Source organism: Streptomyces aureus (assembly GCF_000725495.1).
GTDB lineage: Bacteria > Actinomycetota > Actinomycetes > Streptomycetales > Streptomycetaceae > Streptomyces > Streptomyces aureus_B.
Window position 1 is genome coordinate 284,357 of the sequence record NZ_JNZD01000002.1, and the last position, 56,880, is coordinate 341,236.

The following is a 56,880-nucleotide window of genomic DNA, read 5'->3' on the forward strand; positions in this document are numbered from 1 at the left end:
CGCGGTGGAGAGAACGACCCACATGCCGTGGGCGACGGCGCGCTCTCGCATATGGGTGTCCCGTCGGGCCGCGGAGTCGGAACCGGGGCCGTAGAGGGTGCCGGCCACATAGGCGTCGACACCGAGCGCCGCCGTGTCGACGGCGTGCTGGGGCACCGCGGCGTCGTAGCAGACGGCCAGTCCGAGCCTCCACCCGTCGACGGTGAGCACCGTCGGTTTCTCGCCGGGGCTGAACCGGTCGAACTCGGGGCCGTGCAGCCACATCTTCCGGTACACCGCCGTAACACCGTCGCCGGTCACGGCCAGGGTGGCGATGTACTCGCGGCCGTCCTCGTCCTCGATCGGCGCGCCGACCAGCGCCACGGAGCCGGCGGCACGGCAGGCGTCCACCAGGGGCCGGAGGCGGTCGTCGTCCGGGGACACCGCGGGGGCGGCGAGGTCGTACCCGGTGAGGGAGAACTCGGGGAAGACCACCAGTCTCGCGTCCGCCCGCCCGATGGCCCGCGCGTGCTCCGAGACGTTCCCCACGACGTCGTCGCCGGCCCACAGGGGCTGGACGACGGCCACCGTCAGCGGCTCCCTCTTCGATCCACTCGTCTCCATGAGGTTGATTATTCAAGATCCGGCCACTCCGTCCGGCGTCGGCCCCGGCTGCCTGCACTTCGATGGCCTTCCCGGGCCGGACCCTCGTGTCCCCGTGACCCGTGTTCCGTGACCCCTGTCCCGTGCCCCTTCCCGTGTCCCCGGCGCCACGGCGAGCGGCAGCCGAAAGACGGCCCCTGGGGCGGCGGACGCCCGGCGTGGTCATCTATCGTCCCGGTATGACCTCGTTCCGCCCCGCCCCCGCCTGGCTGGCCGACGCCGTCTTCTACCAGATCTATCCGCAGTCGTTCGCCGACTCCGACGGCGACGGCATCGGCGACTTCGACGGGATCACCGAGCGCCTCGACCACCTCGCGTGGCTGGGCGTCAACACCGTCTGGCTCAACCCGTGCTTCGTGTCCCCGTTCGGCGACGCCGGATACGACGTCGCCGACTATCTGAACGTCGCACCCCGCTACGGCACGTCCGAGGACCTCGCCCGTCTCGTCGACGCGGCGGGCAACCGTGGCATCCGCGTCCTGCTGGACCTCGTGGCCGGCCACACCTCCGACCGGCATCCGTGGTTCCGGGCCGCGATGGACGACCCCGCCGACGACCGGTACATCTGGGCGCCCGAGGGACCCCGCCCGGACGGCTTCGTCCCCTCCCCCGGCACCCGCCCGGGGTCGTACCTGCCGAACTTCTTCGCCTTCCAGCCCGCCCTCAACTTCGGCTACGGGCGCGCCCGTCCGGACGAACCCTGGCGCCTGCCGGTCGACGCGCCGGGTCCGCGGGCCAACCGGGCCGCGCTGCGCACGGTGATGGACCACTGGCTGGGGCTCGGACTGGCCGGCTTCCGGGTGGACATGGCCGCCTCGCTCGTCAAGGACGACCCGGACAAGCGGGAGACGGCCGCGGTCTGGACGGAGTTGAGGCACTGGCTGGACGCGGCGCACCCGGACGCCGTGCTGCTCTCGGAGTGGGGCGAGCCCGAGGTGTCCGTCCCCGCGGGGTTCCACGCCGACTTCTTCCTCCAGTTCGGCGGCCCCACCGACGGCCGCGCCCTGCGCTCGCTGTGGAGCAACGGCGAGGGCACGGTCAACGAGGCCTGGGATCCGCTCGACTGCTTCTTCGACGCCGCGGGCCGCGGCTCGCCGCGCCCGTTCGTGGACGCGTGGCACGGTGCGGTGACCGCGCTGGGCGACAGCGGCTTCATCGCGCTCCCGACCGCCAACCACGACTTCTCACGTCTCAACTGCGGCCCCCGCACGGCCGGTCAGCTCCCCGTCGCCTTCACCTTCCAGCTCACCTGGCCGACCCTTCCGGCGATCTACTACGGCGACGAGATCGGTATGCGCTACGTCCCGGGCCTGCCCGAGAAGGAGGGCAGTGTGCTGGGCCCGCGCTACAACCGCGCGGGCTCCCGTACGCCGATGCAGTGGGACGAGAGCCCCAACGCCGGTTTCTCCAAGGCACCGGCCGACCGGCTGTACCTCCCGCTCGACCCGTCCCCGGACCGCCCGACGGTCGCCGCCCAACGCGCCGACGACACCTCGCTCCTGCATCTCGTACGCCGCCTGATCGCGCTGCGCACGTCGACGCCGGAGCTGGGTCCGGGCGGCTCGGTCGAAGTGGTGCACGCCGGGTACCCGTTCGTGTACGTACGGGGCGGCCGCTATCTCGTCGTGGTCAACCCGGCCCGTGAAAGCGGGAGTTGCCGCGTCGAGTGGCTGCCCGGCGTCCGCCCGCTGGAGTCGGCCGGCGTCGATGTCCACGTCGGCACGGTGAGCGCCGAAGGATTCGGCTACGGCGTCTTCGAACTCACCGACGCGCGGGAGGCTTCAGTCCCCCACGCGAACTAGCGGGGCGAGCCGGACACCTGGAGTGTGCGGGGGCCGACCGCGTCACGGTCGAAACGCGCGAGGGTGCCCGGCCGGAAGAGCCGTGCCGTCGCCCGGTGCGAGGTGATCACCCCTGGTCGAAGTCTCCGGGAACCACTTCCACCTCGTCGCCGACCCGCCGTACTCGATCCTGCGCGAGGCCCTCGCCGCCCCGCCGCCCCGCCGCCCCGCCGCCCGGATCCTGAGGAACTCCGGGCGAGCGGTGGCGAATCGGCGGGGGGCGCCGCGACCGAGGGACGCGGTTGCGGCGTCCTCGAACCCGCCGGTCCCCGGAGCGGGCGAGGGCGGGTCAGCATCCCAGGCGCAGCCCGGCGAGCCAGACGTCGGGGGTGCTCGGTCCGGCTTCGGCGGGCGGGGCCACCGGCGCGGTGGCCCCCTTCGGCCGTGCCCGGCGGGCGAGCAGGCGGCCGAGGGGGCCCCGGGCACGCGGCGCCGGGGCGGACTCCGCCGCCCGGGCCGTGTCCGCTGCGGCCTCGGCAGGGACGAGCGGGACGGCGGCGGCGTCCTGCGCCGGGAACAGCGGGGCCGACGAGGTCGTAAGGGCCGGAGCGGTCATGGGACGGTCCTCCTGGGGTGTCGCGCCGACAGGGGCTGTCTGGCAGGCCCTGGGCGGTCGGTGGCTCCCGGCCGGCGTCGGCCGGGAGGTCGTCTCACCCCACCGACGAAGACGCCCTACGCCGATCGACACTCCGCGAGCCGCTTTTCCAGAAATCTCCGCTCGGCCGCGTTCTCCACCAGGTCGAGGGCGCGTCCGTAGGCTTCGGCGGCCTCCCCCGTGCGTCCGGCTCGGCGGAGCAGGTCCGCGCGGGTCGCGGGGAGCAGGTGGTACGTGTCCAGCTCGCCCTCCGCCTCCAGTTCGGCGACCAGGGCGAGCCCGGCGTCGGGTCCGTCCGCCATGCCCACGGCGACCGCCCGGTTGAGCCGGACCACGGCCGAGGGCACGAAGCGACGCAGCTCGCCGTAGAGGCCGGCGATGTCGGCCCAGTCGGTCTCCTCGGCGGTGGCCGCGGTGGTGTGACAGGCGGCGATCGCGGCCTGGATCTGGTACGGGCCCGGGCGTCCGCGGCGCAGGGCGGTCTCCAGCAGCGCGGCCCCCTCGTCCGCCTCGGCGGTGTCCCAGGCCGTACGGTCCTGGTCCTCCAGCGTCACCAGTTCGCCGGAGGCGTCGACGCGGGTGCCGCGGCGGGCGTCGTGGAGCAGCAACAGCGCGAGCAGGCCGAGGACTTCGGGCTCGTCCGGCATCAGACGGGCCAGGACCCGGGCGAGGCGGATCGCCTCCGCGGAGAGGTTCGCGCGGGTGAGATCGGCGCCGGCCGTGGCCGCGTACCCCTCGTTGAAGAGCAGGTAGAGGACGCCGAGGACACCGGTGGTGCGCTCGGGCAGGAGGTGCGCGGGCGGTACGCGGTAGGGGATGCCCGCGTTCTGGATCTTCCGCTTGGCACGCACGAGCCGCTGGGCCATCGTGGCCTCGGGGACCAGGAAGGCGCGCGCGATCTCGGGCGTGGTCAGCCCGGCCAGGGTGCGCAGGGTGAGCGCCACCCGGGCCTCGATGGCGAGCGCCGGGTGGCAGCAGGTGAAGATCAGCCGCAGCCGGTCGTCGCCCACTCCGCTGTCGTCGTCCGGGTCCGCGAACGGATCGTAGGCTCTGTTCGGGTCGTAGGGACCGTCGTCGCGTGCCGACACCGCCACCTCCCGCAGTTTGCGTGCGCCGACCGCCTCGCGGCGCAGCACGTCCAGGGCCCGGTTGCGCGCGGTCGTGGTCAGCCAGGCGCCGGGGCGGCGCGGTACTCCGTCGCGCCGCCACCGGTCGAGCGCCTGGGCGAAGGCGTCCTGCGCGCACTCCTCGGCGAGGTCCCAGTCGCCGGTCACCCTGATCAGGGTGGCGACGACCTGGCCCCACTCCTCACGGAAGGCGGCCGCGACCGCCTCCTCGGCACCGTCGTTCATTCCCAGACCGGCCGCACCTCGACCGAGCCGCCGCCCAGCGCCGCCGGATGCCGGGACGCGAGGGCGATGGCCTCGTCGAGGTCGGCGACCTCGATGATGTCGATGCCCGCGATGTACTCCTTCGTCTCGGCGAACGGGCCGTCGCTGAGCAGGACGTCGTCGCCCCGGACCCGGACGGTGGTGGCGTCGCTCGCGGGCCGCAGCCGGGCGCCGCCCTTCACGATGTCGCGCTCGCGCACCTCCTGGATGTACGCGGCGAACCGGGGGTCGTCGGCGATCTGCTCCGGGGCGAGTTCCTCGCCGTCGACCGGAGTGCAGATGAACAGGGCGTACTTCATGACCGGCCCTCTCCGGCGGGCGGGAGGCCCGCGTCCGACGGGACGGAGGTGTGCTGGTGGACGATCCGCCAGCGGTCGGCGGCCGCGCGGTAGCCGGTGGTGACGCGCGCGGTGGTGTCCAGGGTGGTGCCGTCGGCCAGCGGGGCTCGCAGGCGGACCAGGGCGTGACCGAAGGCGACGCTCTCGTCGATCCGCAGCCGGAAGTCGAGCACCTCGCGGTCGACGGGGCCGGCGAGCCGGGAGAACCACTCCTCCTGGGCCTTGCGCAGGGCGTCGGCGCCGCTCTGGTCCGGGCCGCTCACGGGGTGGAACACCTCGACGTCGGGGGCGTAGCAAGCCATCAGCGCGTCGAGGTCGCGGGCGCGGAGGGCCTCCGTGAGCCGGTCGTCGAGCCGGCGGATCTGCGTTTCGGCGTCCTCGTCGTCCCAGAACGGGCGGATCTCCATGGCGCCGATCGTCGCGACGGGGTGCTTCGCGGCGGCTTCGATCGCCTCTTCCATGGTGGCGCATTCGAGGATGTCGAAGCCGGCGACGTACTCCTTCGTCTCGGCGAACGGGCCGTCGGTGCGCAGCACTTCACCGTCGCGCACCCGGACGGTGACCGCGTCGGCGGGCAGCCGGAGCCGGTGGCCGTGCAGCCGGACGCCGCGCTCGGCACCCAGTTCCTCGACCCAGGGTTCGACGGGCGCCATCCCGGACGCGTCGGCGGTGTCGTCGCCGCACACCAGCAGCATGTACTTCATGGTTCCTCCAGGTCCTCGTGAGCTTCCTACACCCCACCGACGGACGGCACCCGGGCGGATCGACACCTCGGCCGGAAATTTTTTCCGGAGTCTTCCGACCGTGGTCGACCGGCGTCTCCGGACCCCGGCTCACGGGCCCTTCCTCCCGGGCGCCGCCCGCCGCCCGTACCCCGTCAGACGCGGGAGGTACCCGGTCGTACGGGAAGGACCTGGACGCTGTTGCCGACGAAGCTGGCCTGCTGGGTGAGCTCCGCCTCGGACACGGCGAGGTCGAGGTCGGGGAAGCGGGTGAACAGACGCTCCAGGGCGACGGTGGCCTCCATCCGGGCGAGCGGCGCGCCGAGGCAGTAGTGGGCGCCGTGTCCGAGGGAGAGGTTGCGGGCGGCGCCGGGCCTGCCGGGGCGGGTGACGTCGAAGCGGTCGGCGTCCGGCCCGTGGGCCGACGGGTCGCGGCCCGCGGCCGAGTAACCGGCGAGGACGGGTGTGCCCTGGGGAATGACCGTCCCGCCGACGGTCAGGTCGCGCACCGGGTAGCGGAACGGGAAGTAGCTGACGGGGGCGTCCCAGCGCAGGGTCTCGTCCACCACGTCCCCCCAGCTCGCCTCGCCCTTGAGGACCGACTCCAGCTGGTCCCGGTGCCCGCACAGCGCGCGGACGGCGTTGGTGATCAGATTGAGCGTGGTCTCGTGCCCGGCGATGATCATGAGGACCAGCGTGCCGATGAGCTCCAGCTGGCTGAGCCGGTCGCCGTCCTCCTCGCGGGCGGCGATCAGCGCGCTGGTGAGGTCGTCCCCGGGGTTTTCCGTCCGGGCGGCCGCGACGGCGCCGAGGACTGCGACCAGTTCGCGGTTGGCGGCGACGGCCTGTTCGGGGCCGATGTCGGTGGCGACGACCTGGTTCGTCAGATGGTGGAGCTGGTCGCGGTACTCGGCGTCCACGCCGAGGAGTTCGCCGATGACGCCCATCGGCAGCGGGAGGGCGAAGTGCTCGCGCAGATCGGCCGCTCCCCCGCCGTCCCGGGCGGCCGCGTCCAGTCCGTCGAGCAGGCGCGAGGTCAACTCTTCGATGCGGGGCCGCAGTTCCTCGACGCGTCGGGCGGTGAACGCCTTGCTGACGAGGGAGCGCAGCCGCCGGTGGTCCTCGCCGTCGGCGGTCGTCATGCCCTGCACGGTGGCGAAGGTCATCAGGGGCCAGCCGGCGGTTATGCGCCCTTCGCGCAGGGCCGTGAAGTGCCGGGCGTCCTTGGCGACATCGGGGTGTGCGAGGAATTCCTTGAGCGCCTCGTGCCCGAGCACCACCGCGCCCTCCACCTCGCCGGGCAGCACCACCGTGGCGACGGCGCCCCGGGCGAGGAGCCGCGCGTTGTCGGCGTGCGGGCAGCGGCCCGCGGGGTCCATGCGGTGCGGCGTGACGGGCGAGGTGTCCACCGTGTTCTCCTTGCTGCTGGGCCGAGTTGAGGGTCGTACGACGCCGGCGGGCGCCGCTCGAAGATCGATTCTGCCCGCTCGGAGCAGCGTGCGCAGCACCTCGGCGAAGCCCTTCGGATGCGTCAGGTTGCCGTTGTGGCCGCCGGGGAAGTGGACGGGTGCGACACCGAGGCCCGCGGCCGGTTCCTCGGCGCAGCGGTAGTCGAACATCTGGCGTGGCGTGGTGCGTCCGGCCGCCGGGACGACACGGACCGGCCCGCGCGCGAGGGCGGCGATCTCGTCCGGGCCGAGGTCGCGGCCACCCCGATCGACACGGCACTCGCGGCCGCGCCCGGCACCGAGGACGGCGCGGAGATCGTCGAGACGGTGGCCCTCCTGGAGCGCCTCGCCGTCCGCCGGTCTCCAGGGCGACCGCCTACGGCCAGCGCCCAGAGCGCGCCCTGAGACGCGGATCACGTCACCATCCGCCCAACCCGTGGTAGTCTCCGAACAGCACTCGTGTACGCCTCCTTTCTCAGGCGCCGGTGCCAGTTCGTCTCTCTCGCTGATACACCGTCGATTCCGGCGTGTGGTCCAGCGTTTCGGCACCACCTCTCGCGGACGACCGGGTCATCCCCCGTCGTGGCCGAGGTGTTGTTCCCGCCGCTCCGGGCGCGCCACGCGCAGCCCTGATTCCTCGCGGCCCCTCCCCCCTGTTTCCCGCATGTCCATGCGATCCCGTCCTCGAGAGGACATCCCATGACCACCACACTCGAACACCCCCCCGTACAGCAGCGGCCGCAGACGCGGCCCGTCGTCGGTGTCCTCGACATCGACGGCAACGGGAAGGGGCACCTGCGCTCGCCGCGGCTCCTCCCGTCCCCCGACGACCTCCAGGTCCCCGCCACGCTGATCCGCCGTCACGGACTGCGCAAGGGCGACACCCTGGAAGGACTGCGCGGAGGCCCCCGGGTCCTCGCCGAGATCGAACGGATCAACGGCCGTACGCCCGAAGCGCTGCGGCGCCGACCGCACTTCAAGGACCTCACCCCGCTGCACCCGCGCGACCGGCTCCGCCTGGAGCACCCCGCGAGCGGGCCGACCGGACGCGTCATGGACCTGATGGCCCCCGTGGGCAAGGGCCAGCGCGGTCTGATCGTCGCCCCGCCCAAGACCGGCAAGACGGTCCTGCTCCAGCAGATCGCCGCCGCCGTGGCCGGCAACCATCCCGAGGCCCGTCTGATGGTGCTGCTGCTCGACGAACGCCCCGAGGAAGTCACCGACATGCGGCGCTCCGTGCGCGGCGAGGTGTACGCCTCCACGTTCGACCAGACACCCCGGCAGCACATCGCGCTCGCCGAGCTCGTGATCGAGCGGGCCAAGCGGCTCGTCGAGGCGGGCGAGGACGTCGTGATCCTGCTCGACTCGCTCACCCGGCTGTGCCGGGCGCACAACAACGCGGCCGCCGCGGGCGGGCGCACCCTCAGCGGCGGTGTCGACGCCTCCGCCCTCCAGGGCCCCAAGCGGCTGTTCGGCGCCGCGCGTCTGACCGAGGAGGCCGGTTCGCTGACGATTCTCGCCACCGCTCTGGTCGACACCGGCTCCCGCGCCGACGGCTTCTTCTTCGAGGAGCTCAAGGGCACCGGCAACATGGAGCTCCGACTCGACCGGTCCCTCGCCGACCGGCGTGTCTTCCCGGCCGTCGACATCGGCCCCTCCGGCACCCGCCGGGAGGAACTCCTGCTCCCCGCCGCCGAGTTGGCGGCCGTACGAGGCCTGCGCCGGGCCCTGCTGACCCGGGACGGACAGACCGGTCTGGAGACGCTCCTGGAGCGACTGCGCGCCACCCCCGACAACGCCGCCTTCCTGCGCCTCGTCCAGCCCACCCTGCCGTCCTGACCCCCGCGCCTGCGGCATCCGGGTGCTCGACGGCTCCGCTCGGCCCGGCCACCCCGGCGTGTCGCGCGTCCGTTCCTACGTTTGCGGTATGACGATCGGATTCTCATTCCGGACCGCCGCTTCACGCTCCGCGGTCACGCGTACCGCCCTGACCTGCTCCGCCCTCTGCGCGGCCGGTCTGCTCGCCGCGGCGCAGAGCCCGGCCACCGCAGTCACCACCGCGGTCGCCGGGGCGCCGCGGCCCGCGGCGCCGCCACCCGCCTCGCTCGACCGGACAGGCACCCTGGTCCGGGCCCGGCCCGGGGCACCCGACGTCCCGGACGTCTCCGCGCTGTCCTGGCTGGTCGCCGACGCCCGTACCGGAGACGTCCTCGCCTCGCACAACGCCCACCGCAGACTGCCGCCCGCGAGCACCCTCAAGACGCTGTTCGCCCTCACCGTCCTGCCGACGCTGCCCGGCACCACCCTGCACACCGTCAGGGAGCGGGAACTGGAGGGCATCGGCGCGGGCAGCAGCATGGTCGGAGTGGAGGACGGCATCACCTACCGGGTCGCGGACCTGTGGCGCGGGGTCTTCCTCAACTCCGGCAACGACGCGGTGCACGTGCTCGCCTCGATGAACGGCGGCTGGACGAGCACCGCCGCCCAGATGCAGGCCAAGGCCCGCGCCCTGGGCGCCGACGACACCCACGTCGTCTCGCCGGACGGGTACGACACACCCGGGCAGGTCTCCTCCGCCTACGACCTGGCGGTGTTCGGACGGGCCGGGCTGCGCAACCCCGACTTCGCCCGCTACTGCTCCACGGCCGAGGCGATGTTCCCCGGCGAGGCCGGCTCCCGGTACGGCATCCAGAACACCAACCGGCTGCTCACCGGCGCGAACGGGGTGGGGCACTACCCCGGACTGATCGGGGTCAAGAACGGCTACACCACCAACGCGGGCAACACGCTGATCGCCGCGGCCAAGCGCGGCTCCCGCACCCTGGTGGTCACGGTGATGAACCCTCAGGCGGGCGGCGGACTGACGGTGTACGAGGAGGCGCGCTCACTGCTCGACTGGGGCTTCGCCGCCGACGGCCGGGTCGATCCCGTGGGAACCCTGCCCGAGGTCCCGGCCGCTCCCGCGGCCGCCGCAGGCCCCTCCGCCCCCGCCGCACGTCACGGCGGCCCCGCCCGGTCCCCGGCCGCCGTCCGGCCCGCGGACAGCGCGCGTCCCGTGGCCGCCGCGCCCTCGGACGACGAGGAGTCCGGCTGGTCGGACGCGGCCGGGATCGCCGGGGCCGCCGCACTGGGCGCCGCCGGGGTCGCGCTGGTCCTGCGGCTCAGGGCGCGCCGCTCCGGACGCGGCTGACCCACCGGCAGCCACAGCAGCAGCCCGAGCGTGATCCACGCGTAGGTGTTGCTGCCGAGGAAGCCGTCGAGGCCCGAGGCGTCGTCGAACCACAGCCACACCACGCTGCTGCACAGCACCACGTACAGGGCCGCCGCCGTCCGCGGCCGGCGCCGCCGCAGTAGCACGGCGAAGGACGGCAGCAGCCAGACGAGGTGGTGCACCCAGGTGATCGGGCTGACGAGGCAGGCGGTCAGCCCGGTCAGGGCGAAGGCCCCGGCCCAGTCCTCCTCGGCGAGGGCCCGCGACGTCCGCCGCGCCCAGACCGCCAGGACCAGCAGGGCGAGCGCCGCCCACAGCGCCCTGCTCGGCTCCTGCGGTGCCACGAGCCGGGCCAGCACCCCCTGCAGGGACTGGTTGGAGACATAGGCCAGGCGGCCGATGCGGGAGGTGTCCCACAGCGCGTCGGTCCAGTAGAAGCGCGAGGCGTCCGGCACCACCCAGACCGCCAGCGCGGTGGCCGCCGCGGCGACTGCCGTGGCGACACCGGCGGCCCGCCTGCGGCGGCCCAGCAGCAGGAGCGCGATGAACAGCGCCGGCGTCAGCTTGACCGCCGCGGCGAGCCCGATCCCCACGCCCGCCCACCGGCCCCGGCCGCTCGACAGCAGCCAGGCGTCGCCGAGGACCAGGGCGAGCAGCACCAGGTTGACCTGGCCGAAGCTGAAGGTGTCGCGGACCGGTTCCAGCAGCGCCAGCAGACAGGCCGTCAGGGCGCAGCCGAACCAGCCGTAGCGGCGCAGCTCGGGCCCGAGCAGGATGCCCACGACCAGGGTCAGGGCGAGGACGTTGAGCAGCAGCGCGAGGGCGATCGCCGTGGGCAGCCCGACCAGGGCCATGGGCAGCATGCCGAGGGCCGCGAACGGCGGATAGGTGAAGCCGTACGCCGTGCCCGGCACCCGGTAGTCGTAGATGCTGCCGCCGTGGTGGACCCAGGAGTCGACCGCGCCGTAGTAGACGCGTAGGTCGAACCAGTCGCGCAGCAGGGGCACCGTGGCCGTGAACGCTCCGACGGCCACGGCCAGGGTCAGGACGAACAGCAGTCGCCGTCGGTCGGTGCTGAGCAGTGCCGTCATGCCGTCCGCTCCAGACCCGGTGCCGGTGCCTGCGCCGCCTGGTGGGCCTGCCAGAGCACGACGAGGGCGAGCAGGCCCCCGGAGACGGCGAGGATCACCTGGCCGGCGTCCGCCGGCGATCCGCTGGGCAGCACCGCGAGGGCGAGCACGGCGCTGGCTGCGGCGACCCGGCCGCGCACCGATCCGGTCGGCGCCGCCGCGGCGATGAGGAACAGCCCCCACAAGGCGTACCAGGGGCGGATCGCCGGTCCGAACACGGCCACCGCGGCCAGGCTCAGGCCGAGCGCGTAGACCGGGTGCGGACGCAGCCGCAGCCATATGAAGAGCAGCAGTCCCACGGTCGCCAGGAGCCCCGCGGCGTGCCAGGCGGGCATCGCGAGCGGCGCGAGTCCGCTGCCGAGCTTCTGCAGCAGGGCACCGGTCATGCGCCCCAGCAGGCTGGTGGGCGACCAGTTGTGCGGTGACACGGGGGTCCTCAGGGCCGCTATCCAGCCGTAGCCGGTACCGGCGACCGCGGTCGCGGCGAGCGTCGTGGCGACCGCGGCCACGCCGGTGGTCAGCGTCGCCCGCGCGGTCCCCCAGCGGCCCTGGCCGCGCCCGCGCAGCGCGATCACCGCGACCAGCCCCAGCGCGGCGGGCGCCTTGACCAGGGCGGCGAGGGTCACCAGCACGGCGCCCGCCAGAGGCCGGCGGCCGCGCGCGGCCACCAGGCCCACGCCGAGCAGTCCGAGCATGATGGCGTCGTTGTGCGCGCCGGCCACCAGGTGCAGCAGGACCAGGGGGTTCAGGGCGCCCAGCCACAGCGCCGCGGCCGGATCGGCACCGCTGTGCCGGGCGAGCCGGGGCAGGGCCGCCGCCATCAGGGCCACACCGAGCAGCGCGACCATGCGCATGCCGAACAGCCCGGCCGGTATCTCGCCGCGGGTGAGCGACGACAGACCGCGGGCGACCGCGAGGAAGACGGGGCCGTAGGGCGTGGTCGTGCTCTGCCACACCGGCGCGACCTCGTCGGCGAGCGGGCCGCCGAGCCGCGCGGGGCCGTAGGCGTAGACGTCGATGTGGGCGTCGACCATGGCGCCCTGGGCGAGATAGCTGTACACGTCCCTGCTGAACAGCGGCGGCGCGAGCAGGAGCGGCGCGGCCCAGGTGGCCAGGACCAGCAGCAGGGAACGCGGGGTCGGCGGTGCGGGACCACGGACGACGGTGCCCAGGAGCGCCCAGGCGGCTATCAGCAGGACGACGCCGAAGTACACCCCGACCAGGCCCAGGACCGCCCGCCCCGACTCGGGCGAGAGCAGGTCGCGGGCGGGCAGGGCACCCGCGGTCTCGCCGCCCAGCGCGAGGACGGCGGTACCGGCGAGGCCCAGGGCCTGGCAGCGGCGGAGATCGACGGGAAAAGCCGTGGCCAACACTCCGCAAGCGTGTCAACGCCGGGTGGCCGGAAGGCGACGCGGCACCCTCCGGGCGGGGTCCGGCGCGTGACCTCCGTGGGTGGGGAAGCGCGTGACCTCCGTGGGGTGGAAGGCGGGTCAGAACACGGACAGCCCGGTCAGGGTCGTGAAGCGGTCGAGGGCGGCCACGCCCGCGACCGAGTTGCCGCGTTCGTCGAGACCCGGGCTCCAGACGCACAGGGTGCAGCGGCCCGGCACCACGGCGATGATGCCGCCGCCCACCCCGCTCTTGCCGGGAAGCCCGACGCGGTAGGCGAAGTCGCCCGCGGCGTCGTAGGTCCCGCAGGTCAGCATGATCGCGTTGATCTGCTTGGCCTGGCTGCGGGGCAGGAGCCGGCCGCCGTCGGCGCGGATGCCGTGCCGGGCCAGGAACCCGGTGGCCAGGGCCAGGTCGGCGCAGGAGGCGGCGATCGAGCACTGCAGGAAGTACTGGTCGAGCAGGGCGGGCACCGGGTTGTCGATGTTGCCGTAGGAGGCCATGAAGTGGGCGAGTGCCGCGTTGCGGTCGCCGTTGGCGGTCTCGGAGGCGGCGATGTCCCGGTCGAAGTCGAGGCCCGCGTTGCCGCTCTCGGCGCGCAGGAACTCCAGCAGGGTGCCGGCCGCGTCGCCGGTACGGGTCTGCAGCCGGTCGGTGACGACGAGGGCTCCGGCGTTGATGAACGGGTTGCGCGGGATGCCGTTCTCGTACTCGAGCTGGACCAGGGAGTTGAACGGATTGCCCGAGGGCTCCCGGCCGACGTGCTCCCACAGGGCGTCCCCCTCGCGGGCCAGGTCGAGGGCGAGGGTGAAGACCTTGGTGATGGACTGCGTGGAGAACGGCTGCCGCCAGTCCCCCACGCCGTAGACCGTGCCGTCGAGTTCCGCGACGGCCATGCCGAAGCGGCGCGGGTCGCAGGCGGCCAGGGCCGGGATGTAGTCGGCGGGCCGGCCGCGCCCCGGTGTCTGCGCGATCTCGGTGGCGATGCGCTCCAGGACCGGCTGGAAGGTCAGGGAGGACGGAGGCGAGGTGTTCCCGGGCATGATCGCCATTGTGCCGCCCGCTCCGCCGCGCGGCCCGCCGGCCCGGCCCTGTGCCCGAAGCCGCAGGTCGGAGCGTGCCTCCCGCCAGGCGGTGCGGGGCGGCCCGGCTCCCCTCGGCGCGGGCGGGCGCCGTCCGGCCTCCCGCCGAGAGGCGCGCCGGAACGACACAGGGGGCGCGAAGCCGGAATCCGGCTTCGCGCCCCCTGTGGGTGGGACCGTCCGCTCCCGGAGCCGGTGCGTACCGGCTCCGGAGCGTGTCAGCTGTCGATGACCCCGGCGCCCAGCAGGCCGAAGAGCAGCACGCCGATGACGATGCGGTAGATCACGAAGGCGTTGAAGGAGTGCTTGGCGACGAACTTCAGGAGCCAGGCGATGGAGGCGTACGCGACGACGAACGACACGACGGTGCCGGTGATCAGCGGCGCGGCGCCCACACCGGTGCCGAGGGCGTCCTTCAACTCGTACAGGCCGGCGCCGGTCAGGGCCGGGATGCCGAGGAAGAAGGAGAGCCGGGTGGCGGCGACACGGTCCAGGTCGAGGATGAGGCCCGTCGACATGGTGGCGCCGGAGCGCGAGAAGCCGGGGAAGAGCAGGGCGAGGATCTGGGAGCTGCCGACCAGCATCGCGTCCTTGAACGAGACGTCGTCCTCACCGCGCTTGTGGCGGCCCATCTGGTCCGCGGCCCACATCACGGCACTGCCCGCGATCAGCGAACCGGCGACCACCCACAGGGACGCCAGCGGCCCCTCGATGAGCGGCTTGGCCGCGAGGCCCACGGCCACGATCGGGATCGTCGCGTAGATGACCCACCAGGCGAACTTGTAGTCGTGGTGGTGACGCTCGTCCTTGTTGCGCAGACCACGTCCCCAGGCGGAGACGATCCGCACGATGTCCTTGAAGAAGTACACGAGCACGGCGGCGATGGCGCCGACCTGGATGACCGCGGAGAAGCCGACGACGGCGTCGTCGTCGACGGGGATGTTCATCAGGCCCTCGGTGATCTTGAGATGACCGGTCGAGGACACGGGAAGGAATTCGGTCACCCCCTCGACGATTCCGAGGACGACGGCCTGACCGACGTTGATGACGCTCATGGGATCCAGTTCTGAAAAGTTGGTCGACAGTGCTGTAGACGGTGCAGGAGACAGTGTTGCGTACGCACACCGACGCCCGACACCTAGGTCCACAAAGCTTGCGCAAACGAGACCCCGGCGAACGCCGCGCCGAGGCCCGCCGTCACACTCACGATCACGTTGGCCGCAGCGTAGAACGCCGCACCCGTCTCGGTCAGCCGCAGGGTCTCGTACGAGAACGTCGAGTACGTGGTGAGCGCCCCGCACAGGCCGGTCCCGATCAGCAGTTGCAGGTGTCCGGACACCTGCCCCGCCGAGGCGGCACCGGTCAGCAGACCGAGGACGAGGCACCCGGTCACGTTCACGACGAGGGTGCCCCAGGGGAAGACCGTATCGTGCCTCTGCTGGACCGCCCGGTCGGTCAGATAGCGCAGGGGTGCTCCGACCGCGGCACCGATGATCACCAGCAGCCAGTTCACCGCGGCTCCCCGCCTTCCGCGGACGGGCCGCCGCCCGTCGCGCCCGGTCCTTCCGCCGCCCCGCCCCGGCCCACGTACCGGATGACCTCACAGGGGTCGAGGACCACCAGGCCCTCGGTGACGAGCTCGTCGAGCTGCGGCAGGAAGGCCCGTACCCGCTCCTCGGTGTCCACGACGATCACGGCCACCGGCAGGTCCTCGCTCAGCGAGAGCAGCCGGGAGGTGTGGATGAGGGAGGAGGCGCCGAAGCCCTCGATGCCCTTGAAGACGCTGGCGCCCGCGAGGCCCGCCGCGTGGGCGCGGTGCACGATCTCCGCGTAGAGCGGCTTGTGGTGCCAGGTGTCGTTCTCGCCGACGAGGACCGTCAGCCGCAGGGCGCTGCCCGTGAGTCGTGTCATCGCTGCCTCCGTGCCAGGGCGCGGCGCGCCGCGGTCGTGCCGAGCCACACCGCCGCGAGGGCCGCGCACAGGGTCGCGGCGAGATAGGCGAGTCCGGTGCCCGGGTGGCCGGTGCCGACCAGCCTCCGGATGTCGACGGCGTACGTCGAGAAGGTGGTGAAGCCGCCGAGGACCCCGGTGCCGAAGAAGGGGCGCGCGAGGCGGTGGACGGCCGGCAGGTCGGTGATCAGCACCATGAGCACGCCCATGACGGCGCAGCCCACGACGTTGATCGTGAAGGTGGTCCAGGGGAAGGCGCCGTCGGACGTGGGCCACAGCAGTCCGGCCCCGTAGCGGGCCGTGGCGCCGATGACACCGCCGAGGGACACCACCGCGACGACCGGGCCCTGGCCGTGCCAGGGTGAGGGCGGTCGCGCGGGCGCGCGCACGGGGGTGCCGGGCTCGCCGACGTGGTCGGGGTGGGGGACGCTCATGCTCTTCGGTGCTCCTACTCGCCGGGCCGGTGCGCGCACACGGCATCGCAAGCAGGGACCGTTGGCGGCATCCGTGCCGCGGTTCGGGTACGGCGGGCCCCACCGCCGCGCCGCGCTGCAAGATCGCGGCTGGTGAACAGGGTAACGCCGGGGGCGCGGCCCGCGCACACCCGCTCCCCGGCGCGCGGGACGCTCGGCGCGCGAGACCCTCCCCCTGCGCGAGCCCCGCCCGGGCGGGGCCTCTCCCCCCGCGCGGGCCCCGCTTCGCACGAGGAACCCTCAGCCGGTGGCACCCGGCAGGTCGCAGACCGCGAGGCCCCGTTCCCAGATGCTGCCGAGGATCAGTCGGCCCTCGGACTCACAGGCGCTGGTCACCATCCGGAACCGGGCCCTGCGGCTCTCCAGGTGGTGGACGACGGTGCCGTCGTCGTCGACCGCGAGGACACCCGTGGTGCCCGGGGGCCGGAACGGCGCCCGTACGGCGATCCGGGCGGCGGCGCGCCGGACGGCCGGGCCCCGGCGGTGCAGGAGTTCCAGGGCGCCGACACGGGGGCCCGCGAGGGCGACCCAGATCGGTCCGTCCGGGGCGCGCCACAGGTTGTCGGGCTGGCCGGGGAGGTCGTCGGCGAAGGTCTCCGACTGGCCGGCCCGCGGCCCCGTGAGCCAGTAGCGGACGAGACGGAACCGGCCGGTCTCCGCGAGGACGAGGAACGACTCGTCGGCCGAGGCGGCGAGGCCGTTGGCGAACTGCAGCCCCTCCAGGAGCACTTCGGGTTCGCTCTGCCCCGGTGCGAGCCGCAGCAGACAGCCGGTCCCGGTGTGCTCGACGAGGTCGCCGATCCACTGGCCGAGCGGGTAACTCCGGCTGGAGACGGTGAAGTACACCGTGCCGTCGGAGAGGGCGACGACATTGCTGCAGAAGCGCAGCGGGGCTCCGGCGGCCCGGTCGGCGAGGACGCGGACCACACCGTCCTCGAGCCCGATCCGCAGCAGTCCGCGTTCGGCGTCGCACACCAACAGGGCGTTGTCCGGGAGGAGTTCGAGGCCGAGCGGTCTGCCGCCCGTCTCGGCGACCACACGGACGCCGGTACGGTCGGGGTCGCCGAGACCCTCGACCCGTACGATGCGGCCGTCCTCCAGACCGGCCAGCACCCCGCCGCGGGAGTCGGCCACCACGTCCTCGGGGCCGCGGCCGCCGAGCGGCACCGTGCGCCGGGGCGTGAGGGCCGTGGGCGCCGCCGTTCCGGACCCGTCAACCACGCGTCCACCAGCCCTTCTCGAAGTAATGGCTCACCTCGGCGATACGGTACTCGTCGCGGCGGTAGTACGTTCGCCGCCCCACCTTCTTGGCGCGCAGCAGGCCGATGCCGGTGAGCAGGTCGAGATGCGTGCGCGCCACGGCCCGGCTGACCCCGAGTTTGACGGCGAGGACCTCGGGGCTGACACCGTCCTCGCGAAGATCGGCGCGACGCTGCGGCGGGAAGTGCGCGGCGGGATCGCGCAACCACTCCAGGATGTCGAGCCGTTGCCCGCCGGCGGGCCCCTTCAGCATCGCGTCCCCCTCCGTCGTGACGGTCTCCCGCCACTGTCCCGCAGCCGGGGGCGGCACGCACGGGCTTCGGGCGACCGTGGCCGGAGCAGGACGGCACGGAGGGGGCGCGGGGCCCGGCCGCACCGGCGGCCGGACCCCTCAGGCCTCAGCGGTGACCGAAGACGGACATGGCCGGAAGCGCCTTGTCGTCGAAGCCGAACAGGGCCTGGTTCTCCCACCCGTTGCCGGAGGTGGCGTCGGCCGGGTCCCAGCCGTTGCCGGTGACCGCCGTCCAGGTGGCCTCCCAGTAGAAGACACCGAGACCGCGGCCGTTCGGAACGGCCTCCACGATGTTCATCACGTCACGCAGCCAGTTGGACTGTCCGGTGGTGGTGGCCGGGTAGCCGGAGACCAGTTCACCGGTCGTGTCGATCTGGTTCACGAGCGCGTCGTCGCTGTCCAGACGGAAGGGGTAGGCCGTCTCGGCGACGAACACCGGCTTGGCGTAGCGGGAGGCCGCGTCGTCCAGGGTGGTCTGGAAGTCGTAGAGCGAGCCGTGCCAGTAGCCGTAGTAGGACAGGCCGATGGCGTCGAACTTCACGCCGTTGGCGAGGGCGGTGTCGAACCACCAGCGGGTGCCGGTGAGGTCGCCGCCCTTGGCGAGGTGCAGGGCCACGACGGTGGAGGAGCTGACCGCCTTGGCCGCGTCGTAACCGGAGTTGAGCAGCCCGGCGAGCTGCGCGAAGTTGTCCGTGGAGCCCTCGGACCAGAGCATGCCGCCGTTGATCTCGTTGCCGATCTGGACCATGTCGGCCGTGGTGCCCTGCGACTTGAGGGCGTTCAGGACGTCGTAGGTGTGGTTGTAGACGTCCGTCTTCAGCTGGCTGTACGTGTGTCCGGCCCAGGCCGCCGGCTTGGTCTGGGTGCCCGGGTCGGCCCAGGTGTCGGAGTAGTGGAAGTCGACCAGGAGCTTCATGCCCTGCGCCTTGATGCGCTTGGCCATCGCGAGGACGCGGGCCTTGTTGTTGTAGCCGTCGGCCGGGTTGACCCAGACCTTGAGGCGCGCGTAGTTCATCCCGGCGGACTTCAGGATGGCGAGCGCGTCCCCGGTGGTGCCGGAACTGGTCTTGTAGACACCGCCGTAGGCCTCGCTCTTGGCGAGGGAGGAGATGTCGGAGCCCTTGACGGACACTCCGGTGGTGCCGGAGGTGAACGTCAGGTCGTCGACGTTGATCCAGTTCCCCGCGTTGGCGTCGGAGTAGACGCTGATCGTGCACTGGTTGCTCGTCACGGAGACGGGCACGACGAGGTGGATCCATCCGCTGGTGGACACCGGCAGGTCGGTGCGCTGCTCGGTGCCTCCGCAGTTCTTCAGCGCGAGGTAGGCGGAGTTCTGCCCGCCGCCCGAGCGCACCCACGCGGTGAGCTTGTAGTTCCCGTTGGTCAGTCCGGAAAGGTACTGGTAGGTCTCCACCTTGTAGGCGGAGGCGGAGTAGTGGGTGAGGCGGTAACTCCCGCCGTGGCCACCGGCCTCGACGTACGAGGCGCCTGTGTCGCCGTACTCCGACCAGCCGCTGGGCACGGCGGCGCCGGTCCCGTCGGTCTCGAAGCCGGCGTTGGTCAGGGTGCTCGCCGCGTGCGCGGTTCCCGCGGGGAGAGCGGCCAGGGCGAGCCCCGCGACGAGCGGCAGCAGCAGGGCCCTGAGTGTGCGTCTGGGATGGAACATCTTCGTCCTTCGTCCCTTCGACGTGGTGGGGAGAGGTGCCCCCGGGGGATCCGGGGTGGATCGGGGGGATCCGGGGGCGAACCCCTCCGCCCGCGGCTTCACGGCTCGCACGGACGGAGGGGGGTCTGATCACCGCCGAGTGCGCGGACTCGGAGGCGGTTCAAGGGCCGGACCGGCCGACGGCGGCAGGACCGGTCGTACTCGGCCCGGAACCGGGCGGGCCGGTGCGCGGGCCCCTCTCTTCGGCGGGCCCATCTGCCAAGGGGGCCCCGGCAACCCGGTCGAATGCCCTACGCCACCGGCCGGTTGTCCGGGCGCCGGCGCGGAACCCTGGTGCGGCCGAACCCGGTCGAGCAGCACGGTGAAGCCGCCCGCACGGTTCACGACCGGCACGGTGAAGCCGCCCACACGGCTCACGACCGGCACGGCGGAGCCCCCGGCACGGCCCATGGCCGGCTCACAGGGCACCGGCGGGCCCATGACGTGCGGGCCCGCGGGGGCCACTCCCCCTGAGGCCCACGGCCTGTCACGCGTCCAGGCGTACGACCCGTACCGTGCCCGCCGGTACCGCGAGCCGGCCGGCGGCGCGTTCGCCGGTCAGAAGCTCGGTGCCGTGGGCCTCCAGCGGCACCTTCGCGTCCGACGCGGTGTGGTTGACCGCGAAGACGTAGGTGCCCGACTCGCCGGTGCGGCGCACCACTTCGACGTCGCGCGGCACATCGGCGCGCGGGGCGATGCGCGCGTCGTCGAAGACCTGGCCCACCAGGGCGTCCAGGCCCTCGGCGGCCAGGCGGGTGGACACGTACCAGGCCGAGCCCGCGCCGGTGCGGTGCCGGGTGACGGCCGGGTGTCCGGCGGCGAGCCCGTCCGCGTACGTCCACACGGTCTCCGCGCCGCGCGGGACGACGAACTCGGTCCACACGTCGCCGGTGAGCTCGGGGCCGTCGGGCCCGGTGACCCGAACCTGCTCCCCCTGGAGCAGGGGCGAGAACTCCTCGACGGTCAGGCCCAGTACGTCCCGCAGGGCGCCGGGGTGCGGTCCCTCGTGGACGGCGTCGTGTTCGTCGACGATGCCGGAGAAGTAGGAGACGAGGAGGGTGCCCCCGCGCTCCACGTACTCCTTCAGGTTGTCCGCCGCGGCCTCGGTCATCAGGTACAGGGCGGGGACGACGACGAGGGGATAGGCCGACAAGTCGGCTTCCGGGTGCGCGAAGTCGACGGTGAGGTGGCGGTCGTAGAGCGCCTCGTAGAAGGCGTCGGCGCGCTCACGGGCGTCGTGGTCCTCGCTGGGCCGCCACTGCAGGCTCTGCGCCCACCAGGAGTGCCAGTCCCACAGCATCGCCACGTCGGCGACGGTCCTGGTCCCCTTGAGGGAGCTCAACGAGTCCACGGCGGCGCCGAGTTCGACGACCTCGCGCCACACGCGGGAGTCCGTTCCGGCGTGCGGCAGCATCGAGGAGTGGAACTTCTCGGCGCCGCTGCGGGACTGGCGCCACTGGAAGAACATGGCGCCTTCGGAGCCGCGGGCCACGTGGGCGAGGGAGTTGCGGGCCATCTGGCCGGGCGCCTTGGCGGGGTTGCGGGGCTGCCAGTTCACGCCCGAGGTGGAGTGTTCGAGAAGCAGCCAGGGGGCGCCGCCCGCGACCGAGCGGGTGAGGTCGGCGGCCATCGCGAGGTTCACGTGGGTCCGGCGCCCGTCGGTCATCAGGTAGTGGTCGTTGGTGACCAGGTCGACCTCGCGGCCCCAGGACCAGTAGTCGACGGAGTCGCACTGGCTGAGGGCGGTCATGAAGTTGGTGGTGACGGGGACGCCCGGCGCGAGGCGGTGGAGGATGTCCCGCTCCGCGGTGAAGTTCTCCCGCATGGTCGCGTCGGCGAACCGCTTGTAGTCCAGCGCCTGTGCCGGATTGCCGACGGTGGGGGTGGTGCGCGGCGGGTCGACCTGGTCGAAGGAGGTGTAGTGCTGGCCCCAGAAGGCCGTCCCCCAGGCCTTGTTGAGCTCGTCGACACCTCCGTAGGTGCCGGCCAGCCAGCGGCGGAAGTGGGCCGAGCAGGAGTCGCAGTAGCAGGCCGAGACCGGGACCCCGTACTCGTTGTGGACGTGCCACAGGGCGAGGGCGGGATGGCCTGCGTACCGGGTCGCGAGCCGGGTGGTGATGGAGGCCGCGGCGGCGCGGTAGTGGGCGTTGCTGTGGCAGATCGCGCCGCGTGAGCCGAAGGCGTAGCGGGTGCCGTCGGCGGCGACCGGCAGCGCGTCGGGGTGCTCGCGGTAGAACCAGGCGGGCGGCGCGACGGTGGGGGTGCCCAGGTCCGCGCGGATGCCGTTCTCGTGCAGCAGGTCCAGGACCCGGTCGAGCCAGCCGAACTCGTAGGTGCCCCGGGCCGGTTCGAGCAGGGCCCAGGAGAAGATCCCGACGCTCACCATCGTGACCCCGGCCTCCCGCATCAGCCGGACATCCTCGGGCCAGACGCTTTCCGGCCACTGCTCGGGGTTGTAGTCCCCACCGAAGGCGAGCCCGGTGAGGCCCTTGGGGTTGGTCTCCGGCATGGATCTCTCCCATGTAATCGATCATTTGGGAACGTGCACACACAGCGTCAGCGGCGTGAGCCCAACATAACCGCACAGCAACAACCATTGACAAGTGTCCGGGATGTTTCTCTACTGTGAACGCTCACAGAAGCACGGCAAGTGAGCCGGAGGGGCGCTCAGGTGTCGACCGACGAGCGCGCGAGGGCCCGGAACCCGTCACACGCCCACGGTCCCGGTACCGGCCGGCGCACCCCGCACAACGAACCGCGCAAGAACAGGGCAGGCCTTCCGCAGCAGGCGGGGGCCCAGGTCAGGGGAGTACGTTCCATGCCCATCACGAAGCACAGCCGCCTCGTGGCCAGCACCATCGCCGTCGTCCTCGGCGCCACCTCGCTCGTCGCCTGCGGCTCGTCCGACGACGACAAGAGCGCATCCTCGTCCGGACCCGCGACACTGACGTTCTGGACCTGGGCGCCGGGCATGGACAAGGTCGTCGACCTCTGGAACAAGGGGCCGGGCAAGCAGCAGCAGATCACCGTCGAGGTGAAGAAGCAGGCCTCGGGCGACTCGCTCATCACCAAGATCCTCACCGCGCACAAGGCGAAGAAGGCACCCGACCTGGTCCAGGCCGAGTACCAGGCACTTCCGACGCTGGTCAGCAATGACGCGCTCGCCGACATAGCCACCGAGTCGAAGGACGCCAAGTCCAAGTTCGCCGAGGGCGTGTGGCAGCAGACGACGCTCGGGACGGACGCGGTGTACGCGATCCCGCAGGACATCGGCCCGATGATGTTCTACTACCGCGCGGACCTCTTCAAGAAGTACGGCCTGGCCGTCCCCACGACCTGGGAGCAGTTCGCCGAGACCGCCCGCGCGCTGAAGAAGAAGGCGCCCGACAAGGCCCTGACCACCTTCTCCGCCAACGACTCCGGCCTGTTCGCGGGTCTCGCGCAGCAGGCGGGCGCCAAGTGGTGGACCTCCTCCGGCGACAAGTGGAAGGTCGGCATCGACGACGCGGCCACCCGCAAGGTCGCCGACTTCTGGGGCGGGCTCGTCAAGGAGGGCGCGATCGACAACCAGCCGATGTACCAGCCGGCCTGGAACAAGGCGCTGAACACCGGCAAGGAGATCGCCTGGGTCAGCGCGGTGTGGGCACCGGGCACCCTGACCACGGCCGCCCCGCAGACCAAGGGCAAGTGGGCGATGGCCCCGCTGCCGCAGTGGTCGGCGGGCGAGAACGTCACCGGCAGCTGGGGCGGCTCCTCGACCGCCGTCACCACGGACTCCCCGCACAAGGCCGCCGCCGCGAAGTTCGCGGCCTGGCTGAACACGGACCCGCAGGCGGTGGCCGCGCTGGCCAAGGAGAGCGGCATCTACCCGGCCTCCACGAGCGCGCAGACCAGCGACGCGTTCGCCCAGCCGCCGGCCTTCTTCTCCAACCAGTCCGACTTCTACACCAAGGCCTCCGAGATCGCGAAGACGACCGCGCCCTCCGCCTGGGGTCCGAACGTGAACGTCGCCTACACGTCCTTCAACGACGCGTTCGGCGCCGCCGCCAAGAACAAGTCGGACTTCGGCGCCGCCCTGAAGACCATGCAGGACGCCACCGTCGCCGACCTGAAGAAGCAGGGCTTCGGGGTCGCTCAGTGACCAGCGCACGCCGGAAGCCGTACGGGGTCAAGGGGGCCCCGTACGGTTTCCTCCTCCCCGCCGCGGTCCTCTTCGTCCTCTTCTTCGCGCTGCCCATCGGCTACGCGGTCTGGCTGAGCCTGCACAAGGTCCAGGTCAAGGGGCTCGGCCTCGGCGCCGGCGCCCGCCAGGAGGTGTGGGCCGGGCTCCGGAACTACACCGACGCCCTGACCGACAGCGAACTGGTCGACGGCGCGCTGCGCGTGGCCGGGTACGGGGCCATCGTGGTGCCGGTCATGCTCGGCCTCGCGCTGGTCTTCGCGCTCATGCTCGACACGGAGAAGGTCCGTCTGGCGCCCGTCACCCGGCTCGCGATCTTCCTGCCGTACGCGATCCCCGGTGTGGTGGCCGCGCTGCTGTGGGGCTTCCTCTACCTCCCGGACGTCAGCCCCTTCTTCTACGTCCTCGACAAACTGGGCCTGCCTCAGCCGGACCTGCTGGACGGCGGCCCCCTCTATCTCGCCCTGTCGAACATCGCGGTCTGGGGCGGCACCGGCTTCAACATGATCGTCATCTACACCTCGCTCCAGGCCATCCCGGCCGAGGTCCGCGAGGCGGCGAAGCTGGACGGCGCCACCCCGCTGCAGACGGCCCTGCGGATCAAGATCCCGATGGTGGCGCCCTCGCTGGTGCTCACCTTCTTCTTCTCGATCATCGCCACGCTCCAGGTGTTCAGCGAGCCGACCACCCTCAAGCCGCTCACCAACTCCGTCTCCACGACCTGGAGTCCGCTGATGAAGGTCTACCGGGACGCGTTCAACACCGGTGACATCTACGCGGCCGCCGCCGAGGCAGTGATCATCGCCGTGGCGACCCTGGTCCTGTCCTTCGGTTTCCTGCGCGCCGCCAACTCCCGTACCAAGCAGGAGGAAGCACGATGAGTTCTCTTGCCGTCCGCAAGGCCGCCCCGGCCGCGGGCACGACCCCCGGCACCGCCCAGGGACCGCCCCAGGGCAGCCGGATCGCCCTGGTCCCGACCCTGACGCTGCTGCTCGGCGCGCTCTACTGCCTGCTGCCCGTGGCCTGGGTGGCGATCGCGGCCACCAAGTCGGGCCGCGAACTGTTCTCGACGTTCACCTTCCTGCCCGGCACCGGGTTCACCCAGAACATCCGGGACCTCGCCGCCTACCGCGAGGGCATCTACTGGAAGTGGATGGGCAACTCCGCCCTCTACGCCGGTCTGGGCGCGCTGTTGTCGACGGGTGTCTCGGCGATCAGCGGCTACGCCCTCGCGGTCTACCGCTTCCGGGGCCGGGAGACCATCTTCAGCATCCTCATGGCGGGCGTGCTGATGCCCCCGGTGATCCTCGCGATCCCGCAGTACCTGCTCCTGGCCAAGGCGGACCTGACGGATTCCTACGCGTCCGTGCTGCTGCCGCTCGTCCTGTCCCCGTACGGCGTCTACCTCGCCCGGATCTACGCCGCCGCGGCCGTCCCCGGTGACGTGGTCGAGGCCGGCCGGATGGACGGGGCCGGCGAGTGGCGGATCTTCACCCGGGTCGCGCTGCCCATGATGGTGCCGGGACTGGTGACGGTGTTCCTGTTCCAGTTCGTCGCCGTCTGGAACAACTTCCTGCTCCCCTACATCATGCTGAGCGACGACGAGAAGTTCCCGATCACCCTCGGGCTCTACACGCTCCTGGAACAGGGATCCAACACCCCGGCCCTGTACACCCTGGTCATCACCGGCGCCCTGCTGGCGATCGTCCCGCTCATCGCGCTGTTCCTGGTCATCCAGCGCTTCTGGAGCCTCGACCTGCTGTCAGGAGCCGTAAAGTCGTGACCATGGGCAACACGGGGGGCCGGCGCAAGCCGCCGACGATCCACGACGTGGCGCGTGAGGCGGGTGTCTCGCGGGGCACCGTCTCGCGCGTCCTCAACGGCGGCCACTATGTGAGCCCCGCGGCACAGGAGGCGGTCAACGCCGCCATCCGCAGGACGGGGTACGTCGTGAACCGGCACGCCCGTTCGCTGATCACCGGGCGGTCGGACTCGGTCGGCTTCCTGCTGACCGAGCCGCAGGAGCGGTTCTTCGAGGACCCGAACTTCAACGTCCTGCTGCGCGGCTGCACCCAGGCGCTCGCGGCGCACGACGTCCCTCTCCTGCTGATGCTCGCCGGCACCCAGGACGAACGCCGCCGCATCACCCGGTACATCACGGCCGGCCATGTCGACGGGGTGCTGCTGGTCTCCAGCCACTCCGGCGATCCGGTCGCCGAGGAACTGCGCGAGGCGGGGGTCCCGCTCGTCGCGTGCGGCAAGCCCATCGGCCTCGGGTCCAAGGTGAGTTACGTGGCCGCGGACGACCGGGACGGCGCGCGGGACATGGTCACGCATCTGCTCTCCCTCGGGCGGCGCCGGATCGGCATGGTGACCGGACCGCTGGACACCCCCGGCGGTGTCGAGCGTCTGGCGGGGTATCGCGAGGTGCTCGCCGAGGCGGGCGTCGAGGCCGACGACTCCCTCGTCGTCTCCGGCGACTACAGCCGGGCCAGCGGGGAGGCGGGGGCCGAGCGGCTCCTGGAGCGCGCCCCGGACATGGACGCCGTGTTCGTCGCCTCGGACCTGATGGCCCAGGGCGTGCTGAGCGCGCTGCGCAAGGCGGGCCGCCGGGTGCCCGAGGACGTCGCGGTCGGCGGCTTCGACGACTCCCCCGCCGCCACGGCCGCCACCCCGGCCCTCACCACCATCCGCCAGCCCTGGGACCGCATCAGCTCCGAGATGGTCCGGGTGCTGCTGGCCCAGATCGGCGGCGAGGATCCGGCGGCGGTGATCCTGCCGACGGAGCTGGTGCGCCGCGAGTCCACCTGAGGACCGTGTGCGCCGGTACCGGGGGCGGGCCCTCGGTACCGGCGCGCGCACCGGTCAGGATTCGAGAAGCCGTGGCGGCCGGACCCGGCTTAGCGTGGGGGGACCGCCGGAACTCCGGCGGACGAGAGCAGGCCGACACGGCCGCACGCACAGCGCACAGGAGTCGAGATGACCGCCGGAGTCAAGACCATCATCTACCCCGTCAAGGACATCGAGAAGGCGAAGGCCCTGTTCACCCAGTTGCTCGGGGTGGAGCCCTATGTGGACGAGCCGTACTACGTCGGTTTCAAGGACGCGGGCCAGGATGTCGGCCTCGACCCGAACGGCCACGCCAAGGGACTGACCGGACCGGTGCCCTTCTGGCACGTCGACGACATCAAGGCCACCCTTGCGGCCCTCATCGCCGCGGGCGCGGAGACGCTCCAGGAGCTCCAGGACGTCGGCAACGGCAGGCAGGTCGCCTCGGTGAAGGACGCGGAGGGCAACCTGTACGGGCTCATCGAGGACCCCACCACCTGAGGGCTCCCACAACTGGATGCGGGCGCACTAATTGCACACTCAACTAGTGGCCGGATCTCTGTTACCGTTCATATATGGCAACGACGACGCCCGCTTCCCGCCTGGAGGACCAGTGGCGGGACATCCTCGCGGTGCACGCGCGCACGATGTGCGAGATCGACCGCGCGCTGCATCCGCACGGCCTGGGGGCCAGTGACTTCGAGGTCCTGGACATCCTGGTCGCGGAGACCGTGACGGAGCCCGGCGAGCACTGCCGGGTGCAGAACATCGCCGACCGCGTCCATCTGAGCCAGAGCGCCCTGTCCCGGCTCATCGGCCGGCTGGAGAAGGACGGCCTGGTGGAGCGCACGGTCTGCCAGGAGGACCGCCGCGGGGTCTGGGTCGCGCTGACCCCCAAGGGGCGCGCGCTGCACGCCGAGGTGCTCCCCCTCCAGCGGTCCGTGCTCGCCCGTATGCTCCAGGGCTGATCCCCGCTCCGGGCCTGCGTCAGAGCCGCAGTTCGGTGCCGTCCGACGGGATCCCGACGCCGGCCCCGGTCACCGACGCGTAGGCGTCCGTGGCCGGGTCGAGCAACGGGTTCCCGCTGTCGAAGTGGGTGTAGACGACGCGCGGGCGCGGGTGCCGCGCCAGGGCGGCCAGGCTGCCGTCCGGTCCGAGGACCGGCAGGTGCCACGAGGTCCTCCGTCCACGCGGCCCCCGTACCGAGCCGTCCGCCGCGCCGGCCGCGCAGAGTGTGCCGTCGAGCACGACGCAGGTCGCCCCGGCCAGCAGGTCGTCCAGCGCGGGGGTCCACTCGCCCAGACCGGGCGCGTACACGAGCACGCCGCCGCTGGCCAGGTCCTCGACGCGGTACGCCGTCACCCAGCGGTCGTCGGCGGCCCCGGGGAGGTATCCGGGGGCTCTGGAGCCGAGCGCGTGGGCACTGACGACCAGTCCCCCGGCCAGCACGAACCCGCCCTCGGCGAAGCTGTCCGCCCACATCCACGGGGCATGGCGTTCGAGCAGGGGGCGCAGCGGGGAGAGCGCGGAGAGGACCGGTGGCGCGGCGTAGACCTTGAGTCCCGGGACGCCGTACAGCCCGGTCAGGCCCATCACGTGATGGGCCTCGGCGTCCGTGAGGAGGGCGCCGCGCACGGGTGTGCCCCCGAGTCCGGGAGTGAGCGCGGGGGTGGCGTTCAGCTGCGTACGGATGTCGGGTGAGGCGTTGAGCAGCCACCAGTCGCGCCCGTTGCCGCTGACGGCGGCGCACTCCTGGGTGCGGGCGGCCAGTCTTCCGTCACGGGCGGCCGAGCACTGCGCGCAGGCGCAGTTCCATCGGGGGAAGCCGCCACCGGCGGCGGTACCCAGCAGGACGACTCTCAAGGGAACCCCACTCCTCGGCGGCGGCCTTCCAGGGATCTTCCTTCCCTTCCGGAACGGCCGGCCCACCCGCGGGCAAGGAGCGGATCCGGACATCCTGCGCCACGGGCCGGCCCCGCGGGCTCCGGGCCCGGCCGGCCCCGCGGGGCCGCTTCTAGCGCACCAGCAGCGTGCGGACGCCCTCGGAGGTGAGGGTCAGCCCGTGCGGCGAGGCGGCGTCGATGATGAGGTCCAGATCGCCGGGGGGCCACTGGGAGGCGAGCGCGGCGAGGGGCACGAGCCGGTAGCGGGAGACGGAGGGCAGCAGCTCGGCCAGTTCCATCTCCGAGGTGAACACCGGAACCACCTGGCCGCCCTCGGGATCGTCCAGGACGGGCAGCGCCACGGCGTGGGGGTCGGCCATGTCCTCGTCCGAGGCGTCGTCCGGCACGGGCACGAGGACGTCGCTCCCGGCGAGGGTGTCCAGCGCCTCGGCGTCCTCGGTGTTCACGACGAGGGTGTCCAGCGCCTGCTGGGCGGGCGTCGCCGCGGGGGCGGCCGGGTGGTTGTTGTTCAAAGGCGTGTCCATGGTGAATTCCCGGTTCGTGGCGGGCGGCGGGCACCCGGGACTCACTCGCTCCCGGGCGGGTCGACGGTCACGTACCCAACGCTCACCGGGCCATTCATACGGTCGCGCGCCGGATGCGCCGACGGGGCACGCGACGCGGACACTGATGGGGCACCCGGGCCCGTGGCGCGCAGGCCGGATGGAGTGCGGTGAACGCGGCGACCGCACGGTCGTGCCCGGGCATGGGGCGCCCGGGCACGACCGCGGTGATCGCCGCCTTCGTGGCTGTCCGCGGGCCGCGGACTACTTCAGGTACGGGCCGGCGGTGCCGATCCTGCCGGGACCGTTGAGGACGTACACCCGCAGGTTGCCCTTGCCGGGCGCGGCCACGGACAGCGTGCCGCCGGTGACCGTCTTGACGTCACCGGTGACGGCGTCCGTGTAGGTGCCGTTCGGGATGCCGGTGAACGTGGCGTCGCCGGTGACCGTGACGAGGGCGAAGCTGTCGGTCGACCCGCTGGTGTAGCGGCGCTTGAAGGCCATCGAACCGCTGATGCCGTCGGTCGAGTACTGGCCCGACTGCAGGGCCGGGATCGCCCGGCGGATCTGGTTGAGCCGCTGGAGGTGCTTGACCAGCGGCTGCGCGAGGGTCGTGGCGACCTCGCCGCTCGCGGAGTCGGCCTTGCCGAACTCGGAGGCCGTGACGCTCCCGGCGAGATGGTCGCCGTAGTACGCGCGTCCCGTGGTCGCCAGCGGGCAGGTCGGCCCGCAGTCGATCTGCTTGCCCGCCTGGAACTCGATCTCCGATCCGTAGTAGAGCGTGGGGATGCCGCGGAAGGTCCACATCAGGGACATGTTCTCGGCCCAGGCGTCGGTGCCGCCGCTGTAGCGGGTGCTCGACTTGTTGGGGCCGTAGTCGTGACTGTCGACGTAGACGACGTTGTACGTGGCGTCGTTGACGGAGTCGTCGGAGTCCTTGCCGTTGCTGTAGGCGTTCTGCGCGTCGCCGAAGTTCATGTGCATGCGCATGTCGATGATGTTCATCCCGGAGAACTGGCTGCGGTCCGGGGTGTGGTAGCTGTTGCCGTTCAGGAAGGCGTTGGTGGAGGTGGGCTGGTTGCCGGTGCCGAGCTGCTCCTCGTAGTTGTACTGCTCGATGGAGGCGGTCTCGTCGTCGGCGCTGTACTCCTTGCGTTCCTTCCAGGTGAAGAACTGCGCGGAGTGGTTCACCGAGCCGCGGTTCCACTTGTCGTTGACGAACGCGCCGACCTCGCCGAACACGAAGAAGTTCTTCGCGGCGTCGGTGCCGAACCGCTGGGTGACCCGGTCGTAGATGGCGGGGAGGAAGCGGCGGTTCCAGGTGACGCGCGGGATGTGGACGGCCGTGTCGATACGGAACCCGTCGATGCCCATGTCGATGTACTTGTCGTAGGCGCCGATCAAGTAGTTCTGGACGGTGGCGTTCTCGGTGTTGAAGTCGGCCAGGTCCTCGTGCAGCCAGCAGGAACGGGAGTCCTCGCCCTCCCAGTTGCCGATCCAGCACTGGTGGTAGTACGCCTTGGGGAACATGCCCGACGTGGGGCTCGGCCACTGGCAGTTGTAGAGGGTGTAGCCCTCGGCGCTCTTGCCGCCGGTGGGCTTGCCCCAGTTGACGCAGGTGTTGCCGGTGGGTTCGGCGGTCGACCACAGGTCGCCGTTGTAGTACGACTTCCCGGACTTGGGCTCCACGGTCAGGCCGTCGTACTCGAAGCCGTCGTTCTTCTCGTCGTAGTACCAGCTCCACTGGGAGTCGCGCACGCCGTAGACCGTGGGGGTGAACAGGCCCTTGGCACCCCAGCGGGAGCTGTGGTTGTAGACGACGTCCTGGTAGATCTTCATGCCCTTGGCGTGGGCCGCGTTGATCAGGTCCTGGTAGGAGGCGCCGGCCGACTCCAGGCGCGGGTCGACCTTGTAGAAGTCGTAGCCGTGATAGCCGTGGTAGTCGTAGTCCGAGCGGTTGAGGACGACCGGGGTGATCCAGACGGCGGAGAAGCCGAGCGCCTTGATGTAGTCGAGCTTGTCGACCAGGCCTTTGAAGTCGCCACGGAACATGGGGTCGTTGTTGGCGGCGTTGCCCGACTTGACGTCCTGGCTCCCGCCGCGGTTGTTGGAGCTGTCACCGTCGTAGAAGCGTGCGGTCAGGACGAAGTAGATGGGGTCCTTGCGCGGGTCGGTGCCGAGCGGTGTCCCCGCGGCCGGCTCGGGAGCCTTCTCCCCCGTCGTGACGGTGGCCGCGGCGGAGGCGGACGAGGTGTTCCCGGCCGCGTCGACGGCCTTCACCGTGTAGGTGTAGCCGGTCTTCTCCTCGAGTCCCGTGTCGGAGTACACCGTCGAGCCGACGTCGGTGACGACCGTGCCCTTCGTACCGCCCGTCCGCGTGAGCTGGTACTTCGTCACGGCGGTGTCGTCGGTCGCCGGGTTCCAGCTCACCACCACCGAGGTGTTGGTCGCGGTCGCGGTGACCCCGGTGGGTGCGGTGGGCGCCTGGGTGTCGGGCGTCTGGGCCGCGCAGGGGTCCTTGGCGTCGGCGGTGACGGTCCGGTCCTTCACCGTGGAGGTGCCGGTCGCGATCGTGTAGTCGGCGCTGTTGTTGTTGTCCCAGACGCCGTTGCCGTTGTTGAAGGCGGCCTTGAGGGAGGTCGCCGTGCCGATGTCGAGGGTCTTCTTCCACCAGCCGGTGCAGGCGCTTTCCATGCCGAGGCCGGGGACCGTCGTCCAGGAGCCGCCCGTGGGCGCGTAGTGGATGTTGGCCGTGGTCCAGCCCGACGTGGCGGTCGAGTAGTAGACGGTGGCCTGGTTGCCGGTGCCGGTACCGGTGTCGGCGCACGGGTCGCTGTGGGCGATCACCCCGTCCTTGACGGTGATGGTGCCGGTGCCCAGCGCGTAGTTGTTGCCGCCGTTGTTGTCCCAGGTTCCGCTGCCGTTGTTGAAGGTGGCCTGCAGCCCTGTGGCGGAGCCGAGGTCGACGGTCTTCTTCACCCAGTCCGTGCAGGCGGCCTCCATCTGCACGCCCGGAACGGTGGTCCAGGAGCCGCCGTCCGGGGCGTAGTGCAGATAGGTGGCCGGCCAGTTCTTGGTCTTCGTGTAGTAGAAGACGGTCGCCGTCGTGGAGGTGGCGGCGGTGGTCTCCATGGGGACGGCACCGGTGTCCGGCGGGGTCAGTCCGAACAGTGCGGTCACCGCCAGGAGCGCCACCAGGGCTCTCAGCGGTGGGCGTTGACGTCTGCGGCTCATGGTGCGGCTCCAATGGGGGTGCGGGGAGGGGGAGTTGGCTTGCAAGAAGAACCGGCAAATTCCTGAAAGCACTTGCAGCCCGGGAAGCTACAGGTACATGACACCGACGTAAAGAGATGTGACAACGGCCGCTCCACAAGGGGCCCCGGGTCCGGTGAAGGTCAAGAAAGCCCCGGGTACGGGCAATCCCTCCGACACCCGGTGAGAAGCTGTGCCCGTCCCGGCGTATGCAAGGCGGAAGGGCTTCCGCAGCCACGCCCTTCCCCGACCGGAGGTAGTACGAGCGTGACCATCACCGAGGAAGCCCCGCCACCGGTCCGACGGCGGGACGAGGACGAGCAGCCGGGCCGGCAGGGCTGGAACTTCAACTCCCCGCTCGCCCTGACCATGCTCCTGCTGCTGGTCGTCGCGTCGCAGGGGCCGATCCGCGGGGCGCTGGCCGCACCGGTGATGCAGAGCTGGATGACCGTGTTCGTCGCGGTCGTGCTCCAGGCGCTGCCCTTCCTCGTCCTCGGCGTGCTGCTGTCCGCGGTCATCGCGGTGTTCGTCCCGCCGTCCTTCTTCGCCCGCGCGCTGCCGAAGCGGCCGGCGCTCGCGGTACCGGTCGCCGGCATGGCCGGGGCGATCCTGCCCGGCTGCGAATGCGCCTCCGTACCGGTCGCCGGGGCGCTGGTGCGCCGCGGCGTCACCCCCGCCGCGGCCCTGGCGTTCCTGCTGTCCGCCCCGGCGATCAACCCGATCGTGCTGACCGCCACCGCGGTCGCCTTCCCCCGGAACCCCGAGATGGTTCTCGCCCGCTTCGTGGCGAGTCTCCTGGTGGCCTGCGCGATGGGCTGGCTCTGGCAGCGCCTTGGCCGCACCGACTGGCTGCGACCGCCGGCCCGGCACGAGCACGAGGGCCTCGGCAGGGTGGCGGCGTTCTGGGAGTCGGTGCGGCACGACGTGATGCACGCGGGCGGATTCCTCGTGCTCGGCGCGATGGCCGCGGCCACCCTCAAGTCGGTCGTCCCCGCGAGCTGGCTGCACGCCGCGGCCGGAAATCCGGTCGTGTCCGTCCTGGCCCTCGCGATCCTGGCCGTCCTGCTGTCGATCTGCTCCGAGGCCGACGCGTTCGTGGTCGCGTCGCTGACCCAGTTCTCGCTCACCGCGCGCCTGACGTTCCTCGTCGTCGGCCCGATGATCGACCTGAAACTCTTCGCCATGCAGGTCGGTACGTTCGGCCGCGGCTTCGCGACCCGCTTCGCACCCGCCACCTTCGCCCTGGCGATCACCCTGTCCGTACTGACCGGGGCGGTGCTCCTGTGAACCGGCAGGCCCAGGCGGCCATTCTGTTCCTCATCGGCGCGGCCGTGCTGCACGCGAGCGTCACGGATCTCTATCTGCGGTACGTCAAGGCCGGGTTGCGGCCCCTGCTGCTCGCGGCGGGCGTCGTCCTCATCGCCGCGGCTCTCGCCACGCTCTGGTACGAGATACGCGAGCACCGGGCGTCTGCCGGTCGGGCCGCCGCCGGGGCCCGCACCGGACGCGGCCCCTCGGACGGGGACGGGGCCGCGGGCGCGGCGGCGGGCGTGGACGCGCCCGGAAAGGCGGACGCGGCCTCGGTCGCAGTCGCGAAGTCGGACGCGGGCGCCGGCACCGGTGGGCCCGCGTCCGCGGAGGCCCACGCGGAGCCGAGCAGTTCCCTGGACGGCCCCGGACAGGGGCACAACGGCAAGCACGGGCATGACCACCGGCCCGGCGCCGATATCGATCACGGGCCCGACCGTGAGCGCGGCCACGGGCACGACGCCGAGCACGACCACGGGCCTGAGCACGGGCACACGCCCGGCGGCGAGCACGGGCACCGTGAGCCGTGGGTCTCGTGGCTCCTGGTCCTCCCGCTGCTCGCGCTCATCCTGGTCGCGCCGCCCGCCCTCGGCTCCTACAGCGCGATGCGCACCGGTACGACGCTCCAGAAGCCCTTCGGCTACGCCAAGCTGCCCACCGGCGACCCGGTCGCCCTCGGCCTGGTCGACTACGCGAGCAGGGCGGCGTACGACCACGGCCACACGCTCGGCGGCCGCCGGGTCAAGGTGGTCGGCTTCGTCGCGCTCGACCGCTCCGGCGCCCCGTATCTCGTGCGCATGGCCCTCAACTGCTGCGCCGCCGACGCCCAGCCGGTCAAGATCGGCCTGTCCGGGCGGATCCCGCCCGTCCTGCGGCCCGACACCTGGCTGGAGGTCACCGGCCGCTACAGCGCCAGGCGGACCGAGGACCCGGTCAACGGAGGTGTCATCCCGTACCTCGCGGTGGACACGGCCAAGCCGGTGCCGACGCCGCACGATCCGTACGACGAGAGCTGGAACAACTGAGCCGGACGCGGCGGGGCGGGTCGACCGCGGCCCGCCCCGGGCTCAGGCCCCGCGGTCCGGGAGATAGCTCGCGAGGCCCCGCAGGATGATCTCCAGGCCGATGTCGAACCGCTCGTCGGAGGACTCGGTCACCATCGATCCCGACAGGGCCCGCAGATGGGGGAAGTCCCCCTCGGGCAGGGACGCGAAGTAGTTCTGCATCTCGTCGGCCATCTCCCGCCAGTCGGGGCGGGCCAGCGTGCCGCCGGCCTGCTCGGCGGCCCGGTCCTGCCACATGCCCTCCTCCAGGACGAATCCGTCGATGTAGGTGGAGATGAGGTCGCCGGCCTCGGCGGCGATGCGGTCGGGCAGTCCGGCGGTACGGAAGATGGCGAGCAACGCCTCGACGTACGGCAGCAGTTCGGCGGTGAAGGGGACGTGCGCCATGGAGATCCTGGCCATGTCGCGGTGTGACAGCAGGATCCGGCGCCAGGAGCGCGCGTAGTCCCGCACCTGCTCCTGCCAGCGCTCCGGGTCGGGTTCGGGCAGCGTGAAGCTGGCGAACTGCCGCGTGTACATCAGCTCCAGGAGGTCGTCCTTGGAGCGGACGTAGGCGTAGAGGGCGGAGACCGCGACGTCCAGCTCGGACGCCACCTGACGCATCGACAGCTTGTCCAGGCCGGACCGGTCGAGCACGACGAAGGCCGCCTCGACGATGCGCTCGCGCGACAGCGGCTCGCGCGCCGGGGTGACACGGGCCCGGGCGGGACGCTCACGCTCCCAGGGGGACGGCGGGGGTGTTTCGGGGGTGCCGGCGGCCGCGTCGCTCATGGGCCCAGTGTAGGCACCCGGAGAGCAGTGTTCTCTCCGGGTGAGCGGCGTTCACCCGGCAGAAACGCGATATATCTTGTCCCCGTCCTGGAGTTGCGCTATATCTTAATGAACGCCGTTCTCTTGATGAGCACTGTTCTGTTAAGGTGAACGGCGTTCACCGGCGTCTGGCCTTCTGCTTCTCCCCCGTGACGGCAAGCCGGGCAGTCACATCCATCCGCCCCACCGCGCTCCGGTCGTGTCCCGGCGCGGCCTCTTCACGAGGAGTTTCCGATGTCCACCACCGGTGTCGCGTCCGCCGAGACGCCCATCGACTCACCAGCGCCCTACCGGTGGCGCTGGGCTGCGCTGTTCGTGATCCTCGCGGCCGAGGTGATGGACCTCCTCGACGCCGTCGTCACGAACATCGCCGGCCCCTCCATGCGGGCCGACCTCGGCGGCGGCGCGTCCACGCTGCAGTGGCTCGCCGCCGCCTACACCCTCTCGATGGCCGTCGGGCTCGTCACCGGCGGACGGCTCGGGGACATTCACGGGCGCCGCACGATGTTCCTGGTCGGAGCCGCCGGCTTCACCCTCGGTTCGCTGCTGTGCGCGGTGTCCGTGTCCCCCGGGATGCTGATCGGCGCGCGGGTCGTCCAGGGTCTGTTCGGCGCGGTCATGCTGCCGCAGGGCCTCGGCATGATCAAGGAGATGTTCCCGCCGAAGGAGTCGCAGAAGGCCTTCGGCATGTTCGGCCCGGTCATGGGTCTGTCCGCGGTGTGCGGCCCGATCCTGGCGGGCTGGCTGGTGGACGCCGACTACTTCGGCACCGGCTGGCGCATGATCTTCCTGATCAACCTGCCGCTCGGCGCCGCCGCGATCCTCGGTGCCGTGCGCTACCTGCCGCGGGGCCGCTCGGAGACCAAGCCGCGTCTCGACATCCCCGGCATGATCCTGGTCTCCCTGGCCGCCCTCCTGATCATCTTCCCGCTCGTCCAGGGCCGTGAGTACGACTGGCCCGTGTGGACGTTCGTGATGATGGGCGCCTCGGTGGTCGTCTTCGTCGGCTTCGCCCTGTACGAGTCGCGCCGCAGCCGGGACGGGCGGGACCCGCTGGTCGTCCCGAGCCTCTTCCGCAAGCGCGGCTTCAGCGGCGGCATGATCCTCGGCCTGGTCTTCTTCTCGACCATGCAGGGCTTCATGCTCGTCTTCAACCTCTACACCCAGATCGGCCTCGGATACTCCCCGCTCAAGGCGGGCCTGGTGATGGTGCCCTGGTCGGGTGGCATGATCGTCGGCTTCGGCGTGGCCCAGGGCGTCGTCAAGTTCGGCCGGACCGTGCTCCAGGCGGGCGCCGTGGTCATGGCGCTCGGTGTCTTCGGCGTGTGGCTGACCCTCGACCAGGTGGGATCCGGCGTCGGCCCCTGGCAGCTCCTTCCGTCGCTGCTCGTCACGGGCATCGGCATGGGTCTGCTCATGGCCCCGTTCTTCGACATCGTGCTGGCCAGCGTGGAGCAGCACGAGACCGGTTCCGCGTCCGGCACGATGACCGCGGTGCAGCAGCTCGGCGGCGCCTTCGGCGTGGCCATCCTCGGCACGATGTTCTTCGGCCTGCTGGGCGGCGGGATCTCCACCGCCGTCGACCACCGCTCGGACCACCTGCGCTCGCAGCTGTCGGCCGCGCACGTGGCGCCCGACGCCCAGGACCGGATCGTGGCGGGTCTGCGCACCTGCACCTCCGACCGCGCCACCGCCAAGGACCCGGCCGCGACTCCGGCGTCCTGCGCCCGCCTGGAGAAGGAGACCCGCTCCGCGGTGACCTCGCCCGAGGCCGGCGCGCGGATACCGGCCGCCCTGCAGGAGACCGCGACGTCGGCGTTCCGCAGCGGGTTCGGCTCCGTCATGCAGACGCTGCTCTGGGTCGTCGACGGGATGCTGGTGCTGACGTTCCTGCTGGCGTTCCTGCTGCCGCGGCACGCCCGGCCGGAGGAGTCGGCGGGGCACTGAGCACGGGGTTCAGGTCCCACGTCCCGGTCCGGCTTCCGGTCTCTTCTCGACCGCGACTTCCGGTTCGGGTTCGGCCTCGGCTGCGGCTGCGGGGGACGGCCGGGCATCTCTCTTCGGAGGTGCCCGGCCGTCCCCTTTCCCGTACGACGCTCACTGCGTGCGGGCACCCGGTGCGGGCCGGAGTCCCGGAACGCGATGCCGGGCGACACCCCGGGGTGCACCCCGGACCGTTCGTGACGCGGCAGGGCGCGTACGGTGCAGGCGGGTGACCAGGCGCCCGGGACACCGCCACGCCGGCCCCGCCCCGCCGACCCCCGCCCAGCCCTTCGTACCGCCCGGCACACCCCACCGGCACCCGCACCACCCTTCGTACCGCCCCGCCCCGGAAGGACGAGCCCCGTGCTCACGTCGTACGCAGCCCACTTCGACACACCCGCCGGGTACCTGGACTTCGCACGGTTCGGCCCGCCGTCCCGGGACGCCGTGGCCGCCACAGCGCGCGCCCTGGAGGAGTCGGCCCGGGCCGATCACACGACCGTGGACGGCCTGATGCGGGCGGAGACCGTCGCCCGGGACACGGCAGCGCGCCTCGCGGGCAGCGACGGACGGCACACGGTGCTGCTCCCCAACGCCTCCACCGGCCTGTTCCACGCCGCCCTCGGCATCCGGGAGGGCGTGGTCCTCACCCCGAGCACCGACTTCCCGGCCAACCACTATCCGTGGCGCCGCACCGCCGACCTGGGCCGGGCCACACCCCGCTGGCTCGACCCGGCGCCGGGCGAGGGGGTCACCCCAGACCTGGTCCGTGCCGCGCTGACCGACGACGTCGTGGCCGTGTCCGTCAGTGCCGTGGACTTCCGCACCGGATTCCGTGTGGACCTGGCGGCGCTGCGCGAGGCGATCGGACCGGACCGGCTGCTGATCGTGGACGCGATCCAGGCGTTCGGCGTGGCCGCGATGGACTGGGCCGCAGCCGACGTGGTCGTGGCGGGCGGCCAGAAGTGGCTGCGCGCGGGCTGGGCGACCGGTTGCGCGGTCCTGTCCGACCGCGCCCTGGAGTCCCTGGAACCGGTTCTCACCGGCTGGACGGGTGTCGAGGACGTCGGTGTCTTCGACGGCGTGGAACACCCGCCGTCCCCGGACGCGCGGCGGTGGTCGATCACCAACCTCAGCCCGGTGACGGCGGCCGCGTTCGCCGCCGCGCTGGAGCTCGTGGAACAGCACTCCGTCGCCGCGATCGAGGCGGCCGTGGCCGAGCGGATCACCGAACTCACCGAGGTCGTGGTGGCCCACGGCGGCCGTGTCCTCTCCCCCGCCGACCCGGCCCGCCGCGCGGGCATCCTGTCCTTCACCCTGCCCGACCGGGACCCGGCCGTCGTGGCGAAGGCCCTGCACGCCGAGGGAGTGACCCCGACGGTACGCGCCGACTCCCTCCGCTTCTCCCCGCACGCCTCGACCCCGCCGGAGGCCGCGGAGCGGGTCGCGGCAGCGCTGTCGTCCCTGAGGAACTGAATCGACGTCACGCACGATGCTCGGCAGTCGCGTCAAGGACTGCCGCGGACGGCTCGTCGGGTGCATCATGATCCGATGAATGCCTGGCTGAGCACCCGGAACACCTGGCTGCTGACAGCCCTCTTGTGGGGCGTCACGCTGGCCGGTGCCCTCCTGGGGATCGTGTTCGACCGGGCCGTCGTCGAACACGCCCCGCTGAGGCCTTTCGCCTCGGACCTCCCCATGACCGTGGGCGGCACCTTCCTCGTCGCCGTCGCGGGCGCCGGAGGCCTGCGCCGTGGACGACGGCGGCGGGACCGACGCGGTTCGGCCGACGCGTCGGGCTCTGCGCACGACTGACCGGGCCCGGCCGCAGGGGCCCCGTGCCGGTCCGTCGCGAAGGTCACCAGACCTGGACTTTCCACAGGAACGTGTGATCATCTCCTCCCATGTGGGGGTTCGAACGCCGTTCGGCGCAGGGTGTGTTGTCCGCCGCCGTGGTCGCGGGTCTCGCCACGGTCATGGCACTGACCGGCTGCGACGTGACGCCCCTGCCGGTCGGTGACCCCGATCCGGGGCACCGGCGGCTCGAGGCGATCCACCCGGTGCTGTCCGTGGTGCCGCCGGGCGCACACGTCACGCTGAAGCAGAGCGTCGAACCGCGCTGGGACTCGTGCGACGGCATCAAGTCGACCTACGGCTGGGACGACGCGACCGTCGCCGTCGACTTCATCGGAGGCGGGTCCGCGCCCGAGGTGGCCGCACACATCCGGGTCGCCATGCGGGATCTGGGGTGGACCATCGACCAAGACTCGCTCGACCAGGGCGAGTTCACGTGGCACAAGAAGCTGGACCACGGCGCCCGGGCCTCTGCCGTCCTGATCGGCGGACCCGGTTCCGAGCCGCCCGGCTGGAGCCTGCAGGCGACGGCACCGCCCGCCACCCACCCCTCCAAGGGCTGCTGAACCGTCAGAACCCTCACCGTTATTCGCAGATGCCGGCCTGCTCGTGACGGTACGTTGACCGGATGCGTCTGACCAAGTACGGCCATGCCTGTGTCCGCATCGAGGACGGGGATCGCGTGCTCGTGATCGACCCGGGCACCTTCTCGGAGACGGAAGCCCTGTCGGGTGCCGACGCCGTGCTCATCACCCACGAGCACGCGGACCACATCGACGTGGACAAGCTGGACGCGGCCCGGAAGAGCGTCCCCGGGCTGACCGTCCACACCCATCCCGCCCTGGCCGCGGCCCTCGGCCGGGGCACGACCGCCGTCGCACCGGGAGAGACCTTCACCGCGGCCGGGTTCACCGTGCAGGCCGTCGGAGGCGAGCACGCCGAGATCATCGACGGTCTGCCCGGCTGCCCCAACATCGGCTTCGTCGTCGAGGGCGTCTACCACCCCGGGGACTCCCTGTTCGTCCCCGACCAACCGGTCCACACCCTGCTCGTCCCGGCCTCCGGCCCCTGGCTGAAGCTGCGCGAGGCGATCGAGTTCGTCCGCGCCGTACGACCGGCCCGTGCCTTCCCCATCCACGACATCAACCTCAGCGACATCGGCAAGGAGAACTTCGACGGATGGCTCGAGGAGGAACCCGGGACGGAGTACGCCCGCATCCCGCTGGGGGGATCGGTCGACCTCTAGTGCTGTGACCGCACAGGTAGGTTCGCCGGGTTGGTGCTCATCATCCTCGCGTCGGCAGGGCGAGAAGGGCATGCGCCGGAGCGGACGCCCCCTCGCCGCAGCCTGACCCCGTGAGGGATCGTGCCGTGTCCGGATGGGGAGTTCAGACAGCGGCCAGGCTCTTCGCCAGGACCCGCTCCCTGCCAACGCCATCGGGCAGAAGATCGCCGGGCTCACCCGTGTCCGTGAAACCGTGCCGCTCATAGAGCGCGGTCGCCTTGCGGTTGTCCGGCATGACGGACAACCGCAGCGTCATGGCACCGCGCCCCGCCGCCCACCGCTCGACCTCCTGGATCAGGTGGTCACCCACGCCCTGGCCCCGGGCCGTGGGGTTGACCCACATCGAGATCAACTCCACGTTCTCTGCTCCCTCGTCCGGCACTCCGCTGGCCATGCCCACCGGAAGGCCGTCGAGGAGCGCGACGAGATCGTGCGCGCCCGGAATCGACAGACGGGCACGCCAGCGTTCCTCGCGGTCTCCGGGGCCCTGCCACTGGGCCAGCGTCGATCCGAACGCGTAGGGCGCCTCAGCAAGCGCGGCCAGTCGCAACTCCCGCCAGAGGGGCCAGTCGTCTGATTCCACAGTGCGTAGTTCGAGCATGATCCAGACCCTGCCCGCCCGCCGGGGCGGGCGGCAAGTTGATTATCACCACGCAAAACGAGGTCTCACTGACCGACGGTGAGAAAGAGGGAGCCGACCAGGAGCGACACGAAGATCTCGTATCCGAGGACGGCGCAGGCGAGTGTCAGGACCGCCTTCTGCCACATGCGCGGTCCGCGGTACGGGAGGAGTGCTCCCTGGTCGTCGGGCTGAGGCGCCGCTTCGGCCGGACTTGGGTCGGTACCCGCGTGGGCGTGCTGCCACTGCCGCAGCGTCCGGACCCTGGCCTCGAACTCGGAGTCCCACAGCACGCGTCCGACGCGCGGAACCGGCAACGGCGTACGGAGACCGTCCGCTTCGACGACGACTGTCCTGCGCCCGCCGCGGTACGGCTCGACGGCGATCCCCCGGATCCGGTCCCAGGGAATCGTCCGGGGCCGCGGCCCGCGTACGGTCAGGTGGTCGGCGGTGAGGACGACACCTCTGCCCAGGCTCAGGAGGCCCGCCCCGAACAGCAGCGCCGTCGCGACGAGTACGCCGAGCACACGGGCGAGAAGCGTGGACAGAGCATGGCCGGGTCCGTCGGCGAACCCCATGATCAGGGCGTCGGCCGCGAGCCAGCCGAGCAGCAGGGCCGTGGGCACCGACCGGCTCGGCGCGGGCCGCATCACCAGCCGCCCGGGCGCCCGGCCGCCGGGGTGTCCCCAGGAACCGGGCTCGCCGTCCGTGTGGCCCCAGGCACCGGACACGCCCTCCGTGTGGCCCCAGGCACCGGACTCGCCGGCGGTGGCAGCGAGGGCGGACACGCCGCCGGCGGCCAGCCACCGGCTCCGGATCGTCGCGACCTTGTCGTCGAACCGGCGGTCGCTGGCGAGGAACGCGGTGCTGGGCATGCGGAGCGGGGTACGGCGGCCGTCCGTCTCATAGAGGACCACCCGCCGTCCACCGAAGACCGGTTCGACCGCGACCTCGGCCACGGCGGTCCACGGGATCGTGCGGCGGCGCAGGTTGTGGACCACGACGGCCTCCCGCGTCAGGGTCACCCCGACATAGCGGCCCAGCACCCACAGTTCGAACAGGACCAGGAACACCATCACCAGGGACAGCACCCGGAGCCCGGACGGCAGGCCGAGGGATCCGGCCCCTTCGTGCCCCCACAGCAACGGGTTCGACAACTGCATCAGCACCGAGGCGCCGAGGACCAGGCTCAGTGGCAGCGACTGCCGCCACGACGCCCGGAAACGGACCCGGTCCGGCGTTCCCGACGATTCCACTCCGCCGTCGCGGGCTTCTCGCTCCACAGTCGTCCCACCCCTGCCATGTGAATCTTGCGGGGCATCATCCCTGGCCGATCATGGTTCACGCAATCATCCGCGCACCGCCGCGACCTGGGCCTTCGGGGAACGGCGGGTCAGCGGGAGCAGCGCGGCCGAGACCAGCGCCGTGAGCAGGCCGAGCAGCACGACCGCCGAGGCCAGGGTGCCGATCATGCCCTTGGCGGCCAGCAGGGCGAGCGGGCAGGCGAACTCACCGAGGAAGAAGGCCGCCGTCCACAGGCCGGCGGTAGAAGACAGTGCCGGTGCGCCATCTCATGGCATCGGCAACTCGCGGTCCGGCTCGGCGGCGTAGGAGGCGAGGCGATCGGCGAGCGCGATGACGAGGTCGCGGAGTTCGTCGGGGCGCTCGATGACGAACGGCCGGTCGAGTGAGGCGAGTACCGGGGGCAACCAGTCGAGCCGCTCCGCCCGCAGCTCGACGCGCCGCCAGCGCTCGGTCGCGCGGTCCTCGCCGGCCGCGGACTCGTGCTCCTCCAGGATCGCGACGGCGGCCGGAAGGCGGGCGCGGATCTGCTCGACCGACCCGTGGATCCGCAGGGTCACCTCATGCCGGTACTCGGCCGTGGCGAACCCTGACAACACGCGCTGGGCCGGACCGGGACCCACTGGCACCTCGAACGAGCCGGTCAGGGTCCGCGCGTCCGCGATGCGATCGAGCCGGAAGGTTCGGTCCTCGCCACTCCGGGCGTCCTTGCCCGTGACGTACCACCGGCCCGCATGGGCGACGATCCCGTACGCGTGCAGCGTGCGTTCGCTGCGCCGTCCGTCTCGGTCGGTGTAGCGGATCGAGACCGGTCGGGAGTGGCGCACCGCGTCGGCCATCGTGAGCAGGACGCCGGCGTCCGGGGTGTCCAACTCGCCGGGCCGATCCGTGAAGGCGAGAGCTTCCAGGAGTGTGTCGAGCCGACGGGCGATGTGCTGGGGCAGCACCCGCCGGATCTTCGCCGACGCCGTCTCGTTTGCCGTGCGGTCCATCGTCGTCAACCCTGCACGGCGGCCCGCGACCAGGCCGAGCAGTACGGCCAGCGCCTCGTCGTCGCTGAGCATGAGCGGAGGCAAGCGGTACCCGGGGGCAAGCCGGTACCCGCCGTAGCGGCCGCGCACCGATTCCACGGGCACGTCCAGATCGATCAGCTGGTCCACGTACCGGCGCACGGTGCGCCCCTCGACGCCGAGCCGTTCGGCGAGTTCGGCCACCGTCCGGGTGCCGCCCGACTGCAGCAGCTCCAGGAGTGTCAGCACGCGGCCGGTCGGTCGGGACATGTCGGCAGCCTAGCCCGAATACAGGACCGATTCTGTCCCCTATTTCTCCTAGCCTTCGACGTGCACGCCTCCAGCACAGCCAAGGAGATTCCCATGGACTTCGTCTCGATCCGCATCATCACCAGCGACGTCGCACGCCTCGTCGACTTCTACGAGCGAGCCACCGGGGCGCGGGCGACGTGGGCCACCGAGGACTTCGCCGAACTCAGGACCGCCGGCGCCACCCTCGCGATCGCCGGCACCCGCACCGTCCCGCTGTTCGCCCCGGGCTCCGCCCGCCCGGCGGACAACCACAGCGTGATCACCGAGTTCCTCGTCGACGACGTGGACCTCGTTCACCAGAACCTGGCCGGCTTCGTCACCGACTTCGTCACCGAGCCCACCACGATGCCCTGGGGCAACCGCTCGCTGCTGTTCCGCGACCCCGACGGCAACCTCGTCAACTTCTTCACTCCCGTGACCCCGGCGGCCATCGAGAAATTCGCACGCTGACGCCACGCACAGCCACCAGGTGCACTGATCGCTGATGAGAGGTCCGGCTATAGCCCTGCCGAGCGCAATACCCGGCATCCCGCGCACGGCAGGTCTGCATGACGTGGGGGCGGCCTGATCGTGCTGCTCCTGTGCGCGCCTCCGCAGCGAACTCGGACTGGCCATCACCGTGGGCGCCGGCTCCTGGTGGTCCTGCGGCGGTGGTCGCATCCTGGCGGGTGACGCCCCCGGCAGGGTGAGCACGGCTCCACCGGCCGCGGCGTTCCCTCATGGTCAGCGTTCACCGCGCGATCCACTGGTGTGGGCGAAGCGGCCCCCGGTGTTATTCAATGAGGTGTGCGGTCAGGGATCTCGGTGCCCCGACGCACGGGTCCGAGCGCAGCCCCGGCGCTGCGCCGGGGATTGCTGAGGGAGCCGCATGGACTCCACACCCTCCCCCTCGTCCTCTTCGCCGTTTCACCAGGTCAGCAGCGCCCTGGGGCGCTACGTCCCGCGCGGCGCAGCGGCAGCGGCGGCCGGTCCTGCGAGCGCCCGGGGTGACCACGCCACCCGCCAACGCGTACCCGACAACCCGGCAGCCGACCGTCAGGATCAGATTCTCGGCGTGATCAGCCTGGACAGGGATCTGAGGATCACCGGCTGCAATCTGGACGCCCCCGTATTCGCGGGTCTGGACGCCGTGACCGGGAGTCCTTTCGCCGATCTCCTGCCCGCCGGGGACGTACCGACGGTCACACGGCGGTTGCGGCAGGTCCTGGAGATCGGTGAGGCGCACGTCGCCCGGATCCAGCGCCTGCGGCGCGGCGACGGGTCGGAGCTGGTGGCCTCGCTCAGCATCCTGCCCGCCGCGGCGCCTCAGGAGGGCTTGACCGTCTCCGTGATCGCCATGGCCAGGAGGCTGCACCTGTACGCCGCCGAGACCGCGATCGGCACCTCGCTGGACATCGGCGAGACCGCGCAGTCGCTGGCGGAGTCCCTGTTGACCTGGGGAGACGTGGCCGCCGTCGACCTCGACTTCGCCGTGTGGACGGGCGAGGGAGTCACCGACCACGCGCAGGGGCGCATCCGGCTACGGCGGGCAGCCCTGGTGCCGGACCGGGCGTGGCCCGAGGGTTACGTGACGCCGGGCGACGATCTTCCGAGCGACGCGAGTCGCCTGCTGGCACAGGCGGTGCGGCGGGCCGATGCCCCTCAGCCCATCGTCATACCCGACCGGAAGACGGTCGAGCGGCTGCTCGGCAGTCCCCGAGTGATCCGTGCCCTGGTGCCCGGTGACCGGTCGGCGAGCGTGGCGTGCGTACCGCTGGTCCTGGACGGTGCGCCACCCGTCGTACTGGGCCTGGCGGAGGTCTGGCGGCGGGCGGACCGCCCCTTCCGCGACAGCGAGTTGTTCGACCTGCAGGAACTGGTGGCCAGGACCTCCCATCACGTCGACCTGGCCCGTCAGCACCAGCGCGAGCACACGCAGGTGCTGGCGTTGCAGCGTCGGCTGCTGCCCCGGACCGGGGGCCACACCCTTGAGATCGCCAGCGTCTACCAGCCCGCCACGCCCGACAGCGCGGGCGTCGGCGGCGACTGGGTGAACAGCTTTCCGCTGCCGGACGGCCGTACCGCGCTGGTAGTCGGTGACGTCGTCGGGCATGGCCTGGGAGCCGCGGCGACCATGGGCCAGCTGAGCATGGAGGCCCGCGCGCTGCTGTCCGCGGGGCTGGCACCCGACGAGGTGCTGGAGCACCTGGACGAGACTGTGACGCTGCTGGACGACGCGGAGTCCGGGCTGGCGGCAGGCTACAGCGCCCTCGGCTCCACCTGCTGCATCGCCCTCTACGACCCGGTCAGCCACCACGTGGCGCTCTCCAGCGCGGGCCACCTCCCTCCGATCCTGGTGCTCCCGAACGGGCACGCGGGCCCGCTCGCGGTCCGCCCTCACCCCGGCCTGGGCGCCGAGTTCGCGCTGCGGGAGCCGTTCGACGTGCACACGTTCGCCGTGCCCCCGGGTTCCCTGCTCGCCCTCTACACCGACGGCCTGGTGGAAGATCCGGCCCTGTCGATCGACGAGGGCATCAGCCGCCTGGCGGACGCCGTTTCCACGGTGCACCCCTGGGATGCCCTGGAGCAGGCCGCACGGCACGTCGTCTCCGCGCTGGCGCCCAAGCGCCGGCGCGACGACGTGACCCTGCTGCTCGCACGCATGATCGGCTACCACAAGGGGGACACCGCGACCTGGCGGCTACCCGCTCGCGACGACGCGCCCGCCCATGCCCGCGCGCGCGTCTCCGCGCTGCTGCGGCAATGGCACACCAGGAGCGACACCCAGGACGACGTGCGGCTGCTGGTCAGCGAACTGGTCACGAACGCGGTGCGCTTTGCCACCGGCCCCATCACGATACGACTGATCAGGGCCGGTGGTGGTCACGGCCTGCTGTGCGAGGTGGGCGACACCGGCAACGGCAGGCCGCGTCTGAGCCGGAGCGGCCTCCTCGACGACGGCGGGCGTGGCCTGCACATCGTGCACCGGCTCACCACCCGGTGGGGGGTGCGGTGGACGGACACCGGCAAGGTGGTCTGGGCGGAAGTCGCACGATGACGCGACTGCGGGGCGCGACCGGGCGTACGCGAGCGCGGCGAGGGCAGGGGCGGCGTGCGCGTCGGCCGGCGCCACCGACGGTGCGGACGGCGCCCACAGCGGTACCGGTCGCGTGACCGGTGATGCGGGCGGCCCGTTACCCGCTAAGTGTGGCGCGGGCTCGCACTACAGCCACTCCCCCTCCAGGGCGGTGGCGGTGAGGCCCGGTGCCGCCGCGTACAGGACGGCGCGACTGCCCGGCTTCTGTCCGGCGTCGTGCGCCCGCCTCAGGATGTCGAACACGGCGGCGCCCCCGCGGTTGCCGCTGGTGTAGCTGTCCCGGCTGTAGTCCAGCAGCCCGGACGGCCATGCGTCGGGCATCGTCTGCTCCATGTACTCCAGCACCCGGGTCCCGCCGGGGTGCGCGAGGAGCACGTCGGGGTGCCAGGAGTCGGGGTCGTCCTGGTAACGGGCGCGCAGCCACTCCCACATCGCGGTGACCGTCTCCTGTACGGCGCGCGGCCCGCGCCGGTCCATCACGAAGTGGGTGCCGTCCGCCCGTGTTTCCAGGCAGTGCAGGTCTTGGGTGTCGGGCACGGTGTGGTGCCAGGCCGCGTCCAGCCGCAGCACCGACTCGCGCCTCGGGCGGCCCGTGACCACCGCGGCGACCGCGGTGTCCGCGAACAGCAGCCGGACGATCAGGGACTCGAGGGTGTCGTCCGCGGGCTGGTAGGTCGTGCTCAGCGCCTCCGCGATCACGACCAGGACCACCCGGTCGGGGTCCGCGGCCACGAGGTCGGCCGCCAGGGCGAGGGAGCGGGTCCCCGCGACGCAGGCCCACTGCGTGGCCGGCAGCAGCTTCACGTCGTTGCGGAGCGCGAGCTTGTTGGCCAGGGCGATGTCCAGCCCGGGCAGCGCCGGGGTGGTGGAGTGACTGGTGATCAGGCAGTCGATGTCCGCGGCGTCCAGCCCGGCGATCTGCAGCGCCCCGCGCGCCGCACGCTCTCCGTAGGACTGCACGGCCTCCCAGGCCGGCGCGGTGCGCTCCTGGGCGGTCTGCGGCGCGGGTATCGCCTCGAGGGCGGCGATCACCCGGTCCACGTCCTGCTGGGTGAACCCGTCGCGTGCCAGCGCCTCTTGGGCGGTTCCGATGCCGACAGCCTGCAGGCAGCTGCCGTCGCCGGGCGCGACGGCGGTCTCCAGCGGCAGCATCCACCCGCGGGTCTCGATGCCCGTACTGGCCGCGATGCCGTCGATCCGCGGCGCCCACGCCGCATGCGGGTGCCGGTCGCGCACCTCCGCCACGATCTGGCTGGTCTCCACGGCGTGCTCGCCGTGTATCACGGCAGGAGGGCAGAGGTAAGCGGCCATGATGGGCACCTTTCCAGGGGAGCGAGGAGGAACGTCATGAGGGCTGCGTCATGGGCCGCTCTGGAACTTCGCGCCCATGCCGACGGGCTCCACTTCGGGAGTCGCTGTCCACGTCGAGCATGGACACGAAAGGGACATTTCCGCTGTGACTAAGGCAACTCGGGCGGCCATTGAGGGCGTGATACGGCGCACACCGCCGAAACAGAGGGGCCCTCAGAACGGTCCCGCAGGCCCTACCTGACTTACCGTCAACCGGTGGGCTTGTCGGGTACGGGCGCGCACCGCCGGCGGGCTGGTGTCGGCGCCCGCCGTGATGGTCCCGCGGAAGCGGCCCTGCCGGAGGTCACCCGGCCGATGACGCGACACGGCATCGAACGACTCCCGGTGGCCGACGAAAAATACCGGCTCATCGACATCGTCAGCCGCCGCTCCCTGCTCCAGGTCTTCCCGCACTCCGCCGAGGAGATCTGACAGGCCGCGCGACGTGAGGTGTTCGCCGACACCCTCCGGGCTCGACCTCCACGACGAAACTCGCGAAGTACCGGCCCGACGGATCCTTGATCACGGTCACCGACGACGGAGCCGACGGCAGCGGACGCGACCAGCGCACCCGCACATCACCGATCTTCGCGAGGTTCAACCGGCCGTTGTTCCACAGCCGGACCCCGTTCCGGTTGTTCCACAGCCGGAACCCGATCCTGGAGAAACGGACGGCCTGCCGGCCGTCCTTCTTCGACTTGAACACCAAAAGCCCCATACGGCGCCACCGCCGCTTCCTCAACACCGCCGATGTTCGCGTCCTCGTCGCCAGTGCCCGGGTTGGCGACGCCATCGCCACCGTTGAACTCCTGGCCACAGTCCACGTGCCGCACGTCGTTGACGACAGACGGGTGCGTGGTTGTGGTCCCTGTTGGCGCCGGCGAGCCCGCTGCCGATCAAACGAATGCCGTATGCGGCGCAGGTGGAGGTTCCTGTGGCGGGGAGCCCCGCCGGTGTTTCAGCCACCGGCCTCCCCTGCGCTATTCGGTGAGCCACTAACCGGTAGAAGAGGCGCTGATACTGACGGAAGGGCCGACGGAAGGGCTGACGGAAGGACTGGCGGAGGAACCGGCTGAGGGCCTCGCCGAAGGGGTTGCCGTCTGCGAGGGCGAGCTGGGGCGGCGGCTGCTGGAGCCTCGGGGAGTCGGCTTCGCCTTCACCGGTGGCGGTGTACTCGTGGTGGCGGGAGGCCGAGAGACCGGTGCCGTGGTGCGGGTCGCCGTCGGCAGAGGACGCCGGATCCCGTCACCGTCTCGGTCCCGGACGCCCTTGCGGGCCGGGTGCGTGGCCACGCGCTCCGGTGAAGCCTCTGAATCGGGAACGCGGACCCCGGGCTCTTCGGGGGCCGGCTGTTCCGGGATCGAGGCTGCGCGTGGGACCGTCGACTGGGGAAACACCGATGCGGTGGCCAGGCCTCCGAGGAGGGTGAAGGCGGCTGCGGCAAGAGACCGGACGGCATACTTCTTCAGCCGCGCCGGACGGTCGTACCGGTCAGCCGACAGGTCCTGCGAGACAGTCGGTGACCCGGGAAGGGGCCACCCGGAGGAGCTCGGTCCCCGACCCGAGCGGACCTCGGGCATCGCGGCCTCGACGGTCGGAGCACCGCCTCTCCGATCGCTCAGCTCTGCCACGCCGGGGTCGTATGCCCCACACTCCGGACAGGTAACGGCGCCGTTGAGCGTGCGGCTGCACGGGATGCAGTAGTCCATGGAGCGACCGTCCTCAGTCCTTGAGTTGACGGGAGCAAAGGCGCACCCACCCCGGGCAGCAGTCAGCGGCGGGAAGACGCCGCTTGGTTCGTTTCGGACCGATCTTTGACATGTACAAACCTCACTTACCGGCCTACAGGTGGTTCAACCGGTTACTGGGTCCAACGGGGCGCATCGAATGAGCGCTCAGCCGCAGGCCGAGAAGTGGGATATGTAACTCTCCCGGAAGGGACGTTGATGACCGGGATGGCGCGGCAGCCTCGGCGTACGAGCCGAACGGTTGCGGCTCAATCCAGGCCGAGGGCCGCTCACTTCCCACGGATCGACGCCCCCCGGGCGCAATTTCTTCGCTCCTGCGACGCCCTGGGGCAAGGTGGTCATGCTGAGAGGAGTCCGATGGGCAGCAGCAACCGCACTGCGACCACACCGCCTACTTCCAATTCACCCTGGTCTACCGCAGGACAGGGCGGTTGGCGGCCGCGTACTCGTCCGCGATGTTGAACACGCTGGCACAGTATGGGCATTCGCCCTTGCCGAAGAGGTGGGCGATTCCGTCGGCGAGTGCCTCGTGTCCGTCGCGGACTGCAGTCTCGTACATCCAACGGCCGGTGCCAGAGAGCTCCTCAAAGGACGCCGGCCGCAGGCCGCGACGGTCCACGTCGCCCAGGTTCCAGTCCCGGATCGCTGAATAGCGCCCGTAGTCCCCGATGGCGATCGTCACTTCCACGGCGCAGTGGGGGCAGGCCAAGTGGTAGAAGTCGTCCGTGAAGTCCCCCAGGACGGCACTCCAGTGGTACTCCTCCTTGGCTGCAAGCAGATCGAGAAAGGCCGCGAAGTAGTCGACCGGCCGCGATTGCAGGCCAAACACCCCAATCATCTGAGGCGGCTCCCGCGAACACCTCGCCGGCTATCGACCCGAGCATGACTGCACTGAAGAAGAACAGACCGCGCCTTGTAAGCTCGCTCCGAGCCCGGTCCGGCGTCCGTCGTCGGCTGGTGTGACGGCTGGACAGAGACGCTGACGACCGCCCCTGTCCGGCGTCGTTGATGTCAGCGTGGAATGTCACCGGATCAACTGCGGCACCGGGCAGATCTCCAGGGGGGCACCCGGCCGATCCACCCAATTCCACCAGACGTGCCGACTGGCGCACCTCCACAGCGATCGGCAGGCCCGCCGGCCATCGTCCTCTCGCCCACAGAGCACGAGGCCGCCAGACTTCACGAGCTGGCCGCCTCGGGACATGCCGGGGTGTCACTGGTCATGCATCGCACATTAACTCGAGCCACCACCCCAGGAACGTCACAAACGTGACCGACCAAGCGCTGTCTCCACCTCGTGCAGCCGAACTCTGACCTGGCGATTGTGCTCGACGTGGTCGATCACCTCACCGCGGATGCGTGCCCCCAGAACGGGCAGTCCCATCCCTTCGGGCATGGCAATAATCTCGGCCAGCCCCACGGCTCCCGGAAGCCCGTCGATCCGGATGAATACGCCGAAGGGCTGACGTCCGATCACCTCTCCTTCGGCAGCAGCCCCAACGGGAAGTGCGGCGATCGTCGCCGCCCACACTTCATCCGGCGACAGCCCCGACACGTCGGGGTGACGCGGCGGCCAGGTGTATTCCTCCATGGGCTGATCATGACCTGTTGAGAAACTAGCGACTACTGCTTTGCCAGGGCGGACGTGTCCACTACGGAGGACACCCAGGTCAGTCCGGCTGTAACGGCAGTCCAAGCGAAGCCGCATCTCGACCGCGGCAAGCCGTCGTTGACCGTGGTTGACCGCACGATGCGGCACAGCTGTGGCACGGGGACAGCTGTGCCACCAGAACTCAGTCAGGGGCTGTGGGTATGTCAGTCACCATGATCGCCCTTTCCTTCCGCGCCTCCCCAACGTGATCGGGCATGAGCGGAGCACGGCTCAGTGAGAAGGCGCTCTGCCACCAACGATGCGGCGGGTCTATGTACGACCCGGTTTCGGGACGTTCCAAGATCTTTAGATCGAGTGCGTGCACGATGCCGCGGAGCTCCCGAGAGCTCTTCTTGGGGAGGGCACAGATCGCCACTTCCAGCAGATCTCGCTCATCCGCGGGCTCTGGGCAACAGTCGGTGACTCCGCACCGGTCGCTAAACGGTGAAGGCAGCTGGTTGCTCGGCGCTCGCGCGATGGCAGTCCACCGAGAGAGCGCCTGCTCGACCAGGCCGGGTTGGAGTCGTGTCCGTTCCAACCGAATGATGTGTGCTTGAGCCGGACCGGAGAGCCGGCCAATCTTCGAATAGTGGATATGCGCGGCATAGCGCCTGCTGTCGGCCCGGAGGCCGGAGGGGCGCCTACGCGGCATGGCCCTTTCGGCTGTGAGTCATGGGCCGCAGTCTGACATACGGCCGGGTCGCTCCGAAGGTCGGCGGAGCCTCAACGGTCGAGTCAGGCTGACGGGGTGCCGCCCTCGGCTGAGGATGGCGCCCTGCGGTAGAGGGCAACTTTGAGGTCTGACCTCATCTCTATCAGGTCAATCACAGGGGCTTGCCACATCGGCCAACCGCCCGTGCACCTCAGCCGATCATCCTTTGGGTCCGACCTCAACCGCCGTTATCTGCCATCGGACGGCCCAGGGACGGCCGCGGAAGGTCAGGCCGCCCAGATCCACGGAGGTCAAGCTCGTCTACGAGCGAGTAGCCAGGCGGCTCCAAGATCGCGATGTCGTGGCCGACGCGTACGGTTCGGCCATGAGCGTGCCAGAACTGATACCCATTCGGTGGGAGCCTCACCACCGCACTTCCACGATCGGCCGTTGGGACCGAGGCCAGTTCTTCGCGCACGTATCCGGAGTATTCGAGGGGCGAGCGGACTGCGACGCTAGCCGTGTTGTGCGGCGTTGGTACGCAATCCTTCACGAGTTCGACAAAGCCGGTCGTCACGTTGACTCAACGATCGAGGCCACCGGAACTGTCCCAGATGGGCCGGAGAAGGCACCGGTGGTGGCCGCAGCTCAACATCTGCTGGACGAGTGGTTGGACGCATTGGCCGGGCGAGAGTTCGGAGACATCAAGATCGCGCCGTTCGCCGAGCACTTCGAGGGCAGACTCTTCGGTCTCGTCCTTGAGTGCCACGGAGAGTACGCCGACGGCGAGGTATGCCAGGACTGGGCCGAGTTCTACCCTAACCGCCTCGGATTTAGCGCTCCCTGGGACGGTTCGTACGACACCTGATCCGAACTCCGGCGCGATGGCGCTGCATGGCGGGAACGAGGTCGGTGGAGTCTCAATGGGGGAGTAAAGCTCGTAAGCGGTCTTGGAAACCGTCGTGGCGCGAATCACCGTGGGTTCAAATCTCACACCCACCTCAGGTGAACGGCCTCTGAGCAAGGGACACGGTCGGCGGCTGTTCTCACGCCGTTCCCTGCGGCTGACCGATGTTCCCCGTGGTTACCCGCTCGTTAGGGCAAACGTGGAGGGCATGCCCCCCACGCCGTACTCTGCGCCCATGCGCTATCTCATTGAGACGTTCGCTGTCGATGCACTGCGGCGCGGTCAAGGGATTGAGCAGTTCCTCGGAGCGGTGCAGGGGGCAGAGACACCGGCCATTCGCTGGGTCGGCATCGAGTCGACCAAGCGCGGGTACGAGGTGACGCTGCACGTCGTAGAGGACGTGGGCAGTGAGACCTTCTGTGATCTCCTGGAGTTCCCGCCGCTAGACCCCGATGACGAGTTTGGCCAGACGCTGGCTGTTGCCGACGATGCGGCAGGCGCGATGGCTGAGGCTGAACGGCATACTGGAGCGGTCCGTCATCGCTGGGTGAACGCAGGCATGGCCGGAGACGAGTACCTTGATTTCCTCCGAGCGGGGCGCCCTGCAACGTGAGGTCGGCGGAGTCTCAATGGCCGAGTCAAGGGTGTCTGCGGGGTCGCTGGTGCTGTCAGGCGTCGGTGTCGGCGGCTTCCTCGAGCAGGTCCATGGCGTGGTTGTGGAAGCGACGTTCGGTGTCCCGGCATGGGGCGTTGAAGAAGGCTCGCTGAGCTTCGGCGAGATCACAGTTCAGCAGGTTCATGGTCACGAGCACTGCTTCCACTCCGTGACACCCGTTGTCCTTGAGGAACTGCTGGAGTGCGTCTGCGTCACGATGTGCGCGACGATTTCGGCAGCGACATCCTGGCCGGGCAGTATCACGTGCTGAGTGCTGGCGGCTTGAAGCGCGGTGGCGACGGCCGCGTCGGGGTTGCGGACGCTGCGTCCCTTGAGCCAGACAGTGAGATGGGCTTGGCTGTGACGAAGTATGGCTGCCGGGGTCTGCCATAGAGGCTGGTGTCCCCTGACCGATGGCGATATCGAGATGTCGCGAGGTCGGTGCCGGTGCATACTTCCTCACCGTGGAAACCATGACAGGCGAGCTGCGGCGTCTTCGATCCGGACCTGGAGCCGAGGATGACGACCAGCCCTGGCCGTTTCTCGTGCGCTGCCGGTTCACCGCCGAGGATCCGGCCCAGGTCATAGCCAATGCGCGTGCGGTACTCACGTGCGTGGTCGCGCGGATGGCTGAGTGGCCGGCGGATGAGCTTTGGCCGCAGCTGCTGCCGAACTGGTTCATCCAGCGGTGCGCACCCGAGACTCCGGAACCGGAGCACGGCGAGCCTTTCGACCTCGAGGCGTGGCTGCGTCAATGGCGGGCCATGACGCCACAGGAGAGAGCGGCCGTCGATCAGGGACCGTGGACGCTCTCGGGTTGGCTGTACTACTTCGACCCGACCGAGGAAGGAATGGGAGACGACCGCAGCTGGTGGTGGTGGCACGCAGGAATCGACGAGTCGGGCGGCTGGGTGCAGGTGGCCACCACGGGCTGGCCCTTCGGTAGTGGTTCGCTGTCCTGGCTGATTGAGGCCAGCGGGGGTACGGATCTTGTCTCCGGGCCATGACCCACGACTCGCCATGATCGCGAACTACGGCTGGAATACTCGAGAACGCATTTCGGATCCGTGTCCTGGCGGCCCTCGAAGTTGCTGTGGGGCACCGCCTCAACGGCGTCCACTCGCACGGAGATCGGGAAGAGCCTGAACTGCGACTTGCTCACTGTGGCCGGAGCGGGCGAGCATTCGGGGGTGAGACCCGAGGTTCAGCGTTTTGTTGCAGACGGACCTCTTCCTGACTGGGATGGCAGTGAAGAGGAGATCGACAGGCGGTGCCGGCAGCTGGAGGAGATCCCCCGGCCTGTCACGACCGATGAGGCGGCAGCGTTGGCTGCCTGCTTTGGCCCGGACGACTGCTACGGCGTCGCCTGGACTCTTCTCCATCTCATTGAGACAGGGCCCAGACCCGTACCTGCCGTTTCCCAACCCGGTCCAGATGCTTTGGACAACGACTGGCGACACGTTCTCTGGGCGCGGTGGGGCAACGACGATCAGTCGGCCTGACGGCCTGCGCCACCGAGCTTGTGGCACGGGTGTGGCACGACCGTAATCACGGCAAGGGCCAGCCTGGGAGGAAACCTTTCCCGAGCTGGCCCTTCATGCTGTGCCCCGGCAGGATTCGAACCTGCGACACCCGCTTTAGGAGTTCGGCCTGACCGCCTGTCTACCCGTGCTGCGCGAGGTGGCCGTGGCCGTTCAGACCGCGCCGCGCCGCCGCTGTGCCGTTGCCAGTGCCAGTGCCCCCACAAGCGCGGCATCCCATGGCGTCGCCCGTGTTCCCCTCGTCAGGGCAATCTCGCAAGTTGGCACTCTTGGGATCTGAGTGCATGGGGAACGCTGCGGGGTGGGGACCACGACGCATCGGTGTCTCTGCCATGGATAGCCGCCAGGCGACTAACCGCTAGAAGTTCAAGGAGTATTGGTGCTTGACGAGCTGAGTGGTGAGCCCGAGCGGGGCCTTGAGCCGTCTCAATGTCCGCTGTGTGAGGGACCGCTCGTCAGGGCGGAGGGGGTTGCCGCGGGTATGCACCCACTATTCATAAAGGTCCGTCTGGCGGGCAAACGGCTGGCGCGTCAGCGCGGGACCAGGGCTTTGGTGTGTGACCGGTGCAGCCATGTTCTGCTGTTTCTGCAGCCTCCCCGGTCCGCAGAAGGAGAGAATGCCGGGACGTGAAAGCACCCGGAGGACGAACGGGAGTGCGACCCGAGTCTGGGACGAGCATTGGCACCGCACCGGGGGTCCCCGCTGTTCCCCGCTCGGTCCGGAGCGTTTGTGCGCTACCTGTCTTCGGTGCGTGAAGGGGAGTCGCGTGTGACTCAGCAGCAGCCCCCAATGCGAGGAGCGAATCGGCGCCAAAGCTCAGCGTGGTGTCCGGGACCGAGTTCCCAGAAAGATCGCACTGAGTGCCGCAGCCATGCCGCCGAGTAGGCCTGCTGCTTGAGATGTGGCACCGCGATCCACGAAGTCCTTGGCGATCCACAGGCATCCAGCGAATCCGCTGGCGCCGACTACCACACCGGCGATGCGGAAACGGATGTTGATCATGTCGAGACGTCGTCGGTGCTCAGCGTCGAGCCGCCGCTGGTACTGATCCTCGACCTCCAGGGCGAACCGCTTCTCAACGAGTGAGAGGGCACGTTCCGCGGCCCCGCCGCCGAGCATTGCCTCGTACTTCTCAATGTCCGAAGCGGAAGGTAGTTCCCAGGACGCAGCGGCGGGTGGCCGCGGTTCTGCGGCGCCCTCACTGGCCTGCGGGGTCGATGGATCGGGGCTCGTGCTCGTCATGTCGCGCCCCCCGCATTCCCGGCTCCGTCTCGAGCGGCGGGCTCCCTCGGCAGTTGCAGGCCGAGCTCCGCATGGGCATGCATCAGCGCCTCTGCGACGTAGCGTCGACTGCGCTCCTGCGAGGGCTCAGGCACGGACCTGTCAGGGTCGGTCTGCCCCCTGGCCCCGGACTCACTCAGCGCACTGCCGGGAGCAAAGAGGGCGGGAAACGCCAGAACCTGCGCGAATCCCTGGACGAAGGCCCGGGCGGGAGATACAGGTCGCGGATTGATCGGACGTGTCGTCGGCAATACAGCACTTTCCATGTCGGCCGCCCGCTCATCGGCCGCTGCGC

The 56,880-nt window shown here is 71.0% G+C and carries 50 protein-coding genes and 3 pseudogenes (1 of these 53 running past the window's edge); 23 read left to right on the plus strand and 30 right to left on the minus strand.

What is annotated here, in order from left to right; translation table 11 throughout:
- On the minus strand, nt 1-603 hold the 5' portion of the coding sequence (locus tag IO36_RS03550; RefSeq protein ID WP_037615899.1) for a carbon-nitrogen hydrolase family protein. 123 nt of this gene lie to the left of the window's left edge; 603 of the gene's 726 nt are visible here — the first part of the coding sequence; the start codon lies at nt 601-603; its stop codon lies off the left edge, out of view.
- A 218-nt stretch (nt 604-821) separates the two neighbouring features.
- On the opposite strand from IO36_RS03550, the gene IO36_RS03555 reads away from it, so the two are divergent.
- Entirely contained in the window at nt 822-2,444 is a 1,623-nt protein-coding gene (locus IO36_RS03555) for an alpha-amylase family glycosyl hydrolase (RefSeq protein WP_037615902.1), read from the plus strand.
- 328 nt (nt 2,445-2,772) lie between these two features.
- Here IO36_RS03555 and IO36_RS03560 read toward each other — a convergent pair whose 3' ends face one another.
- The 5 genes from IO36_RS03560 to IO36_RS03580 form a co-directional block, all read right to left on the minus strand.
- Nucleotides 2,773-3,039, minus strand: a complete 267-nt coding sequence (locus IO36_RS03560) for a hypothetical protein (RefSeq protein WP_037615904.1) — start codon at nt 3,037-3,039, stop codon at nt 2,773-2,775.
- Between the two features lie 116 nt (nt 3,040-3,155).
- A complete protein-coding gene (locus IO36_RS03565) occupies nt 3,156-4,430 on the minus strand; it encodes an RNA polymerase sigma factor (RefSeq protein WP_037615906.1) in 1,275 nt (424 codons plus the stop codon).
- Nucleotides 4,427-4,768 (minus strand): YciI family protein, encoded by a 342-nt coding sequence (locus IO36_RS03570; protein ID WP_037615909.1) that lies wholly within the window; start codon nt 4,766-4,768, stop codon nt 4,427-4,429. Before IO36_RS03570 ends, IO36_RS03565 begins: the two co-directional genes overlap by 4 nt.
- Nucleotides 4,765-5,511 carry an SgcJ/EcaC family oxidoreductase gene (locus IO36_RS03575; RefSeq protein ID WP_051899949.1) on the minus strand — a complete coding sequence of 249 codons (747 nt, stop codon included), beginning with the start codon at nt 5,509-5,511 and terminating at the stop codon, nt 4,765-4,767. Before IO36_RS03575 ends, IO36_RS03570 begins: the two co-directional genes overlap by 4 nt.
- 173 nt (nt 5,512-5,684) lie before the next feature.
- Nucleotides 5,685-6,908 (minus strand): cytochrome P450 family protein, encoded by a 1,224-nt coding sequence (locus tag IO36_RS03580; RefSeq protein ID WP_209441151.1) that lies wholly within the window; start codon nt 6,906-6,908, stop codon nt 5,685-5,687.
- A gap of 768 nt (nt 6,909-7,676) precedes the next feature.
- Between IO36_RS03580 and rho the strand changes: the two genes are divergently transcribed.
- On the plus strand, nt 7,677-8,816 hold the full coding sequence (rho, locus tag IO36_RS03590) for a transcription termination factor Rho (RefSeq protein ID WP_037615915.1): 1,140 nt from the start codon (nt 7,677-7,679) through the stop codon (nt 8,814-8,816).
- An 88-nt stretch (nt 8,817-8,904) separates the two neighbouring features.
- Complete coding sequence (locus tag IO36_RS44090) at nt 8,905-10,167, plus strand: D-alanyl-D-alanine carboxypeptidase family protein (protein ID WP_245173108.1); 1,263 nt, start codon at nt 8,905-8,907, stop codon at nt 10,165-10,167.
- A gap of 224 nt (nt 10,168-10,391) precedes the next feature.
- Here the strand turns inward: IO36_RS44090 and IO36_RS47925 are convergent.
- From IO36_RS47925 to IO36_RS03645, 11 genes and pseudogenes are all read right to left on the minus strand, one after another.
- Nucleotides 10,392-11,279 (minus strand): annotated as a pseudogene (locus tag IO36_RS47925) (glycosyltransferase family 87 protein); the annotation flags it as partial.
- Nucleotides 11,276-12,691, minus strand: a complete 1,416-nt coding sequence (mptB, locus tag IO36_RS03600; RefSeq protein ID WP_051899951.1) for a polyprenol phosphomannose-dependent alpha 1,6 mannosyltransferase MptB — start codon at nt 12,689-12,691, stop codon at nt 11,276-11,278. The gene mptB and the pseudogene IO36_RS47925, both read right to left, overlap by 4 nt.
- A gap of 117 nt (nt 12,692-12,808) precedes the next feature.
- Nucleotides 12,809-13,750 (minus strand): glutaminase, encoded by a 942-nt coding sequence (locus IO36_RS03605; RefSeq protein ID WP_107065629.1) that lies wholly within the window; start codon nt 13,748-13,750, stop codon nt 12,809-12,811.
- A 257-nt stretch (nt 13,751-14,007) separates the two neighbouring features.
- Entirely contained in the window at nt 14,008-14,844 is an 837-nt protein-coding gene (locus tag IO36_RS03610; protein WP_037615921.1) for an undecaprenyl-diphosphate phosphatase, read from the minus strand.
- A gap of 83 nt (nt 14,845-14,927) precedes the next feature.
- Nucleotides 14,928-15,302, minus strand: a complete 375-nt coding sequence (gene crcB / locus IO36_RS03615) for a fluoride efflux transporter CrcB (RefSeq protein WP_037615924.1) — start codon at nt 15,300-15,302, stop codon at nt 14,928-14,930.
- The gene (locus tag IO36_RS03620; protein WP_037615927.1) at nt 15,299-15,700 is read right to left on the minus strand and encodes a DUF190 domain-containing protein; all 402 of its coding nucleotides are present in this window, start codon (nt 15,698-15,700) and stop codon (nt 15,299-15,301) included. The genes crcB (IO36_RS03615) and IO36_RS03620 overlap by 4 nt, the downstream gene beginning before the upstream one ends.
- Complete coding sequence (gene crcB, locus IO36_RS03625) at nt 15,697-16,173, minus strand: fluoride efflux transporter CrcB (protein WP_037615929.1); 477 nt, start codon at nt 16,171-16,173, stop codon at nt 15,697-15,699. Before crcB (IO36_RS03625) ends, IO36_RS03620 begins: the two co-directional genes overlap by 4 nt.
- A gap of 279 nt (nt 16,174-16,452) precedes the next feature.
- On the minus strand, nt 16,453-17,433 hold the full coding sequence (locus IO36_RS03630) for an SMP-30/gluconolactonase/LRE family protein (RefSeq protein ID WP_037615932.1): 981 nt from the start codon (nt 17,431-17,433) through the stop codon (nt 16,453-16,455).
- Entirely contained in the window at nt 17,426-17,725 is a 300-nt protein-coding gene (locus tag IO36_RS03635; RefSeq protein ID WP_037615934.1) for an ArsR/SmtB family transcription factor, read from the minus strand. Before IO36_RS03635 ends, IO36_RS03630 begins: the two co-directional genes overlap by 8 nt.
- Nucleotides 17,726-17,870: 145 nt before the next feature.
- Nucleotides 17,871-19,430, minus strand: coding sequence for a glycosyl hydrolase 53 family protein (locus tag IO36_RS03640; protein WP_037615937.1), 1,560 nt, complete (start codon nt 19,428-19,430; stop codon nt 17,871-17,873).
- A gap of 526 nt (nt 19,431-19,956) precedes the next feature.
- Nucleotides 19,957-21,978 carry a beta-galactosidase gene (locus tag IO36_RS03645; protein WP_037615939.1) on the minus strand — a complete coding sequence of 674 codons (2,022 nt, stop codon included), beginning with the start codon at nt 21,976-21,978 and terminating at the stop codon, nt 19,957-19,959.
- Nucleotides 21,979-22,287: 309 nt separating this feature from the next.
- Between IO36_RS03645 and IO36_RS03650 the strand changes: the two genes are divergently transcribed.
- The 6 genes from IO36_RS03650 to IO36_RS03675 all read left to right on the plus strand — a co-directional run bounded on the left by IO36_RS03650 (nt 22,288) and on the right by IO36_RS03675 (nt 27,446).
- Complete coding sequence (locus IO36_RS03650; RefSeq protein WP_037615941.1) at nt 22,288-23,610, plus strand: extracellular solute-binding protein; 1,323 nt, start codon at nt 22,288-22,290, stop codon at nt 23,608-23,610.
- Nucleotides 23,607-24,530, plus strand: coding sequence for a carbohydrate ABC transporter permease (locus IO36_RS03655; protein ID WP_037615943.1), 924 nt, complete (start codon nt 23,607-23,609; stop codon nt 24,528-24,530). The genes IO36_RS03650 and IO36_RS03655 overlap by 4 nt, the downstream gene beginning before the upstream one ends.
- A complete protein-coding gene (locus tag IO36_RS03660) occupies nt 24,527-25,432 on the plus strand; it encodes a carbohydrate ABC transporter permease (RefSeq protein ID WP_037615945.1) in 906 nt (301 codons plus the stop codon). Before IO36_RS03655 ends, IO36_RS03660 begins: the two co-directional genes overlap by 4 nt.
- Entirely contained in the window at nt 25,429-26,460 is a 1,032-nt protein-coding gene (locus IO36_RS03665; RefSeq protein ID WP_037615948.1) for a LacI family DNA-binding transcriptional regulator, read from the plus strand. Before IO36_RS03660 ends, IO36_RS03665 begins: the two co-directional genes overlap by 4 nt.
- 168 nt (nt 26,461-26,628) lie before the next feature.
- Nucleotides 26,629-26,979 (plus strand): VOC family protein, encoded by a 351-nt coding sequence (locus IO36_RS03670; protein WP_037615950.1) that lies wholly within the window; start codon nt 26,629-26,631, stop codon nt 26,977-26,979.
- Between the two features lie 74 nt (nt 26,980-27,053).
- On the plus strand, nt 27,054-27,446 hold the full coding sequence (locus IO36_RS03675; protein ID WP_037615953.1) for a MarR family winged helix-turn-helix transcriptional regulator: 393 nt from the start codon (nt 27,054-27,056) through the stop codon (nt 27,444-27,446).
- Nucleotides 27,447-27,465: 19 nt separating this feature from the next.
- On the opposite strand, the gene pqqB is transcribed toward IO36_RS03675, so the two are convergent.
- From pqqB to IO36_RS03690, 3 genes are all read right to left on the minus strand, one after another.
- Nucleotides 27,466-28,341, minus strand: a complete 876-nt coding sequence (gene pqqB / locus IO36_RS03680) for a pyrroloquinoline quinone biosynthesis protein PqqB (protein ID WP_037615957.1) — start codon at nt 28,339-28,341, stop codon at nt 27,466-27,468.
- A 151-nt stretch (nt 28,342-28,492) separates the two neighbouring features.
- The gene (locus IO36_RS03685) at nt 28,493-28,906 is read right to left on the minus strand and encodes an SseB family protein (protein WP_037615959.1); all 414 of its coding nucleotides are present in this window, start codon (nt 28,904-28,906) and stop codon (nt 28,493-28,495) included.
- A gap of 282 nt (nt 28,907-29,188) precedes the next feature.
- Entirely contained in the window at nt 29,189-32,158 is a 2,970-nt protein-coding gene (locus IO36_RS03690; protein ID WP_037615961.1) for a carbohydrate binding domain-containing protein, read from the minus strand.
- Nucleotides 32,159-32,443: 285 nt separating this feature from the next.
- Here IO36_RS03690 and IO36_RS03695 point away from each other — a divergent pair, with 285 nt between their 5' ends.
- The 3 genes and pseudogenes from IO36_RS03695 to IO36_RS45715 all read left to right on the plus strand — a co-directional run.
- Nucleotides 32,444-33,463, plus strand: coding sequence for a permease (locus IO36_RS03695; RefSeq protein WP_037615964.1), 1,020 nt, complete (start codon nt 32,444-32,446; stop codon nt 33,461-33,463).
- Nucleotides 33,460-33,633 (plus strand): annotated as a pseudogene (locus IO36_RS45705) (TIGR03943 family putative permease subunit); the annotation flags it as partial. The gene IO36_RS03695 and the pseudogene IO36_RS45705, both read left to right, overlap by 4 nt.
- Before the next feature lie 318 nt (nt 33,634-33,951).
- Nucleotides 33,952-34,509, plus strand: a pseudogene (locus tag IO36_RS45715) (TIGR03943 family putative permease subunit); the annotation flags it as partial.
- Nucleotides 34,510-34,551: 42 nt separating this feature from the next.
- On the opposite strand, the gene IO36_RS03705 reads toward IO36_RS45715, so the two are convergent.
- The gene (locus IO36_RS03705) at nt 34,552-35,319 is read right to left on the minus strand and encodes a TetR/AcrR family transcriptional regulator (RefSeq protein WP_037615968.1); all 768 of its coding nucleotides are present in this window, start codon (nt 35,317-35,319) and stop codon (nt 34,552-34,554) included.
- Between the two features lie 273 nt (nt 35,320-35,592).
- Here IO36_RS03705 and IO36_RS03710 point away from each other — a divergent pair, with 273 nt between their 5' ends.
- The 5 genes from IO36_RS03710 (at nt 35,593) to IO36_RS03730 (ending at nt 40,441) form a co-directional block, all read left to right on the plus strand.
- On the plus strand, nt 35,593-37,305 hold the full coding sequence (locus IO36_RS03710; RefSeq protein WP_037615970.1) for an MFS transporter: 1,713 nt from the start codon (nt 35,593-35,595) through the stop codon (nt 37,303-37,305).
- Nucleotides 37,306-37,704: 399 nt separating this feature from the next.
- Nucleotides 37,705-38,817, plus strand: coding sequence for an aminotransferase class V-fold PLP-dependent enzyme (locus IO36_RS03715; RefSeq protein ID WP_037615972.1), 1,113 nt, complete (start codon nt 37,705-37,707; stop codon nt 38,815-38,817).
- Between the two features lie 75 nt (nt 38,818-38,892).
- Nucleotides 38,893-39,156, plus strand: a complete 264-nt coding sequence (locus tag IO36_RS03720; protein WP_037615974.1) for a hypothetical protein — start codon at nt 38,893-38,895, stop codon at nt 39,154-39,156.
- An 89-nt stretch (nt 39,157-39,245) separates the two neighbouring features.
- Nucleotides 39,246-39,761: a hypothetical protein gene (locus tag IO36_RS46645; RefSeq protein ID WP_037615976.1), complete on the plus strand. Its 516-nt coding sequence runs from the start codon at nt 39,246-39,248 to the stop codon at nt 39,759-39,761.
- Between the two features lie 62 nt (nt 39,762-39,823).
- Nucleotides 39,824-40,441 carry an MBL fold metallo-hydrolase gene (locus tag IO36_RS03730; protein WP_037615978.1) on the plus strand — a complete coding sequence of 206 codons (618 nt, stop codon included), beginning with the start codon at nt 39,824-39,826 and terminating at the stop codon, nt 40,439-40,441.
- 142 nt (nt 40,442-40,583) lie between these two features.
- On the opposite strand, the gene IO36_RS03735 is transcribed toward IO36_RS03730, so the two are convergent.
- The 4 genes from IO36_RS03735 to IO36_RS03750 form a co-directional block, all read right to left on the minus strand.
- Entirely contained in the window at nt 40,584-41,081 is a 498-nt protein-coding gene (locus IO36_RS03735) for a GNAT family N-acetyltransferase (RefSeq protein WP_037615980.1), read from the minus strand.
- A gap of 65 nt (nt 41,082-41,146) precedes the next feature.
- On the minus strand, nt 41,147-42,382 hold the full coding sequence (locus IO36_RS45725; protein WP_158997186.1) for a hypothetical protein: 1,236 nt from the start codon (nt 42,380-42,382) through the stop codon (nt 41,147-41,149).
- A gap of 66 nt (nt 42,383-42,448) precedes the next feature.
- Nucleotides 42,449-42,571, minus strand: coding sequence for a hypothetical protein (locus tag IO36_RS48870; RefSeq protein ID WP_280923713.1), 123 nt, complete (start codon nt 42,569-42,571; stop codon nt 42,449-42,451).
- A 99-nt stretch (nt 42,572-42,670) separates the two neighbouring features.
- Nucleotides 42,671-43,681, minus strand: coding sequence for a helix-turn-helix transcriptional regulator (locus tag IO36_RS03750; protein ID WP_037615982.1), 1,011 nt, complete (start codon nt 43,679-43,681; stop codon nt 42,671-42,673).
- A 93-nt stretch (nt 43,682-43,774) separates the two neighbouring features.
- Here IO36_RS03750 and IO36_RS03755 point away from each other — a divergent pair, with 93 nt between their 5' ends.
- Both IO36_RS03755 and IO36_RS03760 read left to right on the plus strand, forming a co-directional pair.
- On the plus strand, nt 43,775-44,173 hold the full coding sequence (locus tag IO36_RS03755) for a VOC family protein (RefSeq protein ID WP_037615984.1): 399 nt from the start codon (nt 43,775-43,777) through the stop codon (nt 44,171-44,173).
- Nucleotides 44,174-44,591: 418 nt separating this feature from the next.
- The gene (locus IO36_RS03760; protein WP_037615987.1) at nt 44,592-46,760 is read left to right on the plus strand and encodes an ATP-binding SpoIIE family protein phosphatase; all 2,169 of its coding nucleotides are present in this window, start codon (nt 44,592-44,594) and stop codon (nt 46,758-46,760) included.
- Between the two features lie 165 nt (nt 46,761-46,925).
- Here IO36_RS03760 and IO36_RS03765 read toward each other — a convergent pair whose 3' ends face one another.
- Nucleotides 46,926-48,110: a beta-ketoacyl-[acyl-carrier-protein] synthase family protein gene (locus IO36_RS03765; protein WP_051899954.1), complete on the minus strand. Its 1,185-nt coding sequence runs from the start codon at nt 48,108-48,110 to the stop codon at nt 46,926-46,928.
- A 255-nt stretch (nt 48,111-48,365) separates the two neighbouring features.
- Between IO36_RS03765 and IO36_RS46650 the strand changes: the two genes are divergently transcribed.
- Complete coding sequence (locus IO36_RS46650) at nt 48,366-48,581, plus strand: CBS domain-containing protein (RefSeq protein WP_158997188.1); 216 nt, start codon at nt 48,366-48,368, stop codon at nt 48,579-48,581.
- Between the two features lie 1,728 nt (nt 48,582-50,309).
- On the opposite strand, the gene IO36_RS03775 is transcribed toward IO36_RS46650, so the two are convergent.
- A complete protein-coding gene (locus IO36_RS03775) occupies nt 50,310-50,735 on the minus strand; it encodes a hypothetical protein (protein WP_037615991.1) in 426 nt (141 codons plus the stop codon).
- A 423-nt stretch (nt 50,736-51,158) separates the two neighbouring features.
- Entirely contained in the window at nt 51,159-51,488 is a 330-nt protein-coding gene (locus IO36_RS47630; RefSeq protein WP_051899956.1) for a hypothetical protein, read from the minus strand.
- Between the two features lie 1,097 nt (nt 51,489-52,585).
- Between IO36_RS47630 and IO36_RS43675 the strand changes: the two genes are divergently transcribed.
- Together IO36_RS43675 and IO36_RS42880 are read left to right on the plus strand one after the other, a co-directional pair.
- Nucleotides 52,586-53,068, plus strand: a complete 483-nt coding sequence (locus IO36_RS43675) for a hypothetical protein (RefSeq protein WP_037616194.1) — start codon at nt 52,586-52,588, stop codon at nt 53,066-53,068.
- Nucleotides 53,069-53,342: 274 nt separating this feature from the next.
- Nucleotides 53,343-53,720: a hypothetical protein gene (locus IO36_RS42880; RefSeq protein WP_051899959.1), complete on the plus strand. Its 378-nt coding sequence runs from the start codon at nt 53,343-53,345 to the stop codon at nt 53,718-53,720.
- A 55-nt stretch (nt 53,721-53,775) separates the two neighbouring features.
- Here the strand turns inward: IO36_RS42880 and IO36_RS46655 are convergent, their stop codons facing one another.
- Nucleotides 53,776-53,913 carry a hypothetical protein gene (locus tag IO36_RS46655; protein WP_158997190.1) on the minus strand — a complete coding sequence of 46 codons (138 nt, stop codon included), beginning with the start codon at nt 53,911-53,913 and terminating at the stop codon, nt 53,776-53,778.
- A 322-nt stretch (nt 53,914-54,235) separates the two neighbouring features.
- On the opposite strand from IO36_RS46655, the gene IO36_RS03795 reads away from it, so the two are divergent.
- Nucleotides 54,236-54,769 carry a hypothetical protein gene (locus IO36_RS03795; protein ID WP_245173109.1) on the plus strand — a complete coding sequence of 178 codons (534 nt, stop codon included), beginning with the start codon at nt 54,236-54,238 and terminating at the stop codon, nt 54,767-54,769.
- Between the two features lie 1,351 nt (nt 54,770-56,120).
- On the opposite strand, the gene IO36_RS46660 is transcribed toward IO36_RS03795, so the two are convergent.
- Nucleotides 56,121-56,546: a hypothetical protein gene (locus IO36_RS46660; RefSeq protein ID WP_158997192.1), complete on the minus strand. Its 426-nt coding sequence runs from the start codon at nt 56,544-56,546 to the stop codon at nt 56,121-56,123.
- Between the last annotated feature and the right edge of the window lie 334 nt (nt 56,547-56,880).

Coding starts and splice junctions, on each gene's coding strand:
- IO36_RS03555 (WP_037615902.1), top strand. CDS start 822: ATGACCTCGTTCCGCCCCGCCCCCGCCTGGCTGGCCGACGCCGTCTTC.
- IO36_RS03560 (WP_037615904.1), bottom strand. CDS start 3,039: ATGACCGCTCCGGCCCTTACGACCTCGTCGGCCCCGCTGTTCCCGGCG.
- IO36_RS03565 (WP_037615906.1), bottom strand. CDS start 4,430: ATGAACGACGGTGCCGAGGAGGCGGTCGCGGCCGCCTTCCGTGAGGAG.
- IO36_RS03570 (WP_037615909.1), bottom strand. CDS start 4,768: ATGAAGTACGCCCTGTTCATCTGCACTCCGGTCGACGGCGAGGAACTC.
- IO36_RS03575 (WP_051899949.1), bottom strand. CDS start 5,511: ATGAAGTACATGCTGCTGGTGTGCGGCGACGACACCGCCGACGCGTCC.
- IO36_RS03580 (WP_209441151.1), bottom strand. CDS start 6,908: ATGGACCCCGCGGGCCGCTGCCCGCACGCCGACAACGCGCGGCTCCTC.
- rho (WP_037615915.1), top strand. CDS start 7,677: ATGACCACCACACTCGAACACCCCCCCGTACAGCAGCGGCCGCAGACG.
- IO36_RS44090 (WP_245173108.1), top strand. CDS start 8,905: ATGACGATCGGATTCTCATTCCGGACCGCCGCTTCACGCTCCGCGGTC.
- IO36_RS03605 (WP_107065629.1), bottom strand. CDS start 13,750: ATGCCCGGGAACACCTCGCCTCCGTCCTCCCTGACCTTCCAGCCGGTC.
- IO36_RS03610 (WP_037615921.1), bottom strand. CDS start 14,844: ATGAGCGTCATCAACGTCGGTCAGGCCGTCGTCCTCGGAATCGTCGAG.
- IO36_RS03620 (WP_037615927.1), bottom strand. CDS start 15,700: ATGACACGACTCACGGGCAGCGCCCTGCGGCTGACGGTCCTCGTCGGC.
- crcB (WP_037615929.1), bottom strand. CDS start 16,173: ATGAGCGTCCCCCACCCCGACCACGTCGGCGAGCCCGGCACCCCCGTG.
- IO36_RS03635 (WP_037615934.1), bottom strand. CDS start 17,725: ATGCTGAAGGGGCCCGCCGGCGGGCAACGGCTCGACATCCTGGAGTGG.
- IO36_RS03640 (WP_037615937.1), bottom strand. CDS start 19,430: ATGTTCCATCCCAGACGCACACTCAGGGCCCTGCTGCTGCCGCTCGTC.
- IO36_RS03645 (WP_037615939.1), bottom strand. CDS start 21,978: ATGCCGGAGACCAACCCCAAGGGCCTCACCGGGCTCGCCTTCGGTGGG.
- IO36_RS03650 (WP_037615941.1), top strand. CDS start 22,288: ATGCCCATCACGAAGCACAGCCGCCTCGTGGCCAGCACCATCGCCGTC.
- IO36_RS03660 (WP_037615945.1), top strand. CDS start 24,527: ATGAGTTCTCTTGCCGTCCGCAAGGCCGCCCCGGCCGCGGGCACGACC.
- IO36_RS03670 (WP_037615950.1), top strand. CDS start 26,629: ATGACCGCCGGAGTCAAGACCATCATCTACCCCGTCAAGGACATCGAG.
- IO36_RS03675 (WP_037615953.1), top strand. CDS start 27,054: ATGGCAACGACGACGCCCGCTTCCCGCCTGGAGGACCAGTGGCGGGAC.
- IO36_RS03685 (WP_037615959.1), bottom strand. CDS start 28,906: ATGGACACGCCTTTGAACAACAACCACCCGGCCGCCCCCGCGGCGACG.
- IO36_RS03690 (WP_037615961.1), bottom strand. CDS start 32,158: ATGAGCCGCAGACGTCAACGCCCACCGCTGAGAGCCCTGGTGGCGCTC.
- IO36_RS03705 (WP_037615968.1), bottom strand. CDS start 35,319: ATGAGCGACGCGGCCGCCGGCACCCCCGAAACACCCCCGCCGTCCCCC.
- IO36_RS03710 (WP_037615970.1), top strand. CDS start 35,593: ATGTCCACCACCGGTGTCGCGTCCGCCGAGACGCCCATCGACTCACCA.
- IO36_RS03720 (WP_037615974.1), top strand. CDS start 38,893: ATGAATGCCTGGCTGAGCACCCGGAACACCTGGCTGCTGACAGCCCTC.
- IO36_RS46645 (WP_037615976.1), top strand. CDS start 39,246: ATGTGGGGGTTCGAACGCCGTTCGGCGCAGGGTGTGTTGTCCGCCGCC.
- IO36_RS03730 (WP_037615978.1), top strand. CDS start 39,824: ATGCGTCTGACCAAGTACGGCCATGCCTGTGTCCGCATCGAGGACGGG.
- IO36_RS03735 (WP_037615980.1), bottom strand. CDS start 41,081: ATGCTCGAACTACGCACTGTGGAATCAGACGACTGGCCCCTCTGGCGG.
- IO36_RS48870 (WP_280923713.1), bottom strand. CDS start 42,571: ATGATCGGCACCCTGGCCTCGGCGGTCGTGCTGCTCGGCCTGCTCACG.
- IO36_RS03750 (WP_037615982.1), bottom strand. CDS start 43,681: ATGTCCCGACCGACCGGCCGCGTGCTGACACTCCTGGAGCTGCTGCAG.
- IO36_RS03755 (WP_037615984.1), top strand. CDS start 43,775: ATGGACTTCGTCTCGATCCGCATCATCACCAGCGACGTCGCACGCCTC.
- IO36_RS03760 (WP_037615987.1), top strand. CDS start 44,592: ATGGACTCCACACCCTCCCCCTCGTCCTCTTCGCCGTTTCACCAGGTC.
- IO36_RS03765 (WP_051899954.1), bottom strand. CDS start 48,110: ATGGCCGCTTACCTCTGCCCTCCTGCCGTGATACACGGCGAGCACGCC.
- IO36_RS03775 (WP_037615991.1), bottom strand. CDS start 50,735: ATGATTGGGGTGTTTGGCCTGCAATCGCGGCCGGTCGACTACTTCGCG.
- IO36_RS47630 (WP_051899956.1), bottom strand. CDS start 51,488: ATGGAGGAATACACCTGGCCGCCGCGTCACCCCGACGTGTCGGGGCTG.
- IO36_RS43675 (WP_037616194.1), top strand. CDS start 52,586: ATGAGCGTGCCAGAACTGATACCCATTCGGTGGGAGCCTCACCACCGC.
- IO36_RS42880 (WP_051899959.1), top strand. CDS start 53,343: ATGCGCTATCTCATTGAGACGTTCGCTGTCGATGCACTGCGGCGCGGT.
- IO36_RS03795 (WP_245173109.1), top strand. CDS start 54,236: ATGACAGGCGAGCTGCGGCGTCTTCGATCCGGACCTGGAGCCGAGGAT.
- IO36_RS46660 (WP_158997192.1), bottom strand. CDS start 56,546: ATGACGAGCACGAGCCCCGATCCATCGACCCCGCAGGCCAGTGAGGGC.